The organism is Crocinitomix catalasitica ATCC 23190, from assembly GCF_000621625.1.
Taxonomy (GTDB): domain Bacteria; phylum Bacteroidota; class Bacteroidia; order Flavobacteriales_D; family Crocinitomicaceae; genus Crocinitomix; species Crocinitomix catalasitica.
In genome coordinates this window covers 1-55100 of sequence record NZ_JHXV01000032.1, presented here as the reverse complement: position 1 = coordinate 55100, position 55100 = coordinate 1, and the positions used below count along the sequence as shown (strand labels likewise).

Sequence of the window (55100 nt, the reverse complement as noted above, 5' to 3'; positions counted from 1 at the left end):
ATTGAACAGGCTTATAAATTATCACAAGAGCTTAGATTATTTTTTAATACTAAAACAGGAAAAGGTATTGCTTTAACAAAATTAGCCCAGTGGTATGATAAGGTTGAAAAATCAGGATTTAAAAGTTTTGCTACCATTATGAATACTATTCGAATCAACTACGAGGGGATTGTTAATTATTTTGAACACAGAAGTACAAATGCAGCTGCAGAATCTTTTAATGCAAAAATTAAAGCGTTTAGATCCCAATTTAGAGGTGTGAAAAATGTTGCTTTCTTTTTATTCAGATTAACTAAAATATATGCCTAGTCCCCAACAATTGGTCTTGATCCTTTTTCATTCTACAACAAGGAACCAAATATGGCATCGTAAACCAATCCAACGAAATCATCATTCCTTTTAAATATGACGCACTTAACTTTAATTTTTTAGTGAATTATGATGCAAAAGGATTAGCATCAAAAAGAATTGTCGCTAAGAAAAATGGAAAATTCGGTCTTATTAATTTCAAAAATGAAGTGACCTCCCCATTCCAATATGAAGCCTTAGCAAAGATAGATTATGCCGATCTGTATAAAGCAAAGCAGGATGGACATTATCTGCTCATTGATCAAAATAAGGTTTTAAATCCCGGTCCTTTTGATGAAATCTCACAATTTGAAGATGGTACCGCTTTAACTTTTAAAGATGGTATGATGCGGACGATTAATAAAGCGGGAACAATTACAAACGAACCTGTAAAAATGGAACCACATGAAGGTTATACCACCTTTGAGGATTTAAAATATGGACTGATTGCTGCGCTTGAGAGTGAAGATGAAGAATTGCTCAAGGCATTTGTTGACAAAATCGCCCCATCCGAACATTTGCTCTATTTTTTACATTATAATTTTCTTTCACGAAAACAATTAGGGAATGTAGATGTTGCTTATGTAAAAATGCGCTATTTAGAAGAATTGACGACTTTTAAAAATCGCTATTATAAAAGCATTCTCTTCGATAAAAAATCATTGACAACAGTAGAAGATTACACCATTTATGACGGCGAAGTTTATACCAATAAACGAACGACAGATCATACCTTTGGAAATGTTAAATATTTAGAAAAATTCCTTCGGAATTCATTTAAGGTGAATGGGTATTGGATCAGTCCTTATTTTATGAGTCATCGATTTAGATAGTAGCTGTTTTACTCATTTTTATTCTTATTCTTTTCGTATCGATATGAGAAAACCAGGACAAACGCGTTAAAAAAAGTACACAATAATAGTAAATAACTGTCCGAATTATTAGCCCAAGACAAATCCTCAAAATCTATAGAACTAATCGCGAATACCATTAGAACGAGAATGATAAATAACAGTATTTTACTTAGGTTATTCATAAGCATAACTAATAAACCAAATTCTAATCGAATGCCTCATACAATAAAAAACAAAAAAATATGTGTTTTTTTTAAAATAATCCAAAAAGAAAACAATTCTTAAAATATTATCAATGAATTTTTCGTGGAATACTAAGGGATTCAATCCTATTTAATTAATTATTAACACAATTTGTTAATAACACATTTTTGATTAAGGTATCTAAACTACAGTTAATTAGTAACTTTGATAAGACATAATAATTTAAAAAATAGAAAGGAGAGAATATAAGAATAAAACTAATGAAATGTGTGACTGGAAGGTTGACAAGCCTAATCCTATGAGTCAAGCATTACACAAAAGTAAAAGGCTTTAATTTTAAAATTAAAAAATGAAAATTTTAATATTAAAAATAATATTAACAATACTTGATATTATTCACTCAATCTTAATCAACTTCTAATTGAAGTGATTATCTTTTTCAAATTAAAAGGTCTTACTGTGCAACCAGTAAGGCCTTTTTACATTACAAATATAATACATTAAAATCAAATAAAAACACTTTTGCGATTTATTTTTAAATCAATGTTAAACCTACACCACTCCTCCCAACACTTCTAATTCCTGCCCTTTAGCAGGTGGGCCATCTAGCATGGGCATCGCTTGCCCTATTAATTCGCGAACTCCAGGTAAGCTCAACGAATTGTCATGATCTTCCTTACTGTCCCAAATTTCAGTGATCCAGATGGAGTGTGCATCCGTTTTATCTTTACTTACTGCATATAAATGGCAACCTTTTGCAGGTGAAACCAATGCTGAAGCTTGAATTAAAATTTCGGCCAATTGATCTGCTTTGCCAGCAATTGCCGTTAATTTATTATGTAAACCGTATTTGTTCATACACTAATTTTAAGAAAATAAAACGACCTCTATAAGCATCATAAGGAGCCAATATAGAGGTCGCTAAAATATTATGAAGGAGGTAATTACAAATTACCCAATTCTTCTTTCACTAAAGATGAGATTAATTTGCCATCAGCTTTGCCGTTCAATTGCCCCATAATTGGCCCCATTACTTTACCCATATCTTGAGGTCCAGCAGCACCCATTTCCGATAATTTTGACTTAACAATGGCACGAACTTCGTCTTCAGACATCATTTTAGGCATATAAGCCCCAATTACTTCTGCTTGAAATTTCTCGTCAACGGCTAAATCTTCACGACCTTCTTTGATGTACAAGTCATAAGTATCCATACGTTGTTTGTATAGTTTCATTACGATCTTGTTTTCTACTTCCTCACTCACAGATCCGTCTCCACCACTTGTTGCCTCTAGCAATAATTTTGCTTTAATATCTCTTAATGCAGCCAATTTATCCTTTTCACGGGCTTTCATTGCTGTTTTTATATCGTCGTTAATTTGTTCTGTTAAACTCATTTTATAATTGCTTAATATTCATCTCAAAGTTAGGATTTTAATCTTTAACGAGGCGAAAAGCTCATGAAAATCATTCCTTTTTAACTATAATTTCACTTTTAGGATCTTGCCCTATTGCATCCAAAAAACGTCATCAAAAAACGGAATTTTAAACAGCAATCTTTTTAATTAAAAAAACTTCAGATTAAACAGTTAGCCCTTTCGTAAATTGACCTAATTTTATCAAAAGCAATCCTTTTTTTAAGGGCAAGTCCAAACATTTTCTGCACTTCAATGAAAATATGCAATAATCGAACTGAGGTTGTTATCTTTGCTACAAAATTAAAAGACATTCTTGAGCACTTTTAGCCTAAATATCACTGAAAATTTTAAAAGCCTAATTCGTTTTTTTAAAGGGACTGACTTCTCAAAAGCTCTTTTGATTGGTATTGCGATAACGACTCCAATCGTTCTGGGAATTCTATTTGATCAAATAGAAATTGGATTGGCCCTTTGTTTCGGTGCTTTTTGGAGCTCACCAAGTGATGTTGGCGGCAGTTTTAAGCACAATACGATAGGTATTCTGGCTTCGATTGGATTGGTGATGTTAGTCAGTTTTATTGGTGGATATTTGCGATTCGATGCATACGTATTAGTGCCTTTTATTGGCCTTCTATCTTTTGCTATCGCCTTTATATCGGTGTATGGATTTCGTGCTTCACTGATTAGTTTTTCCGGCTTATTGGCACTGGTACTTAGTTTTGCCCACGATGCACAATCATTAGCAGTGTACGAATACACTTTATTAATCGGTGCGGGTGGTCTTTGGTATTTACTTTTAAGCACTATTTTATACCTCATTAAACCCAAAGCGCAAGTCGATGAATTGCTCGCTAAAACATTTAGCCAAACTGCCGATTTCTTAACATTAAGAGGGAATTTAATTATCCCTGTTAAGGACAGAAAATCACAATTGGTCAATTCTTTTAATTTACAAAGTGCATTAATAGAACTCCACACTGACCTCAGAGCAATTCTAATTAACTCGAGAAAGACCTCTGGAAAATCCTTATACAAAGGAAAAAGATTACTTGTATTTGTGCAATTGGTAGAGATGTTAGAAACTGCCATTGCCAATCCGGTGAATTACGACAAAATGGATGAATTATTCAAAAAACATCCTGAATTCATGGTTTATTTTCAAGACCTTATTATTGAAATGGCAAATCAATTAGCGATCATTTCCCAAATAGGACGGTCCAACAAAAAATTACCCGACAATAAAAAATTAATCGCATGTTTTGACAAGGCAAATGCTGATATTGCTTCGTTTGGTGACAAACTCGCTGAAGAAGAATACGAGCTGTTTTTGATGTTGAAGAACTATATCGAATACCAAGAATTACAGTTCAAGAAACTGCGAAAAATTAAATGGTTGTTAGGCAATCCTGAAATTGGTCAAAACGAATTAATTGAAGTTGATGTCTTTAAACGATTTGTGGTTCCTCCCCATTTCGACCCTAAATTATTTTGGACAAGTCTTAGTTTTAGATCAAACATATTCAAACATTCATTGCGTTTAGCAGTTACTTTGATGATAGGTTATACGCTAGGAACCTTATTTGCCTTTCAAAACCCCTATTGGATTCTATTGACAATTATCGTCATTATGCGACCGAGTTATGGCTTGACCAAATCACGTTCGAAAGACAGGGTGATTGGAACCTTAATCGGCAGCATTATTGCTGTCGGTATTGTGCTGACGATTCAAAACACTTATGTATTTGCCACACTTGCTTTGGTGACACTAATTATTGCTTTTGCAATGGTCCAAAAAAATTACAAAGCCTCGGCTGTTTTCATTACTTTGAGTGTGATTTTCATCTACGGTATCATTCAACCTGACATCTTAAGAGTTATCCAATTTAGAATTCTTGATACCGTATTAGGCGCTGGTCTTTCATTCTTAGCCTTGTTGTGGTTATGGCCAGCTTGGAGTTTTCGAGAAATCAAAAATGATATTAAGAAAAGCGTCGTAGCCAACCGGAATTACTTCAACGAAATCACGACATTTTATAAGCAAAAAGGTGCCATTCCAACTTCTTTAAAATTAGCAAGAAAAGATGCTTTTGTGGAGACCTCGAATTTGAGTGCTGCCTTTCAAAGAATGGCACAAGAACCGCGGTCAAAGCAGAAGAATATTGATAAAATTTATCAAATGGTTGAGATGAATCACGTTTTCTTGTCTTCTCTTGCCTCTTTGAGCAGTTATTTTCAGCAACATCCTACAACAGAGGCTTCATTATTATTCGTTAAAATCGCCAAGCAAATTGACGACAATCTGGATGTCCTCTTAAAACGATTAGACGAAAAACCTCAAATGCCTAGTACTTCAACTTCGCGACCAAATATTAAGAATGAAGAATTTGATTTGTTTTTCAATCCGAAAAATATTGCGAATAAACGTGATTTTCAAGAAGCACATTTAATCTCAGGTCAATTGCATTGGCTGTATTCACTCAGTGAAAACATGTGTGAATTGAGCTTTGAAAATGACGCTGAAGAATAAGCATCGATCGGTAATTATTGAAACCTAGGTAAGTTATAAGACAATCTTATTTCATGTTTGTTAGTCGCATAATACATCAATTTATTTGTATTAAAAGCATAAAAATAAGCCAATTTAAATCTGCTCAACCGACCAGTTATTCCAGCTATAACAGCATCATTTAACCTATAACCTGCAGCCAATGAAAAGTGATCGTTGGCAAATTGGAAATAATTGATGAATTTCATCTGGAATATAGAATTCTCGTCAGTTCTTAATTCTAATATTGGATATATCGCCATCTTCTTAAAGATTTCAAATTGATAACCTGCATTTAGGTAATAATTGTTGCGTATAAACTTTCCTTTTTCTATGATAAATGCACTGCCTTGGAAATGCGTTGTCGCAACGCCTATATAATGATGTTCTCCATACCAATAAACCCCGAAATCTAAATCTATACGCATTGATTCAATAAGTGTCGAATAAGGATAGGGATATAGACTAGTGGAATAAAAAGGACGAACATAACTCTGTTCAAATCCAACTGAAAGGCCAACTGAAAGTCTACTTTTTTTGAAATCAAATGTATAATTGATTGGTATTTCTACGCTGTACCTCCTTGCAAAACCGATAGCATTAGAATTGTAAACTAAACCAGCGTTCATCCTTTTGCCTAAACGAAATTCAGCGCTCACCAAATTATGTAGAGGAATCTGTAAATTATCTAAATCGTCATTTAAAACACTCCCTACTTGAACTGAATATGAATTAATTCCACCAAAGGAAGCAGGATTATGCCACAAACTTCCGATACCATCGCTAGAGAAGTTGGCATCCGATTGCGCCATTCCAATTTTACATGAAATGAGCACGAGCCATATAAAAGTAAATCGTTTCATATTTTGACTTTATAGATTATTATATTGATGTCAAAATTTAGTAGAGGTAACCTTGATAATTAGCAGATATAAAAAAAACACCCACTGAAATTAATCAGCAGGCGTTTTTCCCTTATTAAATCGAACTAATTATTCGACTATTACCTTATATCGATAAAGCTTACGTGTTTGCACTTCGATGATATACATTCCAGCTGGCAGATCATAAGTTAACAATGAATATTTTTGATTGTTTATATTCTCCGTTCGGTAAACGATTCGTCCATTGATATCGACTAATTGCAACCATTCAATTGGATAATCAGAAGATAAAGCTGTTATTTTTTCACCATTACTTGGGTTCGGGAAAACTTTAATGCCATTATCTAATTCTTCAATTGACAACCCTATTGCAGTATCAACCACGACAAATCCTTCTCTATTTGAAACTTCCGTATAAGAATCGTCTGTAAACATTACTAAGAAATATTCGCCTGGGGAATCAGGTAATAAAGTGTCTGTTAAGGTCTTTGTACCGAAAGCTTCTCCATCAAAATAAGCATATGAAATCAATGGATCGACATTAGGATCATCACCTTCGTTATAAATCCCTAACCAGTCTTTTACAATACCAGGTGCATCAGTCCAAGTCGCTACAATCTCTTCACCCAAATCATATTCAGGTTGATCAATCCAAAGGCTGGTAATGGTATCTCCTACAGAAAAGAAGTAAGTTTCTCCGATTACATATGCTCCCTTGAAATAATACTTTGCGCTATAATAACCTTTTTCAAGATCTACTAGTGTTATTTCATCCACTTCAGTATCTACCGCACCCCAAAATGCAGACTCGTGTTCATCATGCGAATGACCAACCTTCATCACCTCAATCGAATCGGCTATAGCTGGTGCATTTGAAATCAATAATACAATATCCTCTCCGATTGGGTATGCCGTCGTATCAGAAGTAATAACTGGCAACAAACCATGATAAAACGTATCTCTATCCGCTATTTCTGTATAACCATCCAATTCAAAATAAGCAGCAAAATACATATCCGATTCTGTTAGTGAACCACTTGGAAAAAATAATTCTCCCGACACACCTGAACAGTAATCCCATGTATCTGAAGGATCAGGACCTGGGAAATTTTCTAAATTATATAGTCCAATCCAGTCATTCGGATTTCCAGGTCCATTCGCGTATGTAGCAACCATTGAAGATCCCATTCCATACGTTTCTTCATCCATTACAATACTCGGTCCAGCAACAAAGGAATTGAAAACTTTAAAAGAATCTATTTCGCTCCATGCTGACCATTCTAAATTCCTGTCTCTATGTCTTACCCTAACATAATGCCAACCATTAGGGATTGAACCTTCTGGAATTTCATAAGCCATAATATCTACACCTAAGTTTATATCCTGTGTTGAATCAGCGTCCTCTCCAGGCGCTTGGCCATATAGGTTTTCGTAATCTCTTAATTTACTGATTTCAATGATTTCGAAATCTCTCACTTGCGCCACTTCAAATTCTGTAGTATTCATCAATTCATCCGAAACTGTTTCATACGCTGACGACATAATAGTAAATGGCAATTCAAGCGAATCTCCGAATGCTGTAATGATAGCAGGTTGATTGGGTGCAGGTTGCCCTAAATAACGGTGGAACTCATCCACTAATTCGTTGTTTTTATATTCTCCAGCTGCATACATTATTGGTGATCCAATAGAATAAGTCTCAATATCTACTTTCCCCGATACTACATCTACATCCATTATTTGGTAACACCAATTAGATATTGTTTTTTGAATATAGTCAAAATCAGATTCTGTTGACATCCCCCATAATTGATCCCAAGCCGTTCCGCCTGATATAATATTATAAACCGGTGCTTCTTTAAATTGACCTCTTGAATAGATATGGTGATGTGCACCCACATGCATTAAATATTTTTCTGATTCCATACAGTAGGGTACGGCTGTAAATTTCACCCAAGATGAAATATCTCCAACATATTGCTCTGCCTCGTATGGTCGGTGACTAAAAGTTAGAATCCAATCTACTGTTTCATCCTCATCAGCAGCCGCCATAACTTCTTGTAACCATTCGAATTGTCCGTCACCTGTATGCTCAGAACTCATACTTATGAAAAGTACATTCCCCGCTTGCATGGCATAATAATTTTCAGTTCCAGAATTGATACCTTGATACGAAATACCGTCCAGATAAAAATGAGAATAATAAGCACTCATACCTAATGCTCCATAAGTTTCGTGATTCCCTACGGTAGTTTGAATTGGAATATTCCCTGACAATACACGATTGTATTTAAAGTGAATATTTTCGTATTGCGTTAGATTCCCTAAATCGACTTGATCACCGACCATAAATGTTAATGAAATATGATCAGAAACTTCTCCCCCCCACTTTTCAACAACTTTTCTTTTTGCAGCTGAAACTAACGAATCGTAACGGCCGTCTCGTGCAATTTGGTTGTCTCCCATGATTAAAAATCGAATATGTCCATCAGCAGTTGCTTCACCAGGATTCGGCAATGTCTTAAAGCTTAATGTATCAGAAGTTAAACCATCTGAATTTACAGTATAATAATATTTTGTATTCGGTGTTAATCCAACAATTTGAACGGTATTATAAAAATATGGATCAGCATAACCACCATCTAAAAACTCCGATGTAAAACCCGTTACTGTACTTCCTAAATCTCCTGGATCAGTTCCATAAGCTATCGCTGGAATATTAGCGAAATCAGTCTTCCAATTCACATAAATAGAATTCGGTTGTGGTGTTTGCAGATAAGGAAAGATATCCTGCGCATAACTAGCTAAATTGACGAATACACATGTCAAAATACCATAAAGTTTAAGTTTATTCATGTCGTTGCTTTGTTTTATTTCGACAAAGCTACCGCCTAATAATGCAAATGATTTTAAATTAAAGCTACAGTATTGTTAAATGAATTGGACCTATATTTAAACGTGAATTATTTTAAATTTAACATGGTCAAAGAAGTTCTAAAAGAAAAATTATTTATTAAAAAATTCTTCTAGGTTAATATCATACGATAGCTCGATTAGTGAATCCTCGACTGCTATTTCTTCTAATATCATTGGCGGCGGTGGCACGGATACTTGTTCACTCTGAATTTTTACGCGAATATTTAACGGATATTTTTTCTTTAACACTTTAATTTCTTCTCGTGATAAGTTACAAATTTTAATTTGCTTTTTTTCAAATTCATCATGGATAAAACTTATATAGGCATTCTCAATAACCATGAATAATTGATTAAGTTGATTATTATTGTTCTTTGAATATAAACTAATTCCAACGCCAGCCTTTTTAAAATTAAATGGAGCATAATCACTCTTACCAACAGATGCAAAATATCGTAAAATTCTTTGTCTTAAAGTATCAGATTCAATCACATTCTTGTATTCATTGTCGAAAACGACACCGTTACGTTGAATATCAAGATTATATTGGTTCGGATAAACGCTGCAAATAATTGGACAAGTTGGATCATATACCTCCTCCAAAATTAGGATCACATTAAGATAACCTGCACCTAATTCAAATTGGTAAGGAACTTTAATTGGTAATTCAGCATTGCAATCACATCTTTCTTCTCCATAGTGTTCAATCATTTTTTCGAGAATTAATTCTTTAGAATCATATGACAACAGGTCTAAAATTGGAAGATCATCAGCTGAATTAACCAAATCAAAACGATTTTGACATTTGTATTCTTGATTGCAACTCATTAAAACTGCAATTAGGATGAATTTTATAAATCCTACTTTTACTTTCATTTAATTCTCTACTATTATTCCAACCGTATGTATATCTATCGTTTCAAAAAAGGAGATAATATTCGAAGAATCTGCTCGAATGAGTTCTTTCTCTTCTTGACTGATCGTTAATTGAATCAAATTATTTTTTAATATTTCAGCTTCACTAATATTCGATAACGTAAAATTAAAATCGCCCCCAATCCTTAAAGCTTCTCCATTTTTTAATTCGCATTGTACACTATTTGTCAAAGAGTCTATTACAATAATTGATTGAACTGATTTATTCTTAATCGCATATCTTGAATTAAACGACAGAATTATTGGATCAATTCGGAATGCATTGCCATAAGTCAATCCTTTAGATTCATAAATCACATGGATAGGCAAATCAGTAGTGTTAAAAATGTAAAAATACGTATTGTAAGAGCAGCTGAATAAGCTCATACAGCAGAAAAGTATTGTCAGCACTCTAAACATAAGCCTATTTAACAAACTACTTAGATAACCCATATTTTAAATCCAATGAATTAAAAAACGCTACTTTATCTTCTTTTTCCAATTTAATCAATAAGCGATTTTCTGACAAAAGCTCATAATCAAATCGACTCAATAAGCTATCATCCAACCTAAATCCGTTTAGCAAAATAGTTTCAGCTGGTGCAGCATCCTGATAGAGCCAAGTTCTTCTATCCCCTTGAATCATAACAGCATTTACTTTATTTGAAGGATCAATTTGCTCCATCAATGGATACCAAGCGTAGTTCTCAAAAAAGTGAGCAAAATAGGCAATATTTGATGTAACCACTAAATCAACGTCATGAGCCTCGGTTAAAGTGTACAAGTTTTGAATTTTATCTTGTAAATCAGCTATTTCAATCACCGGAAAGGATGTTTCATTGATAACTGTTTCAATCTTTGATTCCAAATGATAATTCTTAAGTCCAAATCCAATTACACCCAAAACCAACGAAATAAAATAGGTCCAGATACGGAATTTAGAATCCCTAAAAAGTAAAAACATTGCAATTAATAAAAGCAATGGTAACCATAAATAAAATCGACTGGAAGCAAAGAAAATCCCAGCATTTTCATACACATCCTGGACTTTTGGAATAGCAAATGTTAATACCAAAAGGACACAGCAAACGGCAACAAATATTAATGCTTTCCCTTTGCTTCGAATTACTGCATAAACGAAACAGAAAAGAAGTACAAGACCAACCACTATAGGGAATGGAAAAACAAATTCGAAAAGATCAGGATTTGTCCAACACGATTGGAATGTTTCAGCATTCAATTTTAATCCCGCCAGAGAATGCAAGACTTTTTCAGGATGAATTTTATAATGGTGTTTTGCTAAAAAGTCGATCACAAAGAAAGGAACCACTAACAATCCTTTTACATAGAATGACACCGATCTAAAATGATAAGAATAGACATATAAGAACAGTGGACCAACTAAAATTCCAGCACTCGGATTCATTATAATTGATATAGCAGAAAAAATGTACAATATCGTAACATTCCTTGGTCTCAAAGGATCTAAAAGCGGTAAAAACAGAAAAGGCAAAAATAAATGCGCTTGAATAAAACCTCTTGAAATAGTAGTTAACATTGAAAATTCGAGCGGTAATACCAAAGGTAAAGCAAGACAAATAATTGCCCAGAAATGATATTCGTATCTTTTAAAAACAAAAGCTAAAAATATAAATGGAAATATGGAAATAATAACCGTTACAATTGGTAAGGCTTGGTAAATAGGTACGCCAAACCAAAGCATAGGAACGGCGGCAAGCGCTTCGACCATATAATTATAAGGTTGACCATAAAAAAAAGGTTCGTAAAAAATTCCTTTGGCGTAATCCGTTGCTCCATTCCAGAGTACAATTTGATCAAGATCTGTATAATTAAACCCAAAATTTATTAAGGTTAAAACTCGATCAAAACAGAGCAAGCTCAGTAATAATAGAAATACTGTTTTACGGCTTTCTTTTCCATAAATGAACTGAGAAAATTTACTGTTCTTCATTATTCCTTCTATCAATTATCACCTCTAATTTCGTCTTCTATAATTATCAATCCAGGATCTTGTTGCAGATAAACAGGAATGTCAATTTCTGACGAATTAAATAATACAATAATATGACCTTTTGTTTTCAATTTAATAAATTGATCTTGTGTTGGCACAAAATTATAAGCAGGTAACCCGGTGTAAAACATAGCTTCAATATAATGTCTTCCTTTGATATTGAACAAGACACTATTTTTGGGCACATCTAATGTTGTGAAAACCTCTTTATTATGTATTAACATACTCGAATAACGATTCGTACCGTTATGGAGCGTATATTTTTCTTCGAGACTTTTCATGTCGAATCTAAAAAAGACAAGCACAATGATTCCTAGAACAAAAACGGTATTCCTCAAGCTTTCCTTTGACAAATACCCGTTCAAATAGGTGAACATCCTATCCAATAAAGCTGCAAAAGCAATATATGCTATCATCGCGATGACCAAGGTAAAAGAAGGCATTTTGGTTACTGCAAAAGAGAAAAACAAATAGATAAGAAAGACCATACTCAGCATGGCGTAAAACAACTGTTTATCCTTCGATTTTTGGTACAGGAAGAAGAATGCAGGAACGATTAAAAACGGCGCTATGGCACCATAAATTACACTAAATTTATTGAGATGATACCAAAACGTACCGCCGTGGCCTTCAATTGGTGTTGTAAAATGCAGTGCATTATATTCCATCGCTTCACTTGCTTCATTTGGATACCAAATAAATGTTAAAATTTGCCAAGGAATTGCAATCAAACACGTTACTAAAAGAGAGATAAAAAGATCCTTATTTTCAGACAGTTTATACTTTTTCTGCAGCAATCTCAACACACCCCAACCGAAATAAATCAACAATCCAACGAGCCATTTACATAGAATTGCCATTCCTGAAAACAGACCTATTAATGGAATCCAATATTTTTTACCCGAATAATAATACTCTATAAAAGACCAAATACCCAAAGAAGAATAGACTAAAAATGAAATATCATTGTGCTCTAACTCTTGTCGTCCTGCGACCAATTCGACCAAAAACACAGATGATATAATTAAAACACCGGCTAAATATCCAACCCTTTGGTTGACCAATAATTTTCCTGAACGATAACTGATAAAAACTAGAATTGTACATAAAACAATATCAGGTAATCTTAAAGTAAATTCAGAAACACCGAATAGTTTAAAACTCAAGGCAATTTGCCATAAAAACAAAGGTTGTTTATGTAACCACACATGTGCCCTATCCCATCTATCGTATGCCATGTCTACAACAGGATTATCATAAAGTGTGGGCAATAATGGATGTTGCATTAAGTTTTTACCTACTAAAGCATGAAACCTTTCATCCCACAGATTTAAAAAAGGATCCAATAAAGCTGCAAAACTGAAGATTCCGATTCCAGCTAACAATAAAAACCCTAATGAAAAATTGACCTTTTTATTGATTTGAAAAAACAGACTAATCAAGAAACAAGCAATTGTGGTTAATAGTAATGCAACTTGCGTATTATTGAAATAGGAAAGGTAAAAATCCATGTTTTATTCAGTTAGTTTTTCGAATTAAAAGCAATGTACGAAAAGTCGAATAAAGTAGGATTAAATTCCGAATCAATATTCTTGATGTTCAACGCTTTTCTTTGAACTTTTATTACATTGTAAATTATCAATTTTACAATAAAAGTTAATGAATACAGAAGAAAATAAAAAGAATGCTGTTGCTTTCTATAAAATGGCATATGAAGGTCAACCTAGATTGGCGATAGAAAAATATGTTGGAAATGAATATATTCAACACAACCCTTCAGTTGCAAATGGAACGGAAGGATTTATCAACTATTTCGAACAAATGCAACAAGAATATCCAGAGAAATCGATTGCATTCGTTAGATGTATCGCTGAAGGAGATTTAGTTGCCTTACACACCCACCAGACATGGCCAGGAAACGATCAATATATAACGATGGACTTCTTTCGTTTTGATGAAAACGGTAAAATTTGTGAACATTGGGATTCAATTCAACAGATACCAGAGACATCTGCCAACCCGAATACGATGTATTGATAAAAATTTTATAAAAAAAACGCCCACTAATTACTTAGCAGGCGTCTTAAATTTTAAATCTAAATTAAACTAATCGACATTATCGTGTAAGAATGAATTGTTTTCTTTTAAAGAAATGCCGTCTTTATTCGAAAGAGTATACTTGCTTTGGCTCTCTTCAGAAGAATGAGGGACTTCAGCGATTTGTATATTTTTACGCTTATATGCAGGCTCTTTTTCTAAGTCAGCCAAACCATTCGCGGATTTTAACTTAGAGGTATATTCCTGAATGCGTTCTAATCTTTCTTTTGCTCTTTCTTGTTGTTCTTGTTGCGATAAAATAGAACGTGGTTTAACATTTTCCATTTCTACTTTCTCTTCCAAATCATCTGTCAAAAAGTGACGAACAACTTCTTCTTCCTCTTCTTTAACAACTGGCTTCGCAGCTTCAACTGGTTCATTTTTAATTGTCCAATTGATTGTTGTCTGCTCTTCAGGATAGTTAGCGTCAGGCACCTTTAAAAATGGCTCTTCAACTTCCTTTTCAGTTTCTGCAGGAACCTCTTCCTCTTTTTTATAAGTGTTTTGTTGCGTTGGACTTTCAACAGGTTGAGAAATCATTGTAGAAACTTGATCATCCAAGCTAATCACTTTCTTTTCTGGTGCTTTTTCAAATCCAGTTATTGGAGACGAATGAAAACCAGTTGCGATTAAAGTAACGCTAATAGCATCACCTAAGTTCTCATCAAAACCATGTCCCCAAATTACGTCAGCAGTTGCACCCGCTTCATCTTGGATATAATCAGTGATTTCACCAATCTCATCCATTGTAATTTCTCTACTTCCGTATGTAATATTTAACAATACATACTTCGCTCCTTCAATATTATTATCATTCAATAAAGGAGAAGATAATGAACGTGTAACGGCCTCCATAGCTCTACTTTCGCCTTCAGCAACAGCAGATCCCATAATGGCAACACCACTATTTTTCATAACAGTACTTACATCATTAAAATCGACGTTTATCATACCTGTTACAGAAATTACTTCAGCAATTCCTTTAGCAGCAGTTGCTAAAACATCATCAGCTTGAGCGAACGCATTACCCAGTGATAAATTACCAAACATTTCACGTAAACGGTCGTTGTTGATGATCAATAAAGTATCAACATTTTGACGCATTTCTTCCAAACCTTCTTCGGCTTGTAATTTTCTTTTTCTTCCTTCAAATCCGAATGGTACAGTTACGATACCAACAGTTAAGATACCCATATCCTTAGCAACCTTAGCGATTACTGGAGCAGCACCCGTTCCTGTTCCACCACCCATTCCGGCAGTAATAAACACCATTTTTGTACCCTTCATCAGTACTTCCTTGATGTCTTCAATATTTTCGATGGCAGCATTTTTACCGATTTCTGGTATAGCTCCTGCTCCCCTTCCTTCAGTAAGACTTGCTCCCAATTGCATTTTAATTGGCACAGGGCTAATATCTAAAGCCTGTTGATCTGTATTACAAATAATAAAGTCAACACCTTTTATTCCCTGATTATACATGTGGTTAACAGCGTTTCCACCTCCACCTCCAACACCAATTACTTTGATGATTGATGATTGGTCTTTTGGCAAATCGAATTCCATAATCTTTATTTTTGCGTTTCTTTTTTAATCTATTTCAATTGACTTATGCTACTTAAATCAATCTTCTTCTTCGAACCAAGTTCTACTTTTTGTTAATATTTTTTCGAAGAAATTCCCTTTAGTCTTTGTTGAGTGATTCTTAATTGCTGCTTCGTTTATTCTTCCAGAACTTGCTGCAACTGGACCAAGTCCATTGTTAAATCCTTTAATAACAAGACCAATACCTGTAGCATACATAGGACTCGTAATATTGTCAACCATTGTTGTTGGTGCCAAATGTTCGTTCGGATAACCTATTCTAGTATCCATTCCTGTGATATACTCAAATAATTGTGTTACATGCTTTAATTGTGCGCCACCCCCAGTTACTACGATTCCACCAATTAACTTCTTTTCGAAAGTTGAATTTTTGATCTCGTAATAAACGTGCTCAATAATTTCTTCCATTCTAGCTTGAATGATTGAAGCCAAGTTGCGCACAGATATTTCTTTTGGTTCACGACCTCTGATACCAGGAATACAAACGATTTCATTATCCTGACATTCACTCGCCAAAGCAGAACCGAATTTCACTTTTAATAATTCAGCTTGTCTTTTCATGATTGTACATCCTTCTTTGATATCATCAGAAATGATGTTACCACCAAAAGGAATCACTGCAGTATGACGAATAATTCCATCTTGGAAGATGGCAATATCTGTTGTTCCACCACCTATATCAACCAATACTACACCCGCTTCTTTCTCCTCTTCACTCAATACTGATTCTGAAGACGCCAACGGCTCAAGGATCATTTCATCCACTTCTAAACCACTTTTATCAACACATTTTTTAATGTTTTTTGCAGCAGCAATTTGGCCTGTGATGATATGGAAATTCGCTTCTAAACGAACACCTGTCATACCAATTGGATCTTTAATGCCTTGTTCAGCATCAACAATATATTCTTGCGGTAATACATGAATAATTTCCTCACCCGGTTGCATTACCAATTTGTACATGTCTTCTACTAAATCATCGATATTTGCTTGCGAAATTTCATTATCTAAATCGTTACGCATCAACATACCTCTATGCTGTAAACTATTGATATGCTGACCAGCAATACCAACATTGACAACCTTTATTGCCAATTCCCCCTCTACTCTACTTTCAGCCTCTTCAACTGCAGCACGAATAGATTGAACGGTCTTATCGATATTAGATACAACACCACGTGTTACACCAACAGATTCAGATTTACCCATTGATAAAATCTCAATCTTCCCATGCTCTGTCTTTCTACCAACAATACATGCGATTTTCGTGGTTCCTATATCTAATCCTACAACAATTTCAGTCATAATTAATTCTATTTACGAGCAACTTACCTGGCTCTTATACATTACGTTAATGGTATCAAACTTCTCCCAACCTGCTCTACTCATCCCTTCTCTATAAAACAATTCGAGCTTTTTAAATTTCCCGGCTACATTGCTAGCATCTCCAAATAAAATTCGTTGAGCGCCAACACGGGGAATTAACTCAAATTCGTTAAAGCTATTAATGTACACATGTGTAAATTGAGCTGAAAGGAATTCATCAGAACAAACATAAGATGTTATCGCGTACAAATCATCTAAAATTTCAATAGTTTTCAAACTGTCATTGTTCATTATTATGTTGACATCCTTATTAAAATCGAGTTCGTTGATCTTCCCTGAAACTGTAATTACATGTGCTGTATAAATTTCTGACAGCGGCATTAATGTTCCATCTTTGTCCAAATAACAGCTGGTTCCGTCTAAATTAAATATACGCGCAATAGGCTGTCTAAGCTGCACATTAACATTCCAACTACCTGATAAATGGGAATATACATTTACAGATTTAACTTCTGGCATGTTCTGTAATGTTACTTCAATTTTCTCTAAATCTAAATCAGTGTAAACTTTATTTTCTCCGACTAAATCCCTATTAGACAAACGTTCTATGATGTTTTCCTTTGACAAAAACAGCATATCTTTATATAAATCAATATGAATTTCAGGAAAACCCATCACTTTGTTTTCTTGCGATCGATTTACAAAACTCATTATTATAATGACTGCAAGGATGAAACTTACCCACAATGTATTTTTTAACCAATTTTTCATCCTTCTAATGCGTTTTTAACGGGAAGAATAATTGTATCAATATCTCCTGCCCCTGCAATTAAAACTACTTCATTTTTGCCCTTACGCAAATCATTTACAATGTCTTTTAAAGATGACTTATGCTTATTTGTCATCTGTATTTTATCAAATAAAACTTCACTTGAAACACCTTCAATTGGCAATTCTCTTGCCGGATAAATATCCAATAAAAACAATTCATCAGGCAACGCTAAAACATCTGCAAAATCATTCATAAAATCACGCGTGCGACTAAATAAATGAGGCTGAAAAATTGCCGTTATTTTCTTATCCGGATATATTAAACGAACAGAAGTAAATAACGCTTTCAATTCGGAAGGATGATGTGCATAATCGTCTATCAAAACAAGATCCTCTCTTCTAATATGATAATCAAATCGCCGTTTTACACCTGCATAACTTGCAAATGATGAACGAATTGCCTCTTCTTGTATCCCTAAAGAAATCAACAACCCAAAAACTGCCAAAGCATTTTCAGCATTGTGTTGACCTGGTAAACCAAACTCAACAGCACTATAAGTATGACCTACTCCAATGATATCGAAGAAGATTTTACCGTTATTATATGTTAGATTTTGACCTTTCCAATCTGCATCAAGATCAAAAGCATAAGTTTGCGTCTTTAATTCAGACTGAATCTTTAAATCCTCCGGTGAAATAGCTTTATGATAAAACAAGATTCCAGACGGATTAATTTGATTCACAAAAGCACTGAAAGATTCTTTCAGTTTGGTATCATCACCATAAATATCCAAATGATCGGCATCAATGGTTGTGAGTATCGCATAATTCGGAATCAATTCTAAAAAAGAACGATCAAATTCATCTGCTTCAACAACCACACGATTAGCATTCGGAGCAATTAAACAATTCGAATTATAATTGGAACTTATTCCACCTATAAAGGCATTACATTGTTCGTCACTTTGATATAAAACATGTGCTAAAATTGAACTTGTAGTAGTTTTACCATGCGTCCCAGCAACGGCATAAGTTTCAAACGACTTGGATATAATACCCAAAACCCGCGCACGCTTCACAATATTAAACCCAGCTTCATTAAGTGCGATCAACTCTTGAAATGTGGCTGCTACTGCCGGCGTATAAACGATTAATGTATCCGCTTTATTCAATTGTTTTAAAATATCAGCACCTAAATCGGTATAATGAATATCAATTCCTTCCACCTCTAATTGTTCCGTTAGGCGCGTTTTGGTTTTGTCGTACCCGATCACGCTTTTACCCATTTGGTTAAAATAACGTGCCAATGCACTCATTCCAATTCCGCCAACCCCGACAAAATATACGGTATGTATTAATTTAAAATCCACCTTATCCTACTAGTTTTTCTATCTCTTTTAATATTCTTTGTGCGGCATCTGGAATGCCGAGTGTTTTTATATTCTTTGACAATTCAGCTTGTCTCTCTGTATCTTTTAAAATAGCTAATGCTTGCGGAATTAATTCGCTTTGCGCTTCACTATCCTTCACCAAAACGGCTGCATCAATATTCACGAGTGCCATTGCATTCTTCGTTTGATGATCTTCTGCCACATTAGGCGAAGGAACCAATATTGAAGGCTTACCAATCAAACACAATTCAGAAACAGATATTGCACCGGCACGTGAAATAATGATATCTGCCGCTGCATATGCCAAATCCATTTCAAAAATAAATTCAGAACAAGCAACTAAGGGAGATTTTAGTCCTTCAGCCAAATCACTCTGGATTTGTTTGAAATAAAACTTACCAGTCTGCCAAATGATCTGAACATCCTGATCTATTATTTTATTTAAATTCTTTTGAATACTTTGATTCAATGTTCTTGCCCCTAAACTACCTCCAATTACAAGGATCGTTTTTTTATTTGGATCTAAAGAAAAATGCGCGAATGCTTTCGCTCTTTTCCCTTCAATTTCAACCATATTATTTCGAACAGGATTTCCCGTTTTTACAATTTTATCTTTTGGGAAAAACGCTTCAAGATTATCATAAGCGACACAAATTTTATTCGCTTTTTTAGCTAGAATTTTATTTGTAATTCCAGGATACGAATTCTGTTCTTGTATTAAGGTTGGCACTTTTTGTTTAGCAGCAACATATAAAGTCGCGGCACTTGCATAACCTCCAACTCCAATTGCAATATCAGGTTGATGTTGTTTAATTATTTTTTTTGCTTTTGACAAACTTGCCAACAACTTAAAAGGTACAGCTAAATTTTTAAGTGTCAATTTTCTTTGCAGACCTCTAATCGGCAAACCGACGATTGTATAACCTGCTTGTGGCACTTTCTCCATCTCCATCTTCCCATCAGCTCCAACAAATATTATTTTAGCTTCAGGATGCGCATCTTTAATCGCATTTGCTATTGCAATGGCAGGAAAGATATGACCTCCTGTTCCACCCCCACTTATTATTACACTTTTTATCGCCATACAATTAAGAATTAGCTGTTTTAATACCTGTATCTTTTGTCGATTTATTATTCTCTCTACTAATCCCCAACACAATTCCAATTGCAATACATGTAAACCATGCCGAGGTCCCCCCCATACTTAATAACGGCATATTCTGTCCGGTTACAGGCATTAATTTGGTGCTCACCATCATATTCACGAGAGCCTGCGTAAGAATCATCACGCCAATTCCCAATGCGAGATAAGTTGCAAAAATCGAATCAGCTGCCAACGCCACTTTAATAATCCTAAAGAAAAGCCACATATACAGCATCATAATAAAGATTGCAGTAAATATTCCACCCTCCTCAATTAAAGCAGCAAAATAAAAATCGGCGTAGGCTTCAGGTATATAATGTTTTAACACTCCATTACCCGGTAATTCTGGTCCGAATAGTTTGCCATTTTTATAAGTGAATGCACCGTTTTTTATTGCTGTCAATGCATTGTTTATTTGCATATTTTCATTTGCATCCATCGCAGCTTCCTCATCAAACATTCGCTCTAAACGCAAACGCCATGTTTCAACACGTGGTAAAATTTCCGGTTCGTATTTTGCAAAGGTTAACAGCAACATAAAAACGCCTACTACTGCTCCCATCGACATCAGCATCCACTTCCAAGGGAACTTCGCGAATATCATCATTACAAAAGCCAAGAGCCCCACCAATACTGCCGTAGATAGATTCGACGGTAGAATCAGGAACAAAGTTATGGCAACGGGCAACAAGATGTGCTGTGCAACTATTTTTAAATCATTAAACTCATCCTTACGCTTTACAAATTGTCTTGCTAAATAAATTATCAAAGCCAATTTCGCAAAATCTGAAGTTTGAAATGAGAAGGGTACAAATGGTATTTTTAACCATCTATCCGCACCATTCACACTCTCTCCTATTAGCATTGTTAAAACCAATAAAACAATGCTCAGATAGAAAATTATCTTCGATAGTTTAGATAATATTTTAATAGGAATTTTATGAATAAAAAACATCAATACAAACCCTAATACGAGTAGAAAAGTATGTTTAAAGAAGAGATACGAATAACTCAACCCTTTTACTTTTACAAGTATTGGAATAAAACTGAAGACCGAAACAACTGAAATAAGTCCTAAGATTAAGACTATCACCCAAATATTTCTATCCCCTTTTAGATATTTGAAAAACTCGTTCAAATTTAGTTTGCGTTTTGTATTTAACGTTATTTAATGACACAATCCTAAATCTTAAAGTGCGCGAACGCCTGCTTTAAATTGTTTACCTCTGTCTTCGTAACTTTCAAACAAATCAAAACTTGCACAAGCTGGAGACAATAAAACAACATCATTCTGTTTTGCTAATTGATAAGATAAACCAACAGCTTCCATTGCACTTTGTGCTTCTACTATAACCTCAATAACTCCGCTAAAAGCTTCGATAATTTTTGCATTATCAACACCTAAACAAACAATTGCTTTTACTTTATCTTTTACCAATGGCAATAAAGTTTCGTAATCATTTCCTTTATCTACACCACCAACAATCCATACTGTTGGTTGAGACATACTTTCTAAAGCGAACCATGCAGAGTTAACATTTGTTGCTTTAGAATCATTTATAAATTCGATGCCGTTCACTTTTGCAACAAACTCTAATCTATGTTCTACATTTTTAAAATCAGCAAGACTCTCTCTGATATTTTCTTTTCTAATATCCAATAACTTGGTAGCAATACCTGAAGCCATTGAATTTTGCACGTTGTGCTTTCCTTTTAATGATAAATCGTGAATCGACATAATGAATTTTGGTTTTAAGTTTATATTTATTTGGTTGTTGTTGTCGACAAATGCCGTCATCCCTTCAGTTTTCTCTAATGAGAAAGGCGCCATTTGTGCTTTAATATTTCGTTTTTCTATTTCTTTCAAAATGATTTCGTCATCCGCATTATAGATGAACCAATCTTGTTCAGTAAGGTTTTGAATCACTCTAAATTTTGAGTCTACATAATTCTGCATCTCATAATCATAGCGATCCAAATGGTCTGGAGTTATATTGAGTAGAATTGAGATATCTGCTTTAAAATCATACATGCCATCTAATTGAAAAGAACTCAATTCGACAACATAGATATCAGCTTCATCCGCAATTACCAGTCTCGCTAAAGACTGCCCAATATTTCCTGCTTCAACTACATTTTTGCCTGCACTTTTTAAAATGTGAGTGATCCATAAAGTGGTTGTTGTTTTACCGTTGCTACCCGTTACACAAACAATCTTTTTATTGGTATATCTCCCTGCAAATTCAATCTCACTGATCACTGGAATGCCTTTGGCTCTTGCTGCTACTACAAGTAGTGCCTTATCTGGAATCCCTGGGCTCTTAATGATTAAATCTGCTGCTAAAATGCGTGCGTCAGAATGTACTCCCGACTCAAATTCAATTGCATTGCGTTCCAATTCCTGTCTAAAAGGCATTTTAATCTCACCCTTATCAGAAACAAAAGGAACCATTCCTTTAGCTTTCGCTAAAAGCGCTGCTCCAACACCGCTTTCGCCAGCGCCCAGAATTGCAATATTTTTCAAATTTGTTTTCAATTTATTTTCGTCTTATTATCTTAACTTCAAAGTCACAATAGTGATAACAGCTAGCATTACACCAACAATCCAAAACCTTGAAACTATTTTTGATTCATGCATTCCCATTTTTTGAAAATGATGATGTAAAGGCGCCATCTTAAAGATTCGTCGACCTTCACCGAATTTCTTCTTGGTATATTTAAACCAACCTACTTGCATCACTACAGATAGATTCTCCATAATGAAAACACCACATAAAACAGGAATCAATAATTCCTTTCTAATCACGATGGCAAATACAGCGATAATCCCACCTAATGCTAAACTTCCTGTATCTCCCATAAAAACAGATGCTGGATAAGAATTATGCCATAAGAAACCAATACAAGCACCCATAAACGCAGAGATAAAAATCACCAGCTCGGATGAATAAGGAATGTACATGACATTGAGATAGTCGGCAAATTCGACATGTCCAGAAACATAAGCCAGAATCGCCAAAGCAATACCAATAATCGCTGATGTTCCAGTCGCTAGACCATCCAATCCATCCGTCATATTTGCTCCGTTAGAAATGGCAACCACTAAGAAAATCACGATTGGAATAAACAATAACCAACCATAACTCTTATTCGTATCACCAATCAACCAGTTATAATTGAACTCATTTTCTTTAACAAAAGGAATAGTTGTTGTCATATCCTTCGTTCTAACCCATCTTGTATCCTCTGCATTATCTTTATGCAAATGCGTAACATCAGTACTATTTTGAACGACAGCATCAACATGAACCTCTTCATGCACCTGTACATCTGGATGGAAATAAAGAATAGATCCAACGAAAATCCCAACAAAAATCTGACCTACAACCTTAAATCGGCCAGCTAAACCTTCTTTATTCTTTTTAAATACTTTAATATAGTCGTCAATAAAACCAATAGTACCGAGCATTACTGTTGACACCAACATCACGATCACATAGATATTATCAAGCTTTGCAAATAACACTGTTGGAATAAGAATTGATGCCAAAATGATCAATCCACCCATTGTTGGCGTACCTTCTTTTTCCTTTTGCCCTTCCAACCCTAAATCACGAACACTTTCGCCGATTTGCTGTTTGCGCAATGCATTAATAATTCGTTTTCCAAAAACCATTGAAATCAACAATGATGTAATTATTGCCATTGCCGCTCTGAACGATATATACTGGAACAAACCTGCTCCTGGCATTCCTAATTCTTCGAGATATGTAAATAAATAATACAACATACTATTGTTTCTTTTTTAAGATTTGTTCTAAAGTTTCTAAATCGTCAAAAGGAAATCTTTCCCCTTTTATTTCTTGGTATTTTTCGTGTCCTTTACCAGCTACAAGAATGATATCACCCGCACTTGCTAAAGCACAAGCTACTTTGATTGCCTCAGCTCTATTTTCGATTGCCATTACACGACTCATTTTATCAACCGTTACACCAGCCTTCATATCTTCAATAATTTCAGTTGGATTTTCAGAACGAGGATTATCAGAGGTCAGAATGACTTTATCACTCATATCACAAGCGATTTCCGCCATCAATGGACGTTTCGTTTTATCTCTATCTCCTCCGCAACCTACAACCGTAATCACTTGCTCATTTCTTGTTCGAACAGCTTCAATAGTCGCCAAAACATTCTTTAGAGCATCTGGCGTATGTGCATAATCAACAATTGCGATAACACCACTGTCAGCCTGCAAATATTCAAAGCGTCCTTCAACAGATTTTAGATTACTTAAACCCTGCAACACTTCCATCTCATCCAATTCCAACTCCTGTGCCACAGCATAAGTCAAGGCAATATTATAAGCATTAAACCCACCTATTAATCGCGTCCACAATTCGTGGTTATTCAATTTCAAAACAAGACCAGAGAATGCGTTTTCAAGAATTTTCACCTTATAATCAGCGACCGTCTTCATAGCATAAGTTCGAACCTTAGCTTTGCTGTTTTGGGTCATCACCAAACCATTTGTATCGTCAGCATTTACAATTGCCACAGCTGAAGATCTTAATTGATCAAAAAACTTTTTCTTAGCATAGATATACGCTTTAAAAGTCTCGTGATAATCCAAGTGATCGTGGGAAATATTTGTAAAACACGCGATATCAAATTCTAATCCTGCAATACGATCTTGATCAATCGCATGCGAACTCACCTCCATAAAACAATAAGCACAACCTTCATCAACCATTTGTCTCAATAATTGATTTAAAGCAATTGGATTCGGTGTTGTATGCGTAGCTGGAATTTCAGTTTGCCCGATCTTATTCACCACAGTAGATAACAACCCACAGTGAAAACCTAAACTAGACAATAAACTATGTAATAAAGTAACCGTAGTCGTTTTACCATTGGTCCCTGTAATACCAATCAACTTTAATTCAGCAGATGGATTATCATAAAAATTAGCCCCTAAAAGCGCCAATGCTTGATGAGAAGATTTCACTTGCACATACGTAATCTCTTCCTTCATTTTAATAGGCAAAATCTCACACACTATAACAGTAGCACCTAGATCAATAGCCTTTTCTATAAATAAATGCCCATCAACCTGCGTTCCTTTAATCGCTACAAAAACTGCATCCTCTTCAACCTCTCTTGAATCAAAAACAATCTTATTCACCTCAATATCAAGCGAACCATGCACAGCAGTTAAACCTACCTTGTATAATATATTTTGTAATACCTTCATTAATTCAAAGTCAAATAAATGATTTCACCATTATTAAAATTTGCACCAGCCGATAACGACTGAGTTACCACACTCCCCACTCCTTTAATTCGAACATACAAACCTGCTTTCTCCAATAGATAAATCGCATCATTCAAAGGCATCCCTTTCACATTTGGAACTTTACCTTTTTCAATTGCACGTCTTTGTATATCCAACCCTTTGCTGGTTTTTAGCGCGACCACATAATCCGTATTCGGCGCAGAATTAGTATACTTCACATTCATATACTTTAAAGCCATTTCCGTCATTGCAGCATCACCAACCAACACTTTCGGACTTGAAGCCGCGAGCTCAACATCATTATTATAATCCCTATGATACTCTAAAGAAGAGGCATGAACCTTGTTTGCAATTGCTGTAAACACTGTTCCAGAAACGATCGCACCATAAATCTCTTTTGTAGGACCTGCAATTACCACGATACATGAATACTTAGGTTTATCAGCAGGGAAATAACCCGCAAACGACGCTTGATACAAATTAGAATAACCTAAATTTTGATCAACAATTTTCGCAGTACCAGTTTTTCCCGCAATCTGAAAATTGGCACTTTTTAATTGTTTACCAGTCCCTCTAATCACAACACCTTCTAAACATTTTTTTAGCTTAGCCAAAGTCGTTTTTGAACAAATCGCTTCTTTCAAAACAACCTTATCATACTCTTCAACAATTTGCCCATCACGACGAACTTGTTTTACAAATTGAGGCTTTACCAGTTGACCATTATTTGCAACAGCATTATACAATGCCAAAGTTTGCAACGGTGTTATCTCCACCTCATAACCAATCGCCATTTGAGGTAACGTAATTCCAGACCAACCATCTTCACCTCTATTCTTAATCACAGGTTGAGCCTCACCAGCAATATCAATCCCTAATTTATCTGCTAAACCAAACGATTTTAAACGATCAACAAAAGTTTGCGCGTCATTATAATAAGCCTTGTGTACAATTCTAGAAAAAACATTAGAAGACAATTCGAAAGCATGTTGAATTGTAATTTTTCCATAACCATTAGGATTGGTATCATCGATTCTGTGATCATAGAATTCATAACGACCGACAGCATTCACAGTATCCGTAATATCTGCACGACCATCCTCAAGCAAAGCCATTAAAGACGCCAATTTGAAAGTCGAACCCGGATCTGTTTTTGTTCCAATCGCATGATTATATGATTCATAATACTCACCATCAGACGCTCTTTTAAGATTCGCAATTGCCTTTACAAAACCAGTCTCCACCTCCATTAAAACAACCGAACCGTGCAATGCTTCTTGCGCCACCAATTGTTTTCTCAATTCATTCTCCGCTACATCTTGGATATCAATATCAATCGTTGTTACAATATCAGCACCTATTACTGGATCTTTTAAATAATCCCCTCCAACAGGCTTCCAACCGTTACTCACATATTGCTTTGCTAACAAGCCAAAATCACCTGCCAAGTACTCATCGAAGGCACCCTCTAAACCAACAGGCATAGCACCTTCACGCTTATAACCTAAAGTACGTTTAGCTAAAATACCATAAGGCATTTGACGTTTTGAAATCTTCTCTTCAATAAACCCACCTTTATATTTTCTTTCTCGCAGAATAGGAAATTCACGTACTTTTTGAAGCACATCATATTTTACACGGTTTTGTAACGGGAAATACTTTTTCTCATCTGCCCTTCCTTTACGCAAAGAAGCATCCCATTCTCTTTTTGTTTTCTCAGGAAAAACTGAAGCCAAATAAAACGCTAATGAATCCACCTCTTCAAACAACTCATCCTTAATAATCGACAAATCAATATGTAAATTATAAAGAGGAACAGAAGTAACAAGATCACTACCATCATCAGACAAAATTCTACCACGCATTGGCATCACACTATCAATTCGTGTAGGCATATCGTCCTCATCATAAATTGTCGCCATTTTTGATTCCGGAACGACAGAGCCGTATTGAATCGCAATAATTCGAACCACGATTAAAAGCATAGTAATACCTACCACAAAATAAATGAGGTAAGCTTTTAACATTATGCTTTTTTTATCTTCCACTCTCGAAGTTGTATTTATTTACTTTTATTTTCTTTGGCGAAGTCAACGCTTCCTTAACACCAGTTCCTTTTAATTTTTCTGCAATCGTCCTTCTACCTCTTTGCGAATTAAAAGCACTTCCCAACGTGAAGTACTCAGAATTTAACTCCCCTAATTCACGCTCTAGATTCACTTCTTTTTTTGTCACTGTCTCAGCATAATACCCCCACCCTATAAGCACAACTAGCAGAAAGCCAATAAAAAAAGTAAAAGGCAAATTCTTCACGAAATTGTCACGAGACAAAAAGTCTCCGTTCATTATTTGAACAATTAACTTTCGCGACCTAACCATTCGCTTTTTATCCTCAACTTCTTTTTTCGAAGCCTTAGATTCCGCAGCTGCTCTATCTAAAAACTCATTCATTCCGCTTCTTTTATCGCTATTCTCATTTTCGCACTTCTCGCTCTTGGATTCATTGCGATCTCTTCAGCCGTAGGAATTATAGGCTTTCTATTCACAGCGGTTAATGGTTTCTTCACCACACCATAAACATCATCCTTTTCCAAAACTCCTGTAAAATTGCCAGAGCGTATAAAGTTCTTTACTAACCGATCCTCAATAGAGTGATATGAAATCACAACCAACCTTCCACCATCTTCTAAAATCTTTGCAGACTGCTCTAACAAATCCATCAAAGCACCCATCTCATCATTCACCTCAATTCTAATCGCTTGAAAAACCTGCGCTAAATATTGTGTTTGCTTATTTCCTTTTACTATATCTTTTAAAAGATCAACCAAATCCTTAGTTGACTCGATTGGCGACTCTTTACGACGAACCACTATATCACGCACCAACCTTGGCACACTTTTAATATCTGCGAAAGAATTAAAGATGCGGTACAATTCTTTTTCAGGATAATTGTTCACCACTTGATAAGCAGTCAACCTTGCATCCTGATTCATTCGCATATCCAAACGACCTTCTTCACGAATCGAAAAACCTCGACCACCCGTATCAAACTGATGAGAAGAAACACCCAAATCTGCTAAAATCGCATCTGCTGTTTCTAATTCGTAATACTTAATAAAATTGCTTAAGAATCTAAAATTGGCATTTACAAAAACCAACCTTTCATCATCAATTACATTTGCTACAGCATCCGTATCTTGATCAAAAGCCATCAAAACCCCATCATCACCTAAGCGATTCAAAATCTCTCTAGAATGACCTCCACCTCCAAACGTAACATCAACTACAACATCGTCTTTTGCGATTTGCAATCCATCAATAGAAGCTTTAAACAATACAGGTATGTGATATCCACTATTCGTCATCTGAGCCAATTTCTCCCATAACCTCATCGGCCAAATCAGAGAAATCACTCATGTTCTCATCCAGTACAGCGAAGTACTCTGATTTATCCCAAATCTCTATTCGGTCATTGTAGGCGGTTAACATTATATCTTTATTTAATCCAATTCGCTCCATCAAAGCCGTAGGAATCAACAATCGACCTGTTCGGTCAAGCGTCAATTGCTTAGCACCTTGATGAAACAATCTGTAGAACATTCGATTCTTAGGCTTAAACAAATTCAACTTCGATAATTTACCACTCACTTTCTCCCACTCATTCATGGGATAAATTGAAAGACAATTCTCAAAACCTTTGTTCATCATAAAAACCTCATTCGCCGAAGGATCCAATTGCTTGCGCAATCCCGCAGGGAAGAGAAACCTCCCTTTAGCATCAAGCTTGCATTCGTATTCTCCGACTAGTCCGTTCATATTAGAATGTAAAAATAAATATTAAACTCCCACAAATTACCACCAAATATAGTATTGTTGATAACTTTAAGGATGATTTACTATTTGTATACTACAAACATAATCAAAAGTTACCACAAACAGTGACTTTAAGGCAAAAATATTAAAGTGGTAATTTGTGGGTTATTTTTTTCAATTGTGAATAAAAAATGACTTTTTCAAAAGTTAAATTCACTTACATGAAATTCAAATTTGAATCCTAGGAAGAAGTCTAATTGCAATTTTTCGGACAGAAAAAAACCCGTTGACAGATTTGTCAACGGGTTTAATATTTTATTCTAAGTTCGATTATAAACATCTAAAATGGTCGAACTGAGATGTTTTTATATCGCTACGAAAGTCGATCGATAAAATTCGAATTAAGGGATAATTACAGACATGGTATCAACCATATATAGTCCAAAATAACCAAACCCTGTTCCTGTTAAATTCGATGGTGGATTTGCCGGTGCAACACCTAATCCACTGTCGTTAATAATATTTGATACACCTAGTAAATAGTCATAATTAGCAGCATCAACACCGATCAATTCGACCAAGACCGTATCATTACGTTTTGCTTCCGACCCAAAGAAATAAGCGAAATAATATTGACCATTTATGAAATCGTCATTCCCGAGATAAAAACCTTCATTCTCCTCACCATTCCTGTAAATTTTAACCCAATAATAATTCTTTTCATCAGCAGCATCGACAGAATGAAACGCTATCAAGTAACTAGTATCTTTTGAAATGCCTCCAATTCCTCCTACCAACATTTGATAAGACAAAGAGTCAATTTTAGGCTTCTTGAAGGTTTGAGTTTTAGAAGTAATATGCTTATCAGCAATCTTAACATCTAAGAAATATTTAGTGGAAGGCAGAACCTGAAAACCATCAGCATGATACAAACCTGGTTCTGTTTCTAAAAAATCATAAACATTCCCACTTTCATCCGTCACCTGAATTGTTCCACCAGACAATAAATCATAATTACCGTCATTGGTCACTTTTCCAGACAAACTTAATTTAGCAAAATTAGCACCGACATAGTTCTTAGCTGTAACCTCAACCACATATTCAACATCCGCATCATTTAATGGCAAGTCAATCACCTTTTGACAAGCAATAATCATTAGAGAAACAACTAACAGTTGGAGTTTGCCAAACAACTTCATCTTACGGAAGAATGAGTGTTAAAGTATCTAATGTATAGGCACCAAAATAACCAATACCATTTTCAATATTCGTCACTGGATTAGCTGGCGCTGCAGCGAAAGCACTTTGACTAAGATTAAGAGACAACGTATTCAAATAAGTGAAATTCGCTTCATCCATCGACTGTAATTCAACAAAAACAGTATCTCTTGGTCCAATTTGAGTTCCAAACATTGGAGCTACAATTTGTAAGCCATTAAACAATTTATCATCTGTTAGATAGAAATTCTCATCTGCCTTACCATTCACCCACGACCGAATACGATAATAATTAGTCTCATCAACATCGTCCATAAAATTGTAAAAAACCAGGAAGGCAGTATCTTCAGTCTCCCCAAAAAAACCACCCACTTGCATTATATAAGTCAATGAATCAATAACGGGTTTAGCGTTCGTTTTCGCATTTGCAGTCAAAACTGTTTCAGCCGCATTTACAGTTAAATCATAAGTATCATTCTCATTCAGAACAAAACTTGGGTTTAAATATCGCCCAGGCACTTCTACCGACTCAACGAACTCATATTCAACCCCAGCACCATCCTTTACAAAGACAGTACCTCCCGATATCTTTTTATTCGAATTACTATCATCAGAACTTACTGTTTCAGACAAGAGCACATAGCTCTCACCTGCAAAGCTTCGCATATTTGCTTCAACGACTATCTTTTTATCTGACTCTTGCAACTCAATATCAATCACTTTTTCACACGCTACGAATGCAAAAACGGATGATAAAACTAATATTTTATTAAATCTATTTTTCATATTATTTAGAATGTAAAATTATAACTAATTGATGGCACAATTTTGAATAAAGACAACTGAATTGCTTCTGTTTGCCCCGTCTCTTCATTTGCTTGAAATCGAATAGAATAAGCATTCTCACGTGCATAAGCATTGTATACTGAGAAATTCCAACTCGACTGGAATCTTTTCTCTACCTGCACCTCTTCACCTGAAATTGGATCGGGAACCATTTTATACTTCTTATTGTGCAAGGTCAAACCTAAATCTAATCTATGGTAATCCGGCATTCTATATCCATTTCTTTCAGAATACAAAAACACTTCCTGTTCCATCACTTCGTACTTACCACTTGGGAATGTAACGGCATTACCTGTGTAATAAACCCAAGTAGCAGAAGCTGAAATTCGATCAGTAAAATTATACATTGCTACAATTGAAATATCATGTGTACGATCTTGTTTTGCAGCATACCATTCTCCATTATTTATCTCATCAAATTGACGCTCGGTACGTGCTAAAGTATAAGTAACCCAACCTGTGAATTTACCTTTTCGTTTTCTCAATAAAAACTCAACTCCATAAGCCCGTCCAACACCATATAACAACTCACCTTCAACTTCAGGATTCAAAGTTACGTTTGCACCGTCTCTATAATCGATTGTGTTCTGCATATCCTTATAATAAACCTCAGTAGAAAACTCAAGCATATTATCCATGAAGTTTCTAAAATACCCCAATGAAACTTGATCGGAAATTTGCGGCTTAATATTATTACTAGAAGGCACCCAAACATCTGTAGGTGTGCTACTTGTTGTATTTGACAATAAATGCAAATATTGGTAAGTTCTAGAATAAGAAGCTTTTACAGAACTCTTTTCATCAACATTAAAATTCATCGACGCTCTTGGTGCGAACCCATTGTAAGCTGCAACTTTCTCCCAGTCACCGTAGGTTTCTGTAGCTGTTTTATTCCCATCTTCATCGTATGAAAAGATATCACCAGGACCTAATTGCATAAAATTAGAATAACGAATACCGTAGATTAGCGATAATCGTTTCTTAATTTTTTGCTCATTAGACAAATACAAAGCTGACTCGAGCGAATAACTATTCTCAATATCATTCAATTCAAAACCGATATCCGAACCTGTTTCAACTTGTCCAGGTTTGAAGGTATGATAAATCATATTCCCTCCAAAACTTAATGTATTATTACTATTCAAATAATAATCAAAATCCTCCTTTAAGTTCCAATCTTGAATTTCAGATCCGATTTCAAAAGTCTCATCATTTGTACCAAACTTGATCTTGTAATTATAATTCGAAAAGATTAAAGAAGTATTCCCAAACAATTTATCTGAATACAAATGATTCCACCTTGCAGTTCCTGTAATATTCCCCCAATCGAATCCTATTTGATCGTCAAAACCAAATTTATCACGACCGAAATATCCAGATATAAAAACGCGATCCTTATCACTTAATCTATAATTTGCTTTGGCATTCAAATCATAAAAATAGAGTGTTGCAGATTTTGCAGCTTCATTTTTTGACAATCCTCTAAACACATCTAAATAGGTTCTTCTTCCAGAAAGAATGAATGAACCTTTATCTTTTACAATAGGTGCTTCTATGGTTAATTTAGAGGAAATCAATCCTATACCTCCACTTACTGATAAACGCTTCATATTCCCCTCTTTCATATTGATATCCATCACAGAAGCCAGTCTACCACCAAATTGAGCAGGAGCACTACCTTTATATAGCTTAACATCTTTTAGAGCATCCGAATTAAATACTGAAAAGAAGCCTAATAAATGAGACGCATTATAAACTGGGGCACCATCTAATAGAATTAAGTTTTGATCAGCAGATCCACCTCGAACGAAAAACCCTGCACTACCTTCACCTGCAGATTTAACGCCAGGCATTAATTGCATTGTTTTAAGGATATCTTTCTCCCCAAAAAGCACGGGGATATTTTCGATGTCTTTTACATTAATTTTATCAACCCCCATTTCTGTAGACTTGATATTTTCATCTTGCTTCTCAGCTGTCACTGTCACTTCACCAAAAAGCCTTCCCTCTTCCTTTAATTCTAAATTCTTTACCAGATCATCATTCAGATCGACCTTTACCGTCACTTGGTCGAAACCAATAGAACGATAAGTAATTGTATAAACACCCTTTGGTAAAGTTAAAGAATAGAACCCATAGACATTTGTTACAGCGCCGGTACCTGGTAATTCTTCGACAACAATTCTCGCACCTATCACATCTTCACCCGACTCGAGTGATTTTAAATTACCACTTAAGGTAGCTTTTTCTTGTGCGATAACAAAGACCGACAATAATGTAAAAAGGAGAGTTAATTTTAATTTTTGCATTTCAAATTTTTTATCTATAAAATTAAAGACGGAGCAATAGGTTTAAAGTTACAGGCCAAACGGTAATTTTTATTAATTATTTCGATCTGTTCTTTTTACATCAATTATTGACGAGGTTCCTTCAAATATTTATCTAACCATTTATAATATTCTCTATGCCAAAACACACCGTTTTGCGGGGACAATACCCAATGATTTTCTTCAGGAAACAATATCATTCGACTATCAATTCCTTTGATTTGCAGCGCTTGAAACGCTTCCAAACCTTGATTTAGAGGTACTCTAAAATCTTTTTCCCCATGAAAAATCAACATAGGCGTATTCCAGTTTTGGACTAATTTATGCGGAGAATACTTCTCGTAACTTCTTGGCTTGATTGCATTGTAATAAGGTCCTCCAATATCTTTATTCGCAAAAAACAATTCCTCCGTGGTACCATACCAACTTTCAAGATTAAAAAGACCACAGTGCGATACAAAACATTTAAATCTATCCTCATGAACACCTGCTAAATAATAAACAGAATACCCACCATAACTTGCTCCAACCGCACCAACTCTATTTTCATCAATATATGGTTCTTTCACTAATGCATCAACTGCCGATAAGTAATCACGAATTGGTTGACCACCCCAATCTCCAGAAATATCATCATTCCAAACTTGTCCAAACCCTGGCAATCCACGTCTATTAGGCGCAATAATAATATAGTCGTTTGCTGCCATTAATTGAAAATTCCATCTATAAGAGAAGAACTGACTCACGGCACTTTGAGGACCTCCTTGACAATAAAGCAAAGCAGGATACACTTTTTTAGGATCAAAATCAGGTGGATAAATTACCCAAACTAATTCGGTTAACCCATCAGATGTTTCTACCCACCGTTCTTCAACACGACTTTTTTGAATGGTATCATAAATTTCTTTATTTACCGCAGTCAATTGTTTATCTTTTCCAGTTTTTAAATCGATACTAAAAATATCCGTAGGATCATTCATCGATTGTTTGCCAGCAACTAATTTATCACCAGCAAATGCAATAGATGTATAATTGTGCATTCCCTCTGTTAACTGTTTTACTTTCGACTTTTTAAAATCATAAACAAAAACTTGATAAGTAGCATTCTTCACAGCTAAAAAATAAATTATTTCATTATTCTCGCCCCAAATAAAACTTGAAACAGTAATATCTTCGTCATCCGTAATATTCGTTTTTAGACCGCTTTTATAATCGTAAACGATAATATCATTTTTATCAGACTCAAAACCATCTTGCTCCATTGCAAGCCAAGCAATTTTACTTCCATCTTTATAATAAACAGGCTCTGTATCATAACCCATATTACCTTTTGACATATTAGAAGTACCACCTAATAGCAAATCGTAATTATAGATTTCAGAATTCGTACTAATTGCATATTGCATTCCTTTTGATCGTTTCGCAGTATAAACAACGGAATTCCCATCAGGTGAAGTTGCAATTTGCTCCATACCACCAAATGGCTTCATTGGCGAATCAATCAATTCACCTTTTAAAATATCAACACCCCGGCCTTGCATTAATCCATCTTGAAGAACTGCGACAAAAATATGTGAACGAAGCCCTGTATTCCATTCTCCCCAATGACGATACATCAAATCATCAATAACGCGAGCATTTGACAATTTTAAATCTTTTTCAGTTTCATTCGAATTCACACGCTCCATTTTAACATCTGCAGTGAAAAGTATTTTTTTACCATCATCAAAATATTTGAACCCAGTCATATTTTGACCATTCTCTTTTGAAATTTGAATTAATTCGGTTCCGTCAGGATTCATTTCAAAAATCTGAACAGTCCCCTCTGTAGGAGATTTCGCTAAAAAACCGATCTTTTTGCCATCTGGACGCCACAGTGCATTAAATTCACTCCCTGGTAGATCTGTTATTTGCTTTGGTTCACCACCAGAAATTGGCATTACATACAACTCACTTTCACCTTTATTCTCTTTTAAACTGTACGTTTTTAGACTAAAAAGTATTTGTTTATGATCAGGTGAAACTTGAATATTTCCAACTCTCTTTAGTTTCCACAAAAGTTCTGGTGTCATTTTTCCCTGTGTGAAGCCAACTGTCACTATAAACAATCCGGTTAGTATCCCTAATAATTTTGTCATATTATTTAATTATATTTTTTATTAAAAATTTTGAAGGCAAAAAGGCAGCAATTGTGCCAATTATCATTGTTATTCCCAAAATTAACAATAGATCTTGCAATTTAAAGGCAATTGGGAAATAATCTATCGCACTATTATGCATTCCTAATAGCCCGAATTTCATCTGTAAAAGACATACTGCATAGCCAAGAATCAAACCTCCAACAAGACCAATACCGTTAATCAACAAACCTTCGTAAAAGAAGATTTTATGCAATTGATTTTCTTTCGCTCCCATTGCTTGAAGCGTCTTTAAATTATTTCGTTTTTCAATCACTAACATCGTAATTGATGCCACCATATTGAAGGTTGCTAAAAAGAAAATAAAACTCAATAGGATGGTTGTAATCAGTTTTTCGGATTTACTTGTTTCGTATATCAACTGATTCTGTTCGAAGCTTGTTTTAACTTGAAAATTTTCTCCAATAATTTGTTCTATCTCCAGTTTCTTTTCATCGAGGTTAATTCCTTCCTCAAAATCCATTTCTATTTGCGTAATTTCATTTTTATAATTAAAAATCTCGGCAGCATAGTCAATTGGAACGATCATTAAATCTTGATCAACTTTATTGTTAAAAGTAAAGACACCAACTATTGGAATTTGAGCTGTTGTAAAAGCATCAATATTCTTGAGTTGATTCTGGCTTATTTTCTCATTCTTATTCGGTGCATAAATTGTGAAATACTCATATTGTCGCCCAATCTCAAAAATGAAACCATCCAACTGAACAATCGCAGCTGCACCAATAATTGCCAATGGTCCATATTCATCCGAAAGAATACTTTGCCCATCTAATAAATGATCGTCCATATTACACATGGATAAAAATTGAGGCTCAACTCCTTTTATTGTTCCAATTATAAAGTTGTCTTGATTTTTTACGATGGCAATTTCCTCAATTACTTCCGAATAATTGACAAGGCCGTCAACCTCTAAAACATCTTGACTGATAAAATTTCGATCGAATGTTTTGGATGATTTAGATGTAATTTCAATATCAGATTCAAATGCATTAAACATGTTTAACACTAAATTCTCAATGCCATTAAAGCCTGATAAAATGATAACCATCGCCGCCGTTGAAATTAAAATTCCAAAAACAGAGACTCCAGAAATGATGTTGATCACATTCCTCGTTTTTTTCGAAAAGAGATATCGACGAGCTATGAAAAACGAAGAATTCACCTATTTTTTTAATAGTTGATCTATTTCTTCTGCATAGTTTAATGAATCGTCAATATAAAAGCTTAAATCTGGAATTCTACGCAAGGTTTTACCTAAACGCTTCCCCATTTCATAACGAATTTGATCCTTATGCTCCTTTATACTTTTATATACTTCCTGAACATCTGTATGTCCAAAAATACTCAAATAAGCTTTTAAGTAGGACATGTCAGGAACAACACGAACTTCTGTCACACTCACCATCGCACCTAAACATACCGTTCTAGCAGTCTCACGAAAATAAATACTCAACTCTGATTGAATAACGCCTGCTACTTTTTTCTGTCTTATTGAACTCATGGTACAAAAATAGTAATTTACTTCTTAGTAATCTGTATTCTACTATACCAAACATACAGACTAAATTGTTAAAGTTCTGACATCTTCATTTTGAATTAAGACTAGAAATACTAAAACAAATCCTTTTTATTTTCGATATTTGAATTTCAATCCTACTTTTGTTAACTGTGAAAGGAATAATTCAACTCTTCAAGCTTACTTTTTTGTATCGAAGAACCTCTATCCTAGTGATAGTGAGTAATTTGCTGTTTGTGATTTTTAACTTGCTATCGCTTGTCTTATTTATTCCGTTTTTGCAAATAATTTTTGAGACGGATGATGCGATTCAAAAAGCAAAAGAAATCACCAGACCAATTTGGGCAAATCGCGAAAACTTATTCGATTATTTTGGAAATTATTTTGAATTCTTACAATACGATTTTGTTCAAGCAAATGGAAAAATGGGTGCTTTACAATTTGTTTGTATCACCGTTCTAATTGCTTTCTTTTTAAAAAATCTATTCCGATACAGCGCTGTTTATCATCAATCTTTTTTAAGAATGGCAGTTGTTAGGGATTTAAGAAAAAAATTATTCGACCGTTCAATGCATTTACCAATGTCTTATTATTCAGAGTCTAAGAAAGGGAATTTATTAACGCGTTTAACGGCAGATTTAAATGAAGTTGAGATTGCCGTTGTCTCTACTTTAGAACTTGTATTTAGAGAACCAATCGCTATTGTTATCAATTTGGCAGTACTGTTTTACTTGAGTGTAGAATTAACAACCTTTTCGCTAATCTTACTACCTGTAAGTGCATTGGTTATTTCAAGAATTCGGAAAAGTTTGAAGCGAACTTCCCAAAAAGGCCAAGAACAAATGAGTGAATTGATATCTAATATTGAAGAAAGTTTAGGTGGAATTCGAATTATAAAAGCATTTACTGCAGAAAAAATAGCAGTAGATCGATTCTCGACTAAAAATGTACATCACCAAAAATTGATCACAAGAACATTCCGCAAGAAAGACCTTTCATCACCGTTAAATGAATTTTTTGGCGCCATTGTTTTGATATCAATTGTATGGTTTGGGGGTAAACTTGTTTTAGAAAATAATGGAGGTATGAATGGCAAGGAATTCATCGCATTCATTGTAATCTTCTCTCAATTCTTGCGTCCTGTTAGTAGTATTGCTAGTGCACTTACTTATTTAAAAAAGGCAGAAGTTTCATTAGACCGAGTAAACGAAATAATAGATATTGAGGATACGATTAAAAATCCAGCAAACCCCGTTAAGAAAACAGATTTAGACTCAAAAATTGAATTTAAGAATGTATCCTTTGCCTATGACGAAGAACCAGTATTAAAAGGCATTTCATTCACATTAGAAAAAAGTAAAACGGTTGCCTTAGTAGGTGAATCAGGCAGCGGAAAATCGACAATAGCTGATCTTATTCCACGTTTTTACGACACCGTTTCTGGCGAGATATTGATAGATGATGTCAATGTCAAATCAATGCTCAAAAAAGATTTAAGGAAGTTAATCAGTGTAGTAACGCAAGAATCGATTCTTTTTAATGATTCAATAAAGAACAATATTTGTTTTGGGAAGCCAGATGCTACGGATGAGGAAATTATTTTAGCTGCTAAGGTGGCAAATGCTCACGAGTTTATAATAGCCTTAGAAAATGGTTATGACACCAATATTGGAGACAGAGGGAACAAATTATCGGGTGGACAGAAACAGCGAATAAGTATAGCTAGAGCCGTGCTTTCTAATGCACCAATCATGATTCTAGACGAGGCAACATCTGCGCTTGATACTGAGTCAGAAAAATTGGTACAAGATGCCTTAGACAAACTGATGCAGAATAGAACATCGCTAGTAATTGCACATCGTCTAAGTACTATTCGAGATGCTGATCTTATTCTAGTACTTAAACAAGGTGAAATTGTTGAACGTGGTAATCATCAAGAATTAATTGCGACTAATGGATATTATAAATCCTTATGCGATATTCAGCAAATCAGTTAATTTGATATTAATTTCTCGCTGTAAATCACTTGATCGTTACTCACAATATTTGCGATATAAAATCCTTTAGCGACAACTGGAACTTCAATCGTATTCAACCCGTCCACAAGTAAATCTTTAAGAACAATCTTGCCGTTTACATCCGTAATTTCAACACTGTTTTCACGCCCTTGATAAAGGAATGGGATATTGATTTTTATCGCATCAGAAAATAGCGTGGGATAAACCGAAGGATCATCAGTAAGTTTATCACTGTCACTTGACCCACTATCATCATCACCTTTTGGACCTCCATAAAAATAAGGATCAATTGCTAATAGACTTGTATAGCGATACCATTGATAACCTGCAATTGTTAATTCATCTAGCCCTTCATGATCATCGGATGAAAAACCGCGAGCACCATCATACCAGGTATCAAAAGCCAAGTGTAGACTATGATCCTCTAGCCAGGGTCCCATATGATAACTCCTAGCAGAAAAAATAGGCATGATAGCTGGTTGTCTTTCTGATTCTAAAAAAGAATAAAAACGATCTAATTTATAATTATAGATACTCCGCCCATCTCCATATAAATCAGAAGTTCTATAATAATGTAATAATACTCTATCCACTAATTCGACAAGTGACGCTGCTTCTTCCTCCGATGGATTCCCCAGATAAATCTCACTCAGAACACCCATCTCTCTAGCTCGAATATCTATAGCTTCTAATTCCCGTTCGTAAAAGGTAAAAGCACCTTCATTTGTACAAGGTAAATCATTTGGAATTAAATATTTTGTACAATAATAATCAAATACATCTCCTTCTACATTTGCCCAAAATTCGAATTCTAAATTCAATACGTCAAATTGTCTAAACCAATTACCTGTATATAATTCATTATAAGTTTCAATTTTATCGAATGATGCATTTTTCTCGCCTACAGCTGCAACTTGAACGATTCCAAAATCAACTTTTGCTCTTTCTATAAAATCACCTAGAACATCAGCCTCCAATCGTGAGGTTAAATCATACATTTCATCATGAATATAACTCAGATTGTACAATACTAAATAATTAAACCCTTCGCTTTGACAGTATTCCAATAACAAAGTTTCTTGCGCAGGATCTCCAAGGATTGACTTAAAATCATCCACATAAATTCCGATTATTTCAATTTCATCATAAGCAGCTAATCGTTCTGGATAATATTCAAATGCACCAGCATCTGCGTTGCCGGCAATATTTCTTAACGCATCAACTTTATCATGTTCTACAATACAAGGATGTCCTCTATTAATTGCTGGTGATCGATGTGTTAAACTAAAATCATTAATCCCAACATCTGCAAAATGCATCGCTTCAACTTCGCTTTCCATGATATTATCTTCGAATAAAATTAAATCACTCTCGGGTATATCAAAATATGGAGCAAATTCTCCTAAAACGTCACCTTCTAATCCGGCAGCACAAAAAATCCCATTCTCAAAATGAAGCAATCCAGTGACATGTTCCGCATTGTTTATTTTAACATGTGCTAAATCCGCATTTACCATTGTATTGTGCGAAAAGAATAAATCATTGCCATTAGCCCCAAGAATATTTTCGTCAAAATCAAATTCTATACTGTTCGTTCCAAGTATACCATTCGAATTAAAGACATTATTGATAATGGTATATTCGCCATTACCTTCAGACAAAATTGCTTCATTCTGTCCTTTTCTAAATTCGTTTCTATTGATATCTAAAACACAATCTCTACCAATAAACAACCCTATATCTTCAGATTTAACAATCAAATTATTGCTTACCTCTCCTGCCGCACCATATATTGAGATAGCAGGTAAATCACTACATATTTTTATAATATTATTAGCGACAACAAAATCTGTAATCCTATGCGGATATAAAACTTCACAATCATCCGATTCTACACCAATATCATAAGCGGTATGCCCCAATTGAATTCCACCATTACATTTATTAATTTCAAGATCGTGAATATAAATACCGCCAATTTCGAAGTGGTCTTTATTTTTAGATAAATCACAAAGAGGTTCAGTAATGACAGATATCGCATTCCCTAATATCCCTTTAAAAAATGTCGAAGCAATCTCAAAATTAGTACATGACTCGAATTCAAATCCCACTTCTGAAGCTCCAATTACCGAAATTCTATTCTCCGTGCCGCTACCTCCATCTACTTTAAAATAACTCGAATTCTCAAAAGAGATCGCATAACCTAAACCATCTATATCAAATGTAGTTTCGCCCCCACAAGCTTGAATTGTAATGACATCATCTTCTTCACCTGAAAGACGGTTTATTAAAAGCCCTGCACGATCACCTGCAGCTAGACAAATCAGGTCACCTGGACTCACATCTTCACCGTTAAAAACAGCGTCTTCTATTTCAATTGTATAATCACAGCCACAATCTTGAGCGAATACAGAAATACCTAAAAGAGTAGCCAAAACGACTAGTAAAAATCTTGTCATAATTATTATTTTAGGGTTGAAACGAAAAAGAAAAATGTGCATGTTTTTATAGCGCAGCAACTAAAAAACATGTAGAATCATAGGTTTAATAAAATCAATTTAATTATTTAATACGAGAGAATAACAATTTAGGTTCAGATATTTTGGAATTGATCGAATTCGAATTACCTTTGTGACAGTTCTTATTTTAAAGTACTGCTTATAAAGAAAGGTGGAGGGACCGGCCCTGTGAAACCTTGGCAACCTACCCCCTTTTTACATGGGCAAGGTGCCAATTCCTGCTTAATTCCACTAAAGTTATTAAGCGCTATAAGAGTTAAAATCAAATCACTACATCCGGTCCACTTATACTTTCGTAACATTGATTATGACTGATATTAGAGAAGTATTAAAGGAGCGCATCTTAATTTTAGATGGCGCTATGGGTACCATGATTCAACGGTACAAATTGGAAGAGGAAGACTTTAGAAAAGGTTGGTTCGAAGATCACCCTTCAAGTCTTAAAGGCAATAATGATTTACTGTCTTTGACGCGCCCTGATATAATTAAAGCGATACATGCCGAATATTTAGCCGCGGGTGCAGATATTATTGAAACAAATACTTTTAGTGGTACAACTATCGCTCAAGCGGATTATCAATTAGAAAAAGCTGCTTATGATATTAATTATCACGGCGCAAAAATTGCCAAAGAAGTTTGCGAAGAATTCACCAAAAAGAACCCTAATAAACCGCGTTTTGTTGCTGGGTCGATTGGTCCAACAAATGTAACCTTATCTATTTCGCCAGATGTGAATGATCCTGGATTTAGAAATTCGACTTTTGAAAAGCTAGTCACAGCTTATTCTGAACAAACAAGAGGTTTAATAGAAGGCGGATCAGATATTTTACTCGTAGAAACAATCTTTGATACGCTGAACGCCAAAGCCGCATTATTTGCTATTAAAAGTGTGCAAGACGAATTAAAAACGTCCATTCCAATTATGGTTTCTGGAACGATTACGGATGCCAGTGGAAGAACCTTATCAGGGCAAACAACAGAGGCTTTTTTAATCTCTGTTCAACATGCAGACATTTTAAGTATCGGCTTGAACTGTGCGTTAGGAGCGAATGCACTGCGTCCTTATCTTCAAGTATTAAAAGCGAAAGCACCGTTTTTTGTAAGTGCACATCCTAATGCTGGATTGCCAAACGAGATGGGCGAATATGATGAATCGCCAGAACAAATGGCGGCTCAAATTAAAACATTTCTTGACGAAGGCTTAGTGAACATTGTGGGTGGTTGTTGTGGAACAACTCCTGAACATATTAAGGCCATGGCTGATTTAGTGAAATAAGAATTGTAGTTGAAAGAAAAAATTAGAAAAATGAGTTTACATCCCGATTATAAAGGCAAATACGAATATAAATGGAGCCACCTCCCCAATTTGAAATTGAGTGGATTGGAGCCTTTGGAAGTGACGCCCGAATCGAATTTTATAAACATTGGTGAAAGAACCAATGTGGCTGGTTCACGAAAATTTTTACGCCTAATTAAAGATGAACTTTTTGATGAAGCATTATCTATTGCTCGGGAGCAAGTTGAAGGTGGCGCGCAAATCATTGACATCAATATGGATGATGGTTTGATTGATGGTAAAATGGCTATGGTTCAATTTTTGAATTTGATTGCTGGTGAACCAGATATCTCAAGAGTTCCAATTATGATTGACTCTTCTAAATGGGAAATCATTGAAGCAGGTTTGCAATGCGCACAAGGTAAATGTATTGTGAACTCAATCTCTTTAAAGGAAGGGAAAGAAAAATTTATAACTGAGGCTAAAAAAATCAAACAATACGGTGCTGCTGTCGTTGTTATGGCCTTTGATGATAAAGGGCAGGCAGATACTTACGAACGAAGAATTGAGATTTGTAAAAACTCTTATGATATCTTGGTGAACGAAGTGAATTTTCCACCACAGGATATTATTTTCGATCCTAATGTCTTTCCAGTTGCAACTGGAATGGACGAACATCGAAAAAATGCAATGGATTTCTTTTTGGCAACCCGTTGGATTCGAGAGAATTTACCCGGTGCGCATGTAAGTGGTGGAATTTCAAATGTCTCTTTCTCTTTTAGGGGGAATAATGTTGTGCGTGAAGCCATGCATTCGTCTTTTCTATACCATGCGATTAAAGAAGGTCTAGATATGGGGATTGTAAATCCATCCATGTTAGAAATATATGATGATATACCAAAGGATCTATTAGAGCATGTTGAAGACGTATTATTCGATAGAAGAGATGACGCTACAGAACGATTATTAACTTTTTCTGAAAATGTATCCGGCGAAGTAAAGTCAAAAACGGCAGATTTATCTTGGCGTGAAGGTGAAATTCAAGAAAGAATTACGCATTCGTTAGTCAAAGGAATTGCTGACTTTATTGAAGATGACATGGAAGAGACCAGACATCTGGTTAAGGCCCCAATTGAAGTCATTGAAATCTATTTGATGAACGGAATGAATGTGGTGGGCGATTTATTCGGTGCAGGAAAGATGTTTTTACCACAGGTTGTTAAATCTGCTCGTGTAATGAAGAAAGCTGTTGCTTATTTATTGCCATTCATTGAAGCAACCAAAACGGAATCAAAAGCCAAAGGAAAAATCTTATTAGCGACAGTTAAAGGTGATGTACATGATATTGGAAAGAATATTGTTGGTGTTGTTTTAGGTTGTAATAATTATGACATTGTCGACATGGGCGTAATGGTTCCTGCTGATAAAATATTAGCCAAAGCGATTGAAGAGAAGGTGGACATTATTGGACTGAGTGGCTTAATCACTCCGTCATTGGATGAAATGGTGCATGTTGCCAAGGAAATGGAACTTCAAAAAATGAATTTCCCATTATTAATTGGCGGTGCAACAACATCTAAAGTACATACCGCTGTCAAGATTGACCAAAACTATAAATCAGGGCAAACTGTTTATGTTTTAGATGCTTCACGTTCGGTAACTGTTGTGAGTAATTTATTAAGTCATAAGAAAGATGAATTTGTAAGTGACATCAAAGCAGAATATGAAAAAGTACGGGTTAATTACGCGAAGAAAAAAGGTTTTAAAACCTATCTTTCTTTAGAAGATGCTCGGGCTAATCGCTACCCAATTAAATGGGATAAAAAGGATATAACAACACCTAAAATATTAGGAAGAAAAGCTTTAAAGAACTATGATCTTCAGGAATTAAGAGGATATATTGATTGGACTCCATTCTTTCACACATGGGAATTACGTGGGAAATATCCAGCTATTTTCGAACATGAAACGATGGGTGTTGAAGCCAAAAAATTATTCGATGATGCTCAAAAAATGTTGGATACAATTATTGCAGAGCAATGGATTACAGCAAATGCAGTAATTGGACTTTGGCCTGCCAATACTGTTGATGACGATATTGAAATATATACCGACGAAACGCGAACAGAGGTCATGCATACACAATACGGAATGCGTCAACAATTAAAAAAATCTGCTGCCGCAAATAATGTTTGTGTGTCCGATTTCATTGCGCCAAAATCAACTGGCATCAAAGATTATATTGGTGGATTTGTAGTTACAACTGGATTGGGTATTGAAGATAAATTAGCCGTTTTTAAAGCTGATCATGACGATTATAATAGCATCCTTTTAAAAGCACTAGCAGATAGATTGGCAGAAGCTTTTGCTGAGCGACTACACGAACTCGTTCGACAAGAGTATTGGGGATACGAAACCAAAACATACGAAAAAGGAGAATTAATTCAAGAGAAATACCAAGGCATTCGACCAGCGCCAGGTTATCCTGCGAATCCTGATCATACAGAAAAACCGGGGTTATTTAGAATTTTAGATGCGACTGAATTAACAGGGGTTAGTTTAACTGAATCAATGGCAATGATGCCTGCATCCTCTGTAAGTGGATGGTATTTTGCACATCCAGAATCTCATTATTTTGGCGTTGGTAAGGTTACAATAGATCAAGTTGAACGACTTGCAGATGCAAAAGGAATTCCACTTGAACGCATGAAAAGATGGCTGAGTAGTAATTTTGAAGAAGCTTAAAAAGCACTAACAATTCATTTTATTGATAATTTTTAGATGTTTTTTGTCATTTAAACATACAAAATGACTATTTTTCTATTGTTAAGCCCACACACTAATAAATGGAAAAAGTTAATTTTTTTTGGTTCAGAAGAGATCTGAGATTAAATGATAATACTGGATTGCGCGCAGCGTTGAAATCTGGTACAAAAGTTCAATGCATTTTTATATTCGATACAGGAATTCTAGATGGACTTCCTAAAGATGATGCGCGTGTTACTTTTATTTGGCAGCAGCTAAAAAAGATCAATACAGAACTCAAATCTTTTGGCGCAAGCCTATTAATCAAACATGGTAAACCGCTAGAAGTTTGGAAAGAACTTATAGTAAATTATAAAATTGATACCCTTTTTTTTAATCGGGATTATGAACCTGCAACCATAAAGCGTGACAAAGATGTTCGTTTCTTATTCGAATCGAATGCCATTGCTGTAAGAGATTTTAAAGATCACGTGTTTTTCGAGAAAGACGAAGTCCTAAAATCTGATGATAAACCTTATACTGTTTATACCCCTTACAAGAATAAATGGCTTGCTAAATACGCCAAGACCAATGTTCTTGTTCCTAAAAAAGAGGACGAACTTTATTTGAATTTTGAGTCGTCTAATTATGCATTCCCGAGTCTAAAATCAATTGGATTTGAGAAAACAAAAATTAAAATTTCTGATTACAATTTAAAAGGCATTGATGATTATGACGAACATCGAGATTTTCCTGCAAAACATAAAACAACCTTAGTCGGACATCATTTACGATTCGGAACGATTAGTATTCGAAGTTTAATTTATTTCTCTGTCCGTAAGAATCCAACTTATTTATCTGAATTAATCTGGCGCGATTTTTTCGCTCAAATATTGGCGCACTTCCCACATGTTATAGAGGGACCATTCCGTAAAAAATATGCTGGAATTGAATGGCGGAATAACGAAGACGAATTCAAATTATGGTGCGAAGGTAAAACGGGCTATCCTATTGTAGATGCAGGGATGCGTCAATTGAATTCAACAGGATTCATGCACAACCGTGTGCGAATGATTACAGCCAGCTTTTTAATCAAACATTTACTTATTGATTGGCGTTGGGGTGAAGCATATTTTGCTGAAAAATTATTGGATTTTGATCTATCATCGAACAATGGAAATTGGCAATGGGCGGCTGGAACAGGTTGTGATGCTGCTCCTTATTTCAGGGTTTTTAATCCGACTTTACAAACAGATCGTTTTGACAAACAAAAAGCTTATATCAAACAATGGATTCCAGACTTTGATGCAGATAACTATATTGCACCAATTGTTGACCATAAAATGGCGCGTTTAAGAGCGATTGAGGTTTATAAAAAAGGGATTGCTGCCGCTGAATCGTTTTAACTTAACCTGCTAATCTGAGTATATTTGATGACTAAAATAGAATTGTGAAAATGGGCAAAGTGGATAAAAAGAATGAATTACAGCAGTTGAATAACTTTGTGATTTTTGAGACGGATAGCGGCAAAGTAAATATCGATGTTTACTTTCAAGATGAAACACTTTGGCTCACTCAAAAACGAATAGCAGAATTATTTGAGAAAGGCCGTACAACCATTACCGAACATTTGAAAAAGATATTTGAAGATGACGAATTAAACGAAAATTCAGTATGTCGGGATTTCCGACATACTGCTCAAGATGGTAAAGCGTACATAACTAAACACTACAATTTAAGAGCAATTACTGCAGTTGGATATCGCGTGAATTCACACCGAGCAATTGAGTTCCGAAAGTGGGCAACAGAAATTTTACATGAATACATCATCAAAGGTTTTGCTATGGATGATGAGCGTTTAAAACAAATAAAACACTTCGGAATTGATTATTTTGATGAAATGTTGGAACGGATCCGAGAGATTCGATTAAGTGAGAGACGTTTATACCAAAAAATCACTGACATTTATTCTCTATCGGCGGATTATGACAATAAAGCAGACGTCACAAGACATTTTTTTGCAAGTGTTCAAAATAAATTGCACTGGGCAATAACTGGAAAAACGGCCGCTGAAATTATTTACACAGAAGCAGACGCTACGAAAATATACATGGGATTGAAAAGCTGGAATCAAGCACCAGATGGCAAAATTTTAAAAAGTGATGTAGTTGTAGCTAAAAATTATTTGAACACAGAACATATTAAATCACTTGAAAGAATAGTTAATTCTTATTTAGACCTGGCAGAAAATAGAGCGACAAACAGAAAAGTGATGAATATGAAAGATTGGGATAAATTTTTAATCCAATTTTTAGAATTAGCTGACTACCCTATTTTAAAAGATCAGGGTAAAATATCAATGTTAGAAGCCAAATTAAAGGCTGAAACAGAATATGACAAATTCAGAGTCATACAAGATAAAGACTATATTTCTGACTTTGACAAAACGATAAAAAACATAGTCAATAAGAGTGAATGAAGCACTTCCTGAATATAATTAATTAAAACCTTCCATCTTGTTAAAATTCAGTTAACCTTAATTCTTATTTCACTAGATTACCTAAATTACAGCATGAAGCAAATTCTAATAACAGGAGGAAGCGGTTTAGTAGGAACAAGACTTAGCGAAATTTTGACCGAAAAAGGTTATGCCGTTCGACATTTATCACGGACCGTTAATGGCAATGAAAAGTACCTGACCTTCCGTTGGGATTTAGCTGATAAATTTATCGATCCAAAAGCATTCGAAGGAATTCACATAATCATTCACCTCGCTGGAACCAACGTCAGCAGTGGTCGTTGGACCGACGCAAAGAAAAAAGAGATCTTGAGCAGTCGAATTGATACGATGCATTTATTACAAGAAAAACTGCAAAACCAAAAATTGGAAGCGTTTATTTCAGCATCAGGAATTAGTTATTATGGAACTGAAACGACTGAAAAAACATTCAAAGAAACCGATCCAGCAGGAACAGACTTTATCGCGCAAGTAAGCGTGAAATGGGAAGCGGCTTGTGATGTTTTTAAGACCAATACTGATAGAATTATAGCCTTGCGAACAGGAATTGTATTAAGTCGTGAAGGTGGTGCTTTGGCAAAACTAAAACAGCCCATTAAAATGGGAATTGGTTCTCCACTAGGATCAGGCAAACAATATATGCCTTGGATACATTTAGAAGACCTCTGTCTAATGTATGTCGCGGCGATTGAAAACACGGCCATTAAAGGGATTTACAATGCCGTTTCAGACCAACACATTAACAATGCTGGAATGACCAAGGTGATTGCTGATGTACTGAATAAAAAACTATGGGCACCAGCCGTTCCAGCTTTTGTATTAAAACTACTCTTCGGCGAAATGGCAAATATCATTCTGAAAGGAAGTAGAATTGACAATGAAAAGATAAAAGCAGCAGGATTTCAATTTAAATATCCTCAATTGAAACCTGCGCTAGAAGATCTACTATAAACCTGAACTCGTTTCTAAATCTTAATTATTCAATACTAATTTTTTGGAGATTCCTAGGTCTGCTAGCACCACAATATATAGTCCTGTTTCCAAGTACGAAACATCGATATTTGCATTCGAGTAAACTTGGTCTTGATAAATTAATTTGCCTTGTAAATTATAGATCATCACATCTTGTTGTTCGTCTGATGAAAATTGAATCGTAAAATTAGTCTGTGCCGGATTCGGGAAGATCAACATCTCAGCTTCATCTATGATTGTTTCATCAATACTTAAAGCCGTAAAAGTGTTTTCTGCGGCGAAAGTTGGAATCATTTTGATAAATCCTCCAGTGCCATTCTCGTAACGTCCATAAGTTACATCAGTAAACATCTCAGGATATTTAACACGGTTCAATTCGAAACCACTCGCATCAGAGAACGAAATAGATTCTCCATTTGCGGATAATTTAAAGTTCGCATGTAATCCTTCCTGCATCGTATCCTCATCCAACCAAACAATCAAATAATCATTGGCTGAAATTATTGTTCCTTCAGGAAATTGCCATTGCATTGGTTCTGCATTCGGTCTGTCAGAAAGATAATAACCAGAAATATTGATATCACTACCTGTCGTATTAAACAATTCAACCCAATCGTTATACTCACCATCTTGATCAGCAGCTATAGTTGAATTTGAAGCTAATACTTCATTAATCACAACATCCGATTGGATAATTAAACTGTAATATTCATGCTCTGCACGAACAGGTGAGAATTTTCCTGCAAGGTCATTATCTGCATAAATATAGTATTGAATATCCTTCGCTGATGTTGGAATAAAAGCACCGAAAACGCCATCCCCTGCTCCACCATCGCCATGTGCACCATCATCAAACATTTCAACTTTAGTAAAGGCATCTTGTAAGTCATTCCGGTAACCAATATGTGCATAAGTGGCATCAGATATATTCGCTGTTATTGTTGCTGTTACATACGCTGTAATGACTGCTGGATTTGTATTAATATCAGTAATATTTGGAGCAACATAAGCCCATTCAGCCAGGTCTTCATAATAATCTAAACGTCCATCTAAAATTTCTGAAATTCCAAAGACTCCTCCTGGACCAGGTCCACCTCCACCACCTTCAGTTTCGTACAAATTAGATGTGAATTGAGTTCGTGTATAAAAACCATTCGGCTCTGCATCCACCTCATCAATTATAACCTCCTGCATTTCTTCTACTCTTGCATAATAATTCCGATCTACTAAATGCTCTTCAACCATCGTTTTAACATGGGCTAAATACATTTTTCGGTATCTAGGAATGGAGAATAATTGATAAATCAGCGGATAACTAGCATCGTCTTCACGCAAATAAAGATCCATATCCGTCAAATCATTTAAATCAATTCGACCGGGACCTTCTGCAAGCATTGTAAAACTACCGATACTCTGGTTTAAATCCCATAAAATGGGAAAGAAACGATCGTTATCATCCTTTATAAAATAATAATTCTGTTTAAACGGGCCAGAATAAGAATCTAGATTGACCATCACATTATTAAAAGCTAACATCCATAAGGCTCTATCCACATCCAAATAATCTTCAATATTGGCCATATCATAAGTCAGATTATTGGTAAAATTCATCATATCCTTCCAACCAAAATCTGATTTCAATTCATAATATTCGTAATAATCAGTCGAATCATCACCTAAATACTCTAATGATGAGCCGCCATCACCTACTGAAACAGGATTACATTTAAATCGTGTATTGTCATCATCTGCATAAAGTCGTCTTTCTAAATAATCGCCATCAATTGACTCTGAACTCGAAAACAAACCATAATATTCTCCATTAATAGTAACCTTCGCATAATTCGACAAGGGAACATCCATATAATCCCTGGCAATTTCATAAGATAAAACTTCACGTACAAAAGAAGGATCCATACTCCCATTTGACAATTTAAACGTAGAAAAACCGTGGTATTTTTGATCCAGAATATAATCCAATTTAATATTCAATGGATTTTTCAAACTGGTAGCATTATAAGTACTATTACCCTTAAATGCAACCCCTACACTTAGATATTCGACACCGTTCACCTTACAATCACCTACTAGCCGTTCATCTGCATCTGCAGCATAATTAGCATCCATTAGCGCATCCCAATTTTCTTCTTCAAACTCAATCTCAATTAATGTTATTGAAGAAACATCATAAGTTCCTTGCGCATTACCAATTGTTATAACAGCTAAACAACCAAGTAGGGTAATTAATTTTTTCATCTTTCTCTTCTAAATTAAAATGCGTTTAATTACGCGCACAATAAATATTAGACAAATCTAAACAAGAAAGGTTTAATTCGAATAGAAATTAATTTTTAAATCAATCAAAAATTATATTATCAATTCATTAAATAATTATAAACAAGAATTATCAAACCACAATAGTCGACTGCCGGTAGGTCTATCAATTATTTTAAAGCCGGTAAATTTCTGTAACGCGCATAAATTGGTTTAAACACTGCGATACTCAATAAACCAATAGCTACTGAAACCCAATAGAACAAATTAAATATATCGTCATTATTTCTACTCCAATAACGCTGCTCAGTAATCTCCATCATGATTAAAATAAATACAGGTAAAAGTGGTAAAAAGAACTGCAGATACATGGTTAAAACATAGGACATGGGACTGTATTTATTGGAAAAGTAACCACCAAAAACGATGATACTAATCACGATATAACAGAGCAATATAAAGAGAATATACCCAACACCTTCGTCAGCATTAAAGATACCAAAGACAATTCCAGCTATAATACCAAAAAGCAATGGCGTCAAACAAATACTGATAAAAGCAAAAACAAATTGACGTAATTTCATTTGCTTAAACATCCAAACGGTCAATGCTAACCAAGCGATAATACCACATGTTATCTTCCAAAACCAATTGTCAAAATCTCTATCGACCCATGTGTTATTATTTTGGGCATCATGAATTCTACTAACTTTCCTTTTAACAGATGAGCTAGAATAATAATCGTAATCGTCGTAGTAATAATCATCACCATCTTGATTATTAATGAAATTAGTAAATATTTTCTCCGTTGATATAACAATTTCATTTTCCGTATACTTATTGTAAGCATAAACATATTTATCGATCTTCTCCTTAATCTCTTCTTCACTCATTTTTACACGATAGGTACCGCTGCTATATTGGTCTGTTTTACCTTCTCTTTTTTTTATATCATCATGTAAATTATAATTCAGAGCAATTAGATCAAATTCGTAAAGTCGCGGACTGATCTCGTCAGGTACAGCCATCCGGTTAACAATACTATTACCATAATCAAGATTTAAACGATCCTCTGATAACTCTTCAGGAGAACATGCATTTTCAACATTTTTAAGATTCGAATAAGGCACGGATACAAAGGACAAAAAAGCAATAAAAAACACGAGAAAATATAGTCCGAAATTCAGGTATTCTTTGCCTATAGACATTTTCCCTCCAGACTTTAAAACATTGTATCGCGATTGAAAAATAAACCAGTACACCAAATAAACGAGCACAGGTATTATCAGATATAAAAACATCCCACCTTCGTCTGGCAAATCGGTCTTTCTATCCCATCCAATAAGTCGACTTCCATAATACATTAAAGCAACTAAACCTGCTCCAATGGGTAAAAATATATGCACACGGGTGATCCAAATTGAAGGGAAACGGTGCAATAAATATTGATCAATTTTTTTTAAAATATTCACGTCTCTAAAATTTTAAGCGTTAAACAATCTACGCGTTGATGAACTAATATCTCTGAAGTACAAAATTATGCCACCGTTATTGAATATGGTTTGTACAAAATCAGTTGAACTTACCTCAAGTGGCAATTTGACATGTGCTGTTTTACCAACCATCTTAAGACTGGCATTTGGCCATTGTTTCATTAATTCCTCCAACGGAATATTCACTTGAATTTCGAATTCGTTTTCCGTTCTTGTTTCACCAATTTTATTGACATCTCCTGCAAAAATTAACGCTCCTTTTTTCAAAAAGACAACATCATCAGAAACATTTTCAATCTCGTGCAATTGCTGAGAACTTAAAATCACACTTACATTCCTGCCGGGTTCATTTACAATCTCTCTTAAATCACTTAAAAATTTACCTTGCGCATTGATATCTAAATTCGCAATAGGTTCGTCTAAGACTAACAATTCAGGACTGCCAATTAACATACGCGCCAATTGAAAACGCAAACGATACCCCGTAGATATTTCGCTCCATTTTAATTCGGCATATTCAGTTAACCCTAATTTCTCTAGCAAATCATCCACCAAAACATCAGCAGCATCTCCTTTAATATTTAGAATACTTGCCTGAAAAATTAAATTCGTTCGCAATAAGCCGTACCATTTAGGAATGCGTTGTGGGATATATGCAATTCTTTGTCGAATAGTTTCCCAGTCCTGATCGGCGCTTAAAGGCGAATCAAAATAACTTAATGAACCAGTATCATTATTGAGTTCGCCAGCTACAATTCTTAACAGCGTTGTTTTACCGTTACCGTTTTCACCGACTATACCGGTTATTCGACCAGGTGCCAAGTCCAGCGTAATGTTTTTAAGTTGAAAACCACTCTTGGGGTATTGTTTGGATAAATTTTCGCAGGAAAATATTGCCATAAATTTGCTTATTGATTGATTGTGCTTTAGAACTGCAAATTAAGGGATTTATTTTAGTTGGTGCGAAATACTTCTTCTTTTGAACAAATTAAACGCACAATTATGATTTAACTTAAAAAAAAAACTGTTTTAGTGATAGGTTATTATTTTTTTCATAACTTTGCCGTCCGTAAAAAATGCCTGAGTGGCGGTCCCGATAGCTATCGGGATGGTAGAAGCTCAAATTAAATGCCTGAGTGGCGGAATTGGTAGACGCGCACGACTCAAACTCGTGTTCCATTGGAGTGCGGGTTCGATTCCCGCCTCAGGTACAGAGAGAAAAAAGCCTTTCATCGTTTGATGAAAGGCTTTTTTTGTGCGAGCAAAATCACAATTTTACTGGTCAATGAAAGGATCAAGACCAATTGTTGGGGACTAGGCATATATTTTAGTTAATCTGAATAAAAAGAAAGCAACATTTTTCACACCTCTAAATTGGGATCTAAACGCTTTAATTTTTGCATTAAAAGATTCTGCAGCTGCATTTGTACTTCTGTGTTCAAAATAATTAACAATCCCCTCGTAGTTGATTCGAATAGTATTCATAATGGTAGCAAAACTTTTAAATCCTGATTTTTCAACCTTATCATACCACTGGGCTAATTTTGTTAAAGCAATACCTTTTCCTGTTTTAGTATTAAAAAATAATCTAAGCTCTTGTGATAATTTATAAGCCTGTTCAAT

The 55100-nt window shown here is 35.0% G+C and carries 42 protein-coding genes, 1 tRNA gene, 1 pseudogene and 1 riboswitch; of the genes and pseudogenes, 12 read left to right on the top strand and 32 right to left on the bottom strand.

Annotated features, from left to right (window positions below):
- The 3 genes and pseudogenes from T367_RS0116305 to T367_RS0116300 form a co-directional block, all read left to right on the top strand.
- Positions 1-309: transposase (locus T367_RS0116305; RefSeq protein WP_027420774.1), on the top strand; the 309-nt coding region annotated here is incomplete at its 5' end.
- Positions 310-338: 29 nt separating this feature from the next.
- Positions 339-416: pseudogene (locus T367_RS25630) on the top strand (WG repeat-containing protein); the annotation flags it as partial.
- A 15-nt stretch (positions 417-431) separates the two neighbouring features.
- Positions 432-1181: a hypothetical protein gene (locus T367_RS0116300; RefSeq protein WP_027420809.1), complete on the top strand. Its 750-nt coding sequence runs from the start codon at positions 432-434 to the stop codon at positions 1179-1181.
- A gap of 777 nt (positions 1182-1958) precedes the next feature.
- Here the strand turns inward: T367_RS0116300 and T367_RS0116295 are convergent.
- Positions 1959-2264, bottom strand: coding sequence for a putative quinol monooxygenase (locus T367_RS0116295; RefSeq protein ID WP_027420808.1), 306 nt, complete (start codon positions 2262-2264; stop codon positions 1959-1961).
- Between the two features lie 86 nt (positions 2265-2350).
- Positions 2351-2803: a GatB/YqeY domain-containing protein gene (locus T367_RS0116290; RefSeq protein ID WP_027420807.1), complete on the bottom strand. Its 453-nt coding sequence runs from the start codon at positions 2801-2803 to the stop codon at positions 2351-2353.
- A gap of 334 nt (positions 2804-3137) precedes the next feature.
- Between T367_RS0116290 and T367_RS0116285 the strand changes: the two genes are divergently transcribed.
- On the top strand, positions 3138-5351 hold the full coding sequence (locus tag T367_RS0116285) for an FUSC family protein (RefSeq protein ID WP_027420806.1): 2214 nt from the start codon (positions 3138-3140) through the stop codon (positions 5349-5351).
- A gap of 14 nt (positions 5352-5365) precedes the next feature.
- Here the strand turns inward: T367_RS0116285 and T367_RS0116280 are convergent, their stop codons facing one another.
- From T367_RS0116280 to T367_RS0116255, 6 genes are all read right to left on the bottom strand, one after another.
- Positions 5366-6232, bottom strand: coding sequence for a type IX secretion system membrane protein PorP/SprF (locus T367_RS0116280; protein ID WP_027420805.1), 867 nt, complete (start codon positions 6230-6232; stop codon positions 5366-5368).
- Between the two features lie 129 nt (positions 6233-6361).
- Entirely contained in the window at positions 6362-9109 is a 2748-nt protein-coding gene (locus T367_RS0116275) for a fibronectin type III domain-containing protein (protein ID WP_027420804.1), read from the bottom strand.
- A 150-nt stretch (positions 9110-9259) separates the two neighbouring features.
- Complete coding sequence (locus T367_RS0116270) at positions 9260-10045, bottom strand: hypothetical protein (RefSeq protein WP_027420803.1); 786 nt, start codon at positions 10043-10045, stop codon at positions 9260-9262.
- On the bottom strand, positions 10046-10471 hold the full coding sequence (locus tag T367_RS0116265; RefSeq protein ID WP_157454279.1) for a hypothetical protein: 426 nt from the start codon (positions 10469-10471) through the stop codon (positions 10046-10048).
- 49 nt (positions 10472-10520) lie between these two features.
- A complete protein-coding gene (locus T367_RS0116260; RefSeq protein WP_027420801.1) occupies positions 10521-12056 on the bottom strand; it encodes a hypothetical protein in 1536 nt (511 codons plus the stop codon).
- A gap of 11 nt (positions 12057-12067) precedes the next feature.
- On the bottom strand, positions 12068-13627 hold the full coding sequence (locus T367_RS0116255) for an ArnT family glycosyltransferase (protein ID WP_027420800.1): 1560 nt from the start codon (positions 13625-13627) through the stop codon (positions 12068-12070).
- 148 nt (positions 13628-13775) lie between these two features.
- On the opposite strand from T367_RS0116255, the gene T367_RS0116250 reads away from it, so the two are divergent.
- Positions 13776-14153, top strand: a complete 378-nt coding sequence (locus T367_RS0116250; protein WP_027420799.1) for a nuclear transport factor 2 family protein — start codon at positions 13776-13778, stop codon at positions 14151-14153.
- Between the two features lie 69 nt (positions 14154-14222).
- Here T367_RS0116250 and ftsZ read toward each other — a convergent pair whose 3' ends face one another.
- From ftsZ to rbfA, 19 genes are all read right to left on the bottom strand, one after another.
- Positions 14223-15776: a cell division protein FtsZ gene (gene ftsZ / locus T367_RS0116245; RefSeq protein WP_027420798.1), complete on the bottom strand. Its 1554-nt coding sequence runs from the start codon at positions 15774-15776 to the stop codon at positions 14223-14225.
- A 57-nt stretch (positions 15777-15833) separates the two neighbouring features.
- Positions 15834-17120 carry a cell division protein FtsA gene (gene ftsA, locus T367_RS22775; protein ID WP_035845389.1) on the bottom strand — a complete coding sequence of 429 codons (1287 nt, stop codon included), beginning with the start codon at positions 17118-17120 and terminating at the stop codon, positions 15834-15836.
- A 12-nt stretch (positions 17121-17132) separates the two neighbouring features.
- Positions 17133-17912 carry a cell division protein FtsQ/DivIB gene (locus T367_RS0116235; RefSeq protein WP_027420797.1) on the bottom strand — a complete coding sequence of 260 codons (780 nt, stop codon included), beginning with the start codon at positions 17910-17912 and terminating at the stop codon, positions 17133-17135.
- Entirely contained in the window at positions 17909-19282 is a 1374-nt protein-coding gene (murC, locus tag T367_RS0116230) for a UDP-N-acetylmuramate--L-alanine ligase (RefSeq protein WP_027420796.1), read from the bottom strand. The genes T367_RS0116235 and murC overlap by 4 nt, the downstream gene beginning before the upstream one ends.
- 1 nt (position 19283) lies before the next feature.
- Complete coding sequence (murG, locus tag T367_RS0116225; protein WP_027420795.1) at positions 19284-20387, bottom strand: undecaprenyldiphospho-muramoylpentapeptide beta-N-acetylglucosaminyltransferase; 1104 nt, start codon at positions 20385-20387, stop codon at positions 19284-19286.
- A 4-nt stretch (positions 20388-20391) separates the two neighbouring features.
- Positions 20392-21585, bottom strand: coding sequence for an FtsW/RodA/SpoVE family cell cycle protein (locus tag T367_RS22770; RefSeq protein ID WP_072032217.1), 1194 nt, complete (start codon positions 21583-21585; stop codon positions 20392-20394).
- Positions 21586-21636: 51 nt separating this feature from the next.
- Positions 21637-22971 carry a UDP-N-acetylmuramoyl-L-alanine--D-glutamate ligase gene (gene murD, locus T367_RS0116215; RefSeq protein ID WP_027420794.1) on the bottom strand — a complete coding sequence of 445 codons (1335 nt, stop codon included), beginning with the start codon at positions 22969-22971 and terminating at the stop codon, positions 21637-21639.
- Positions 22972-22998: 27 nt separating this feature from the next.
- On the bottom strand, positions 22999-24237 hold the full coding sequence (gene mraY / locus T367_RS0116210; protein ID WP_027420793.1) for a phospho-N-acetylmuramoyl-pentapeptide-transferase: 1239 nt from the start codon (positions 24235-24237) through the stop codon (positions 22999-23001).
- A gap of 1 nt (position 24238) precedes the next feature.
- The gene (locus tag T367_RS0116205; protein WP_027420792.1) at positions 24239-25699 is read right to left on the bottom strand and encodes a UDP-N-acetylmuramoyl-L-alanyl-D-glutamate--2,6-diaminopimelate ligase; all 1461 of its coding nucleotides are present in this window, start codon (positions 25697-25699) and stop codon (positions 24239-24241) included.
- Complete coding sequence (locus T367_RS22765; RefSeq protein ID WP_035845386.1) at positions 25699-27768, bottom strand: penicillin-binding protein; 2070 nt, start codon at positions 27766-27768, stop codon at positions 25699-25701. Before T367_RS22765 ends, T367_RS0116205 begins: the two co-directional genes overlap by 1 nt.
- A gap of 10 nt (positions 27769-27778) precedes the next feature.
- On the bottom strand, positions 27779-28192 hold the full coding sequence (locus T367_RS0116195; protein WP_027420791.1) for an FtsL-like putative cell division protein: 414 nt from the start codon (positions 28190-28192) through the stop codon (positions 27779-27781).
- Positions 28189-29106: a 16S rRNA (cytosine(1402)-N(4))-methyltransferase RsmH gene (gene rsmH / locus T367_RS0116190; protein ID WP_027420790.1), complete on the bottom strand. Its 918-nt coding sequence runs from the start codon at positions 29104-29106 to the stop codon at positions 28189-28191. Before rsmH ends, T367_RS0116195 begins: the two co-directional genes overlap by 4 nt.
- Complete coding sequence (mraZ, locus tag T367_RS0116185; protein WP_027420789.1) at positions 29096-29557, bottom strand: division/cell wall cluster transcriptional repressor MraZ; 462 nt, start codon at positions 29555-29557, stop codon at positions 29096-29098. Before mraZ ends, rsmH begins: the two co-directional genes overlap by 11 nt.
- Before the next feature lie 398 nt (positions 29558-29955).
- Positions 29956-30753, bottom strand: a complete 798-nt coding sequence (locus T367_RS0116180) for a DUF4249 family protein (RefSeq protein WP_027420788.1) — start codon at positions 30751-30753, stop codon at positions 29956-29958.
- A 1-nt stretch (position 30754) separates the two neighbouring features.
- Positions 30755-31558, bottom strand: a complete 804-nt coding sequence (locus tag T367_RS0116175; protein ID WP_027420787.1) for a DUF4249 domain-containing protein — start codon at positions 31556-31558, stop codon at positions 30755-30757.
- A 5-nt stretch (positions 31559-31563) separates the two neighbouring features.
- Positions 31564-33927, bottom strand: coding sequence for a TonB-dependent receptor (locus tag T367_RS0116170; protein ID WP_027420786.1), 2364 nt, complete (start codon positions 33925-33927; stop codon positions 31564-31566).
- A 104-nt stretch (positions 33928-34031) separates the two neighbouring features.
- Entirely contained in the window at positions 34032-36083 is a 2052-nt protein-coding gene (locus T367_RS0116165) for a S9 family peptidase (protein ID WP_027420785.1), read from the bottom strand.
- Position 36084: 1 nt separating this feature from the next.
- A complete protein-coding gene (locus T367_RS0116160; RefSeq protein WP_027420784.1) occupies positions 36085-37251 on the bottom strand; it encodes an FtsX-like permease family protein in 1167 nt (388 codons plus the stop codon).
- Positions 37252-37308: 57 nt separating this feature from the next.
- Entirely contained in the window at positions 37309-37647 is a 339-nt protein-coding gene (rbfA, locus tag T367_RS0116155; RefSeq protein WP_027420783.1) for a 30S ribosome-binding factor RbfA, read from the bottom strand.
- A 293-nt stretch (positions 37648-37940) separates the two neighbouring features.
- On the opposite strand from rbfA, the gene T367_RS0116150 reads away from it, so the two are divergent.
- Positions 37941-39659 (top strand): ABC transporter ATP-binding protein, encoded by a 1719-nt coding sequence (locus tag T367_RS0116150; protein WP_157454278.1) that lies wholly within the window; start codon positions 37941-37943, stop codon positions 39657-39659.
- On the opposite strand, the gene T367_RS0116145 is transcribed toward T367_RS0116150, so the two are convergent.
- The gene (locus tag T367_RS0116145) at positions 39656-42139 is read right to left on the bottom strand and encodes a T9SS type A sorting domain-containing protein (RefSeq protein WP_027420781.1); all 2484 of its coding nucleotides are present in this window, start codon (positions 42137-42139) and stop codon (positions 39656-39658) included. The genes T367_RS0116150 and T367_RS0116145 overlap by 4 nt on opposite strands.
- Positions 42140-42335: 196 nt before the next feature.
- A riboswitch (SAM riboswitch) is annotated at positions 42336-42455 on the top strand.
- A gap of 51 nt (positions 42456-42506) precedes the next feature.
- Here T367_RS0116145 and T367_RS25205 point away from each other — a divergent pair.
- The 5 genes from T367_RS25205 (at position 42507) to T367_RS0116120 (ending at position 49689) form a co-directional block, all read left to right on the top strand.
- On the top strand, positions 42507-43475 hold the full coding sequence (locus T367_RS25205) for a homocysteine S-methyltransferase family protein (protein ID WP_027420780.1): 969 nt from the start codon (positions 42507-42509) through the stop codon (positions 43473-43475).
- A gap of 30 nt (positions 43476-43505) precedes the next feature.
- Positions 43506-46220 carry a methionine synthase gene (metH, locus tag T367_RS0116135; protein ID WP_027420779.1) on the top strand — a complete coding sequence of 905 codons (2715 nt, stop codon included), beginning with the start codon at positions 43506-43508 and terminating at the stop codon, positions 46218-46220.
- Positions 46221-46321: 101 nt separating this feature from the next.
- Complete coding sequence (locus T367_RS0116130) at positions 46322-47626, top strand: cryptochrome/photolyase family protein (RefSeq protein WP_027420778.1); 1305 nt, start codon at positions 46322-46324, stop codon at positions 47624-47626.
- A 50-nt stretch (positions 47627-47676) separates the two neighbouring features.
- On the top strand, positions 47677-48699 hold the full coding sequence (locus T367_RS0116125) for a virulence RhuM family protein (protein WP_084274457.1): 1023 nt from the start codon (positions 47677-47679) through the stop codon (positions 48697-48699).
- 93 nt (positions 48700-48792) lie between these two features.
- The gene (locus T367_RS0116120) at positions 48793-49689 is read left to right on the top strand and encodes a TIGR01777 family oxidoreductase (RefSeq protein ID WP_027420776.1); all 897 of its coding nucleotides are present in this window, start codon (positions 48793-48795) and stop codon (positions 49687-49689) included.
- A 21-nt stretch (positions 49690-49710) separates the two neighbouring features.
- Here T367_RS0116120 and T367_RS22760 read toward each other — a convergent pair whose 3' ends face one another.
- From T367_RS22760 to T367_RS22755, 3 genes are all read right to left on the bottom strand, one after another.
- A complete protein-coding gene (locus tag T367_RS22760) occupies positions 49711-51966 on the bottom strand; it encodes a CotH kinase family protein (RefSeq protein ID WP_051568613.1) in 2256 nt (751 codons plus the stop codon).
- Between the two features lie 188 nt (positions 51967-52154).
- Positions 52155-53456 carry a hypothetical protein gene (locus T367_RS0116110; RefSeq protein WP_027420775.1) on the bottom strand — a complete coding sequence of 434 codons (1302 nt, stop codon included), beginning with the start codon at positions 53454-53456 and terminating at the stop codon, positions 52155-52157.
- 12 nt (positions 53457-53468) lie between these two features.
- Positions 53469-54377 carry an ABC transporter ATP-binding protein gene (locus T367_RS22755; RefSeq protein ID WP_051568612.1) on the bottom strand — a complete coding sequence of 303 codons (909 nt, stop codon included), beginning with the start codon at positions 54375-54377 and terminating at the stop codon, positions 53469-53471.
- A 230-nt stretch (positions 54378-54607) separates the two neighbouring features.
- On the opposite strand from T367_RS22755, the gene T367_RS0116100 reads away from it, so the two are divergent.
- Positions 54608-54688: transfer RNA gene (locus T367_RS0116100), tRNA-Leu, on the top strand.
- A 103-nt stretch (positions 54689-54791) separates the two neighbouring features.
- Here T367_RS0116100 and T367_RS0116095 read toward each other — a convergent pair.
- Positions 54792-55100: transposase (locus T367_RS0116095; protein ID WP_027420774.1), on the bottom strand; the 309-nt coding region annotated here is incomplete at its 5' end.

Coding starts and splice junctions, on each gene's coding strand:
- T367_RS0116295 (WP_027420808.1), bottom strand. CDS start 2,264: ATGAACAAATACGGTTTACATAATAAATTAACGGCAATTGCTGGCAAA.
- T367_RS0116290 (WP_027420807.1), bottom strand. CDS start 2,803: ATGAGTTTAACAGAACAAATTAACGACGATATAAAAACAGCAATGAAA.
- T367_RS0116280 (WP_027420805.1), bottom strand. CDS start 6,232: ATGAAACGATTTACTTTTATATGGCTCGTGCTCATTTCATGTAAAATT.
- T367_RS0116275 (WP_027420804.1), bottom strand. CDS start 9,109: ATGAATAAACTTAAACTTTATGGTATTTTGACATGTGTATTCGTCAAT.
- T367_RS0116270 (WP_027420803.1), bottom strand. CDS start 10,045: ATGAAAGTAAAAGTAGGATTTATAAAATTCATCCTAATTGCAGTTTTA.
- T367_RS0116265 (WP_157454279.1), bottom strand. CDS start 10,471: ATGAGCTTATTCAGCTGCTCTTACAATACGTATTTTTACATTTTTAAC.
- T367_RS0116260 (WP_027420801.1), bottom strand. CDS start 12,056: ATGAAGAACAGTAAATTTTCTCAGTTCATTTATGGAAAAGAAAGCCGT.
- T367_RS0116255 (WP_027420800.1), bottom strand. CDS start 13,627: ATGGATTTTTACCTTTCCTATTTCAATAATACGCAAGTTGCATTACTA.
- T367_RS0116250 (WP_027420799.1), top strand. CDS start 13,776: ATGAATACAGAAGAAAATAAAAAGAATGCTGTTGCTTTCTATAAAATG.
- ftsZ (WP_027420798.1), bottom strand. CDS start 15,776: ATGGAATTCGATTTGCCAAAAGACCAATCATCAATCATCAAAGTAATT.
- ftsA (WP_035845389.1), bottom strand. CDS start 17,120: ATGACTGAAATTGTTGTAGGATTAGATATAGGAACCACGAAAATCGCA.
- T367_RS0116235 (WP_027420797.1), bottom strand. CDS start 17,912: ATGAAAAATTGGTTAAAAAATACATTGTGGGTAAGTTTCATCCTTGCA.
- murG (WP_027420795.1), bottom strand. CDS start 20,387: ATGGCGATAAAAAGTGTAATAATAAGTGGGGGTGGAACAGGAGGTCAT.
- mraY (WP_027420793.1), bottom strand. CDS start 24,237: ATGTTGTATTATTTATTTACATATCTCGAAGAATTAGGAATGCCAGGA.
- T367_RS0116205 (WP_027420792.1), bottom strand. CDS start 25,699: ATGAAGGTATTACAAAATATATTATACAAGGTAGGTTTAACTGCTGTG.
- T367_RS22765 (WP_035845386.1), bottom strand. CDS start 27,768: ATGTTAAAAGCTTACCTCATTTATTTTGTGGTAGGTATTACTATGCTT.
- T367_RS0116195 (WP_027420791.1), bottom strand. CDS start 28,192: ATGAATGAGTTTTTAGATAGAGCAGCTGCGGAATCTAAGGCTTCGAAA.
- rsmH (WP_027420790.1), bottom strand. CDS start 29,106: ATGACGAATAGTGGATATCACATACCTGTATTGTTTAAAGCTTCTATT.
- mraZ (WP_027420789.1), bottom strand. CDS start 29,557: ATGAACGGACTAGTCGGAGAATACGAATGCAAGCTTGATGCTAAAGGG.
- T367_RS0116180 (WP_027420788.1), bottom strand. CDS start 30,753: ATGAAGTTGTTTGGCAAACTCCAACTGTTAGTTGTTTCTCTAATGATT.
- T367_RS0116175 (WP_027420787.1), bottom strand. CDS start 31,558: ATGAAAAATAGATTTAATAAAATATTAGTTTTATCATCCGTTTTTGCA.
- T367_RS0116170 (WP_027420786.1), bottom strand. CDS start 33,927: ATGCAAAAATTAAAATTAACTCTCCTTTTTACATTATTGTCGGTCTTT.
- T367_RS0116165 (WP_027420785.1), bottom strand. CDS start 36,083: ATGACAAAATTATTAGGGATACTAACCGGATTGTTTATAGTGACAGTT.
- rbfA (WP_027420783.1), bottom strand. CDS start 37,647: ATGAGTTCAATAAGACAGAAAAAAGTAGCAGGCGTTATTCAATCAGAG.
- T367_RS0116145 (WP_027420781.1), bottom strand. CDS start 42,139: ATGACAAGATTTTTACTAGTCGTTTTGGCTACTCTTTTAGGTATTTCT.
- T367_RS25205 (WP_027420780.1), top strand. CDS start 42,507: ATGACTGATATTAGAGAAGTATTAAAGGAGCGCATCTTAATTTTAGAT.
- metH (WP_027420779.1), top strand. CDS start 43,506: ATGAGTTTACATCCCGATTATAAAGGCAAATACGAATATAAATGGAGC.
- T367_RS0116130 (WP_027420778.1), top strand. CDS start 46,322: ATGGAAAAAGTTAATTTTTTTTGGTTCAGAAGAGATCTGAGATTAAAT.
- T367_RS0116125 (WP_084274457.1), top strand. CDS start 47,677: ATGGGCAAAGTGGATAAAAAGAATGAATTACAGCAGTTGAATAACTTT.
- T367_RS0116120 (WP_027420776.1), top strand. CDS start 48,793: ATGAAGCAAATTCTAATAACAGGAGGAAGCGGTTTAGTAGGAACAAGA.
- T367_RS22760 (WP_051568613.1), bottom strand. CDS start 51,966: ATGAAAAAATTAATTACCCTACTTGGTTGTTTAGCTGTTATAACAATT.
- T367_RS22755 (WP_051568612.1), bottom strand. CDS start 54,377: ATGGCAATATTTTCCTGCGAAAATTTATCCAAACAATACCCCAAGAGT.